General features: G+C 71.7%; 50 protein-coding genes (1 of these 50 running past the window's edge). 22 read left to right on the top strand and 28 right to left on the bottom strand.

Annotated features, from left to right (window positions below; translation table 11 throughout):
- The 4 genes from LG388_RS05630 to LG388_RS05615 all read right to left on the bottom strand — a co-directional run.
- Positions 1-588, bottom strand: the 5' portion of a protein-coding gene (locus LG388_RS05630; protein ID WP_225781885.1) for a response regulator transcription factor. The gene continues 45 nt to the left of window position 1, outside the view; only the first 588 of its 633 coding nucleotides appear in the window; the start codon lies at positions 586-588; its stop codon lies beyond the left edge, outside the window.
- A 36-nt stretch (positions 589-624) separates the two neighbouring features.
- Positions 625-2733: a PAS domain S-box protein gene (locus tag LG388_RS05625; protein ID WP_225781884.1), complete on the bottom strand. Its 2109-nt coding sequence runs from the start codon at positions 2731-2733 to the stop codon at positions 625-627.
- Positions 2734-2869: 136 nt separating this feature from the next.
- On the bottom strand, positions 2870-3691 hold the full coding sequence (locus LG388_RS05620; RefSeq protein ID WP_225781883.1) for a carbon-nitrogen hydrolase family protein: 822 nt from the start codon (positions 3689-3691) through the stop codon (positions 2870-2872).
- Positions 3688-7881 (bottom strand): YhdP family protein, encoded by a 4194-nt coding sequence (locus tag LG388_RS05615; protein WP_225781882.1) that lies wholly within the window; start codon positions 7879-7881, stop codon positions 3688-3690. Before LG388_RS05615 ends, LG388_RS05620 begins: the two co-directional genes overlap by 4 nt.
- A 76-nt stretch (positions 7882-7957) precedes the next feature.
- Here LG388_RS05615 and glnE point away from each other — a divergent pair, with 76 nt between their 5' ends.
- The 3 genes from glnE to LG388_RS05600 all read left to right on the top strand — a co-directional run bounded on the left by glnE (position 7958) and on the right by LG388_RS05600 (position 13554).
- Positions 7958-10771, top strand: a complete 2814-nt coding sequence (glnE, locus tag LG388_RS05610; RefSeq protein WP_225781881.1) for a bifunctional [glutamate--ammonia ligase]-adenylyl-L-tyrosine phosphorylase/[glutamate--ammonia-ligase] adenylyltransferase — start codon at positions 7958-7960, stop codon at positions 10769-10771.
- 43 nt (positions 10772-10814) lie between these two features.
- Positions 10815-12035 (top strand): septal ring lytic transglycosylase RlpA family protein, encoded by a 1221-nt coding sequence (locus LG388_RS05605; RefSeq protein WP_225781880.1) that lies wholly within the window; start codon positions 10815-10817, stop codon positions 12033-12035.
- 298 nt (positions 12036-12333) lie between these two features.
- On the top strand, positions 12334-13554 hold the full coding sequence (locus LG388_RS05600; protein WP_255632140.1) for a glutamate carboxypeptidase: 1221 nt from the start codon (positions 12334-12336) through the stop codon (positions 13552-13554).
- Positions 13555-13692: 138 nt separating this feature from the next.
- Here the strand turns inward: LG388_RS05600 and LG388_RS05595 are convergent, their stop codons facing one another.
- Positions 13693-14151 carry a carboxymuconolactone decarboxylase family protein gene (locus LG388_RS05595; protein ID WP_225781878.1) on the bottom strand — a complete coding sequence of 153 codons (459 nt, stop codon included), beginning with the start codon at positions 14149-14151 and terminating at the stop codon, positions 13693-13695.
- Positions 14152-14315: 164 nt separating this feature from the next.
- A complete protein-coding gene (locus LG388_RS05590) occupies positions 14316-15203 on the bottom strand; it encodes an RNA polymerase sigma-70 factor (protein ID WP_225781877.1) in 888 nt (295 codons plus the stop codon).
- Between the two features lie 207 nt (positions 15204-15410).
- Here LG388_RS05590 and LG388_RS05585 point away from each other — a divergent pair, with 207 nt between their 5' ends.
- Positions 15411-16010: a glutathione peroxidase gene (locus tag LG388_RS05585; RefSeq protein ID WP_225781876.1), complete on the top strand. Its 600-nt coding sequence runs from the start codon at positions 15411-15413 to the stop codon at positions 16008-16010.
- A gap of 312 nt (positions 16011-16322) precedes the next feature.
- Here LG388_RS05585 and LG388_RS05580 read toward each other — a convergent pair whose 3' ends face one another.
- Positions 16323-16937 (bottom strand): glutathione S-transferase N-terminal domain-containing protein, encoded by a 615-nt coding sequence (locus LG388_RS05580; protein ID WP_225781875.1) that lies wholly within the window; start codon positions 16935-16937, stop codon positions 16323-16325.
- A gap of 163 nt (positions 16938-17100) precedes the next feature.
- On the opposite strand from LG388_RS05580, the gene purB reads away from it, so the two are divergent.
- The 3 genes from purB to LG388_RS05565 are packed head-to-tail and all read left to right on the top strand — an operon-like array spanning position 17101 to position 19648.
- Positions 17101-18480, top strand: coding sequence for an adenylosuccinate lyase (gene purB, locus LG388_RS05575; RefSeq protein ID WP_225781874.1), 1380 nt, complete (start codon positions 17101-17103; stop codon positions 18478-18480).
- Complete coding sequence (locus tag LG388_RS05570; protein ID WP_225781873.1) at positions 18473-19069, top strand: DUF1566 domain-containing protein; 597 nt, start codon at positions 18473-18475, stop codon at positions 19067-19069. The genes purB and LG388_RS05570 overlap by 8 nt, the downstream gene beginning before the upstream one ends.
- A gap of 18 nt (positions 19070-19087) precedes the next feature.
- Positions 19088-19648, top strand: coding sequence for a YaeQ family protein (locus LG388_RS05565; RefSeq protein WP_225781872.1), 561 nt, complete (start codon positions 19088-19090; stop codon positions 19646-19648).
- Between the two features lie 151 nt (positions 19649-19799).
- On the opposite strand, the gene LG388_RS05560 is transcribed toward LG388_RS05565, so the two are convergent.
- Together LG388_RS05560 and LG388_RS05555 are read right to left on the bottom strand one after the other, a co-directional pair.
- On the bottom strand, positions 19800-20126 hold the full coding sequence (locus LG388_RS05560; protein WP_225781871.1) for a putative signal transducing protein: 327 nt from the start codon (positions 20124-20126) through the stop codon (positions 19800-19802).
- 14 nt (positions 20127-20140) lie between these two features.
- Complete coding sequence (locus LG388_RS05555) at positions 20141-20629, bottom strand: DUF3717 domain-containing protein (protein WP_225781870.1); 489 nt, start codon at positions 20627-20629, stop codon at positions 20141-20143.
- Positions 20630-21100: 471 nt separating this feature from the next.
- Here LG388_RS05555 and LG388_RS05550 point away from each other — a divergent pair, with 471 nt between their 5' ends.
- The 3 genes from LG388_RS05550 (at position 21101) to LG388_RS05540 (ending at position 22821) form a co-directional block, all read left to right on the top strand.
- Positions 21101-21853: a TerC family protein gene (locus tag LG388_RS05550; RefSeq protein WP_225781869.1), complete on the top strand. Its 753-nt coding sequence runs from the start codon at positions 21101-21103 to the stop codon at positions 21851-21853.
- A 97-nt stretch (positions 21854-21950) separates the two neighbouring features.
- Entirely contained in the window at positions 21951-22421 is a 471-nt protein-coding gene (locus LG388_RS05545; protein ID WP_225781868.1) for a hypothetical protein, read from the top strand.
- A 49-nt stretch (positions 22422-22470) separates the two neighbouring features.
- Positions 22471-22821, top strand: coding sequence for a phage holin family protein (locus tag LG388_RS05540; protein ID WP_225781867.1), 351 nt, complete (start codon positions 22471-22473; stop codon positions 22819-22821).
- Positions 22822-22848: 27 nt separating this feature from the next.
- Here LG388_RS05540 and LG388_RS05535 read toward each other — a convergent pair whose 3' ends face one another.
- Positions 22849-24462: a M48 family metalloprotease gene (locus LG388_RS05535; protein WP_225781866.1), complete on the bottom strand. Its 1614-nt coding sequence runs from the start codon at positions 24460-24462 to the stop codon at positions 22849-22851.
- A 90-nt stretch (positions 24463-24552) separates the two neighbouring features.
- Between LG388_RS05535 and moaC the strand changes: the two genes are divergently transcribed.
- Positions 24553-25068, top strand: coding sequence for a cyclic pyranopterin monophosphate synthase MoaC (gene moaC / locus LG388_RS05530; RefSeq protein ID WP_225781865.1), 516 nt, complete (start codon positions 24553-24555; stop codon positions 25066-25068).
- A 3-nt stretch (positions 25069-25071) separates the two neighbouring features.
- Here the strand turns inward: moaC and LG388_RS05525 are convergent, their stop codons facing one another.
- From LG388_RS05525 to lplT, 5 genes are all read right to left on the bottom strand, one after another.
- Entirely contained in the window at positions 25072-26136 is a 1065-nt protein-coding gene (locus tag LG388_RS05525; protein WP_225781864.1) for an RNA methyltransferase, read from the bottom strand.
- Between the two features lie 37 nt (positions 26137-26173).
- Positions 26174-26686 (bottom strand): MbcA/ParS/Xre antitoxin family protein, encoded by a 513-nt coding sequence (locus tag LG388_RS05520; protein ID WP_225781863.1) that lies wholly within the window; start codon positions 26684-26686, stop codon positions 26174-26176.
- Between the two features lie 89 nt (positions 26687-26775).
- Positions 26776-27267 (bottom strand): glutathione peroxidase, encoded by a 492-nt coding sequence (locus LG388_RS05515; protein WP_225781862.1) that lies wholly within the window; start codon positions 27265-27267, stop codon positions 26776-26778.
- A gap of 7 nt (positions 27268-27274) precedes the next feature.
- Positions 27275-28177, bottom strand: coding sequence for a DMT family transporter (locus LG388_RS05510; RefSeq protein ID WP_225781861.1), 903 nt, complete (start codon positions 28175-28177; stop codon positions 27275-27277).
- Positions 28178-28267: 90 nt separating this feature from the next.
- Positions 28268-29572: a lysophospholipid transporter LplT gene (gene lplT, locus LG388_RS05505; protein ID WP_225781860.1), complete on the bottom strand. Its 1305-nt coding sequence runs from the start codon at positions 29570-29572 to the stop codon at positions 28268-28270.
- 181 nt (positions 29573-29753) lie between these two features.
- Between lplT and alr the strand changes: the two genes are divergently transcribed.
- Together alr and LG388_RS05495 are read left to right on the top strand one after the other, a co-directional pair.
- Positions 29754-30914, top strand: a complete 1161-nt coding sequence (gene alr / locus LG388_RS05500) for an alanine racemase (RefSeq protein WP_225781859.1) — start codon at positions 29754-29756, stop codon at positions 30912-30914.
- The gene (locus LG388_RS05495; protein WP_225781858.1) at positions 30911-31735 is read left to right on the top strand and encodes a hypothetical protein; all 825 of its coding nucleotides are present in this window, start codon (positions 30911-30913) and stop codon (positions 31733-31735) included. The genes alr and LG388_RS05495 overlap by 4 nt, the downstream gene beginning before the upstream one ends.
- A gap of 24 nt (positions 31736-31759) precedes the next feature.
- On the opposite strand, the gene LG388_RS05490 is transcribed toward LG388_RS05495, so the two are convergent.
- Positions 31760-32821 carry an NAD(P)-dependent alcohol dehydrogenase gene (locus LG388_RS05490; protein WP_225781857.1) on the bottom strand — a complete coding sequence of 354 codons (1062 nt, stop codon included), beginning with the start codon at positions 32819-32821 and terminating at the stop codon, positions 31760-31762.
- Positions 32822-32943: 122 nt separating this feature from the next.
- On the opposite strand from LG388_RS05490, the gene LG388_RS05485 reads away from it, so the two are divergent.
- Complete coding sequence (locus LG388_RS05485; RefSeq protein ID WP_225781856.1) at positions 32944-33990, top strand: GGDEF domain-containing protein; 1047 nt, start codon at positions 32944-32946, stop codon at positions 33988-33990.
- A 3-nt stretch (positions 33991-33993) separates the two neighbouring features.
- On the opposite strand, the gene LG388_RS05480 is transcribed toward LG388_RS05485, so the two are convergent.
- The 3 genes from LG388_RS05480 to LG388_RS05470 all read right to left on the bottom strand — a co-directional run bounded on the left by LG388_RS05480 (position 33994) and on the right by LG388_RS05470 (position 37110).
- Entirely contained in the window at positions 33994-34977 is a 984-nt protein-coding gene (locus LG388_RS05480; RefSeq protein WP_225781855.1) for a 2-dehydropantoate 2-reductase, read from the bottom strand.
- A 144-nt stretch (positions 34978-35121) separates the two neighbouring features.
- Positions 35122-36111 carry a Bug family tripartite tricarboxylate transporter substrate binding protein gene (locus LG388_RS05475; RefSeq protein WP_225781854.1) on the bottom strand — a complete coding sequence of 330 codons (990 nt, stop codon included), beginning with the start codon at positions 36109-36111 and terminating at the stop codon, positions 35122-35124.
- Between the two features lie 168 nt (positions 36112-36279).
- Complete coding sequence (locus LG388_RS05470) at positions 36280-37110, bottom strand: aldolase/citrate lyase family protein (RefSeq protein ID WP_225781853.1); 831 nt, start codon at positions 37108-37110, stop codon at positions 36280-36282.
- Positions 37111-37240: 130 nt separating this feature from the next.
- On the opposite strand from LG388_RS05470, the gene radA reads away from it, so the two are divergent.
- The 5 genes from radA (at position 37241) to LG388_RS05445 (ending at position 42539) form a co-directional block, all read left to right on the top strand.
- The gene (gene radA / locus LG388_RS05465) at positions 37241-38638 is read left to right on the top strand and encodes a DNA repair protein RadA (RefSeq protein ID WP_225781852.1); all 1398 of its coding nucleotides are present in this window, start codon (positions 37241-37243) and stop codon (positions 38636-38638) included.
- Positions 38639-38718: 80 nt separating this feature from the next.
- A complete protein-coding gene (locus LG388_RS05460) occupies positions 38719-39183 on the top strand; it encodes a hypothetical protein (protein WP_225781851.1) in 465 nt (154 codons plus the stop codon).
- Positions 39184-39278: 95 nt separating this feature from the next.
- Entirely contained in the window at positions 39279-40229 is a 951-nt protein-coding gene (locus LG388_RS05455) for a DUF2145 domain-containing protein (protein WP_225781850.1), read from the top strand.
- Between the two features lie 265 nt (positions 40230-40494).
- Positions 40495-42012 carry a BCCT family transporter gene (locus LG388_RS05450; protein WP_225781849.1) on the top strand — a complete coding sequence of 506 codons (1518 nt, stop codon included), beginning with the start codon at positions 40495-40497 and terminating at the stop codon, positions 42010-42012.
- 56 nt (positions 42013-42068) lie between these two features.
- A complete protein-coding gene (locus LG388_RS05445; protein WP_225781848.1) occupies positions 42069-42539 on the top strand; it encodes a glycerate kinase in 471 nt (156 codons plus the stop codon).
- A 12-nt stretch (positions 42540-42551) separates the two neighbouring features.
- Here LG388_RS05445 and LG388_RS05440 read toward each other — a convergent pair whose 3' ends face one another.
- Together LG388_RS05440 and LG388_RS05435 are read right to left on the bottom strand one after the other, a co-directional pair.
- Positions 42552-43064 carry a hypothetical protein gene (locus LG388_RS05440; protein ID WP_225781847.1) on the bottom strand — a complete coding sequence of 171 codons (513 nt, stop codon included), beginning with the start codon at positions 43062-43064 and terminating at the stop codon, positions 42552-42554.
- A gap of 174 nt (positions 43065-43238) precedes the next feature.
- On the bottom strand, positions 43239-44264 hold the full coding sequence (locus LG388_RS05435) for a recombination-associated protein RdgC (protein WP_225781846.1): 1026 nt from the start codon (positions 44262-44264) through the stop codon (positions 43239-43241).
- Between the two features lie 165 nt (positions 44265-44429).
- Between LG388_RS05435 and LG388_RS05430 the strand changes: the two genes are divergently transcribed.
- From LG388_RS05430 to bla, 3 genes are all read left to right on the top strand, one after another.
- Complete coding sequence (locus LG388_RS05430) at positions 44430-45371, top strand: branched-chain amino acid transaminase (RefSeq protein WP_225781845.1); 942 nt, start codon at positions 44430-44432, stop codon at positions 45369-45371.
- Between the two features lie 11 nt (positions 45372-45382).
- Positions 45383-45634, top strand: a complete 252-nt coding sequence (locus LG388_RS05425; RefSeq protein ID WP_225781844.1) for a zinc-finger domain-containing protein — start codon at positions 45383-45385, stop codon at positions 45632-45634.
- A 109-nt stretch (positions 45635-45743) separates the two neighbouring features.
- On the top strand, positions 45744-46646 hold the full coding sequence (bla, locus tag LG388_RS05420; protein WP_225781843.1) for a class A beta-lactamase: 903 nt from the start codon (positions 45744-45746) through the stop codon (positions 46644-46646).
- Positions 46647-46708: 62 nt separating this feature from the next.
- Here the strand turns inward: bla and LG388_RS05415 are convergent, their stop codons facing one another.
- The 7 genes from LG388_RS05415 to LG388_RS05385 form a co-directional block, all read right to left on the bottom strand.
- Entirely contained in the window at positions 46709-47959 is a 1251-nt protein-coding gene (locus tag LG388_RS05415) for an O-antigen ligase family protein (RefSeq protein WP_225781842.1), read from the bottom strand.
- A gap of 69 nt (positions 47960-48028) precedes the next feature.
- On the bottom strand, positions 48029-49222 hold the full coding sequence (locus LG388_RS05410; RefSeq protein ID WP_225781841.1) for a cell wall metabolism sensor histidine kinase WalK: 1194 nt from the start codon (positions 49220-49222) through the stop codon (positions 48029-48031).
- Between the two features lie 88 nt (positions 49223-49310).
- On the bottom strand, positions 49311-50030 hold the full coding sequence (locus tag LG388_RS05405; RefSeq protein WP_225781840.1) for a response regulator transcription factor: 720 nt from the start codon (positions 50028-50030) through the stop codon (positions 49311-49313).
- A gap of 73 nt (positions 50031-50103) precedes the next feature.
- Positions 50104-51756 carry an NAD(P)/FAD-dependent oxidoreductase gene (locus LG388_RS05400; protein WP_225781839.1) on the bottom strand — a complete coding sequence of 551 codons (1653 nt, stop codon included), beginning with the start codon at positions 51754-51756 and terminating at the stop codon, positions 50104-50106.
- A gap of 101 nt (positions 51757-51857) precedes the next feature.
- Positions 51858-52673 carry a beta-ketoacyl synthase chain length factor gene (locus LG388_RS05395; protein ID WP_225781838.1) on the bottom strand — a complete coding sequence of 272 codons (816 nt, stop codon included), beginning with the start codon at positions 52671-52673 and terminating at the stop codon, positions 51858-51860.
- The gene (locus LG388_RS05390) at positions 52670-53872 is read right to left on the bottom strand and encodes a beta-ketoacyl-[acyl-carrier-protein] synthase family protein (protein ID WP_225781837.1); all 1203 of its coding nucleotides are present in this window, start codon (positions 53870-53872) and stop codon (positions 52670-52672) included. Before LG388_RS05390 ends, LG388_RS05395 begins: the two co-directional genes overlap by 4 nt.
- Before the next feature lie 109 nt (positions 53873-53981).
- The coding region (locus tag LG388_RS05385; RefSeq protein ID WP_370630107.1) for an MFS transporter at positions 53982-55403 on the bottom strand (1422 nt) is incomplete at its 5' end.

Here is a 55403-nt window from a genome sequence, read left to right as displayed (position 1 = left end):
GGCCATCTTGTCGAAGACCTTGGCGCGATGCACTTCCACCGTGCGCACGCTGATGTTGAGCTGCTCGGCGATCAGCTTGTTGGGCAGGCCTTCCACCACGCAGCGCATCACCTCGCGCTCGCGCTCGCTCAGTTCGGCCACCAGGCCCGTGACATGCGCACGCGCCTGCCGCTGCGCGATGGCGGCCTGCGACTGCGCGAGCGCGCGCTCGATGCGGTCCACCAGCGCGTTGTCCGATGAAGGCTTCTCGCAGAAATCGAAGGCGCCGCGCTTGACCAGGTCCACGGCCGTCGGCACGTCGGCGTGGCCGGTCAGGAAGATCACGGGCATTTCCGCCTGCCGGTCGTGGGCGCTCAGGCGGTCGAACAGTTCGATGCCGCTGGTGCCGGGCATGCGCACGTCCAGCAGCAGGCAGCGTGGCAGGTCCTGCTCGGCCGGCGTGAGCATGGCCAGCCGGTGCCAGAAGGCTTCGGCGCCGTCGTAGTTCTCGCTGGGCAGGCGGCGCGAGCGCAGCAGCCAGGCCAGCGCCTCGCGCACGCTGGCGTCGTCGTCGACAAGGAAGATCAGGGCGTCAATGGGCGGTTGCATGGTGTGAGGACAAGGCGCGCAGGAACATCGAGGTCCTCATGCGGCAGGGAGTGTGAAGCGGAAGGTGGTGCCGCGCGGCGCGTTGGGCATGTGGACCAGCGCGCCGCCGTGCTGCTCGACCACCGTGCGGCACAGGCTCAGGCCCAGGCCCATGCCGTCGGGGCGCGTGGTGAAGAAGGGCGTGAAAAGGCGTGCCTGCACGTCGGGCGCAATGCCTGCGCCCAGGTCGCTGACGCTGAACTCCACCCAGTGACGCGCGCCGCTGCCGGCCTCGCCGTGCGAGGGGTGCTGCACGCGCTCGGCGCGCAGGGTCAGCACGCGTTCGCGCAGCTCGGGCCGGTCCATGGCCTGCATGCCGTTGCGCATCAGGTTGAGCAGCACCTGCTCGACCAGCGTGCGGTCGCATTGCACGGGGGGCAGGCGCGCGTCGGCCTGCACCACGATCTGCGCGCCGATCTTGCGCGCCTGCAGGCGCGCCAGCGGCATCACGGCCTCGAACAGGGCCTGCGGCGCCACGGGTTCGCGCGCGCGGTCGCGCCGGCGCACGAAGTCGTGCACGCTGCGGATCACCTGGCCCGCGCGCTCGGCCTGCTCGGCGATGCGGCGCACGGCCAGCATCAGGTCCTGCTGCGCGGTGCCGGGCGCGGCGGCGGCCGAGCCCAGCAGGTTGAGCGAACCGCTGGCGTAGCTGGCGATGGCGGCCAGCGGCTGCGTGAGCTCGTGGCTCATCAGCGAAGCCATCTCGCCCACCGTGGCCAGGCGCGCGCTGGCCTGCAGGCGTTCCAGGCTGGCGCGCGAGATCTCCTCGATGCGGCGCTGCTCGCTGAGGTCGATGAAGGCGCTCATCCAGCCGGTCTGCACGCGCTGCGCATTGACCAGCGGCGCCTCGAAGATCTGCACCGGGAAGCGCGTACCGTCCTTGCGCTGGAAGATGGACTCAAAGCCCTCCTGCGCCGTCACGCCGCTGGCCTGCCGCTGCCACTGGCGCGCGCGGTATTCGTTCTTGAGCTCCGAAGGCCAGTAGGGCACGTCCACGTCGCTGGTGCCGATGAGTTCCTCGGGCGTGAAGCCCACCATGGCGCAGAAGGCGGGGTTCACGTAGGTGATGCGCCCGTGCAGGTCGCGTGCGCGCAGGCCCGTGATGAGCGAGTTCTCCATCGCCTTGCGGAAGGCCAGCGCGTCCGACAGCTCGTGCTCGGCGCGCAGGCGCCGGCGCGTGTCGCGCGCCAGCAGCACCAGCACCGACACCAGCGCGATGGACATGGCGGTGACCAGCGCCGTGAGCAGGTTGGGAAAGAGGTCGGGCGCCTGGCGCCAGCCGTTCACGCGCAGCACGAAGCTGGCGCCGGGCAGCTCCAGCGTCTGCTGCGCGCTGAACACGCGGTTGCCGGCGCGGCGCGCCGTGCCGATGCTGACCAGCCGCGTGCCGTCGAGTTCGTTGAGCGAGACCTCCTGGCCGCGTGTCATGTCGGCCGGGATCACCTCGGTCAGCAGCGCGCGCAGGCCGTAGGTGGCCACCATGTAGCCGCCGTCCGGCATGGGCACGCAGGCTTCCATCACTTCCAGCCCGCCCGAGGCGTCGGGCAGCGGCAGGTAGTGGCTGGGCGAATAGGCGCCGCTGCGCTGCGCGAGCGCCTGCAGGCAAGCCTGCTCGACCTCGGCCTGCAGGCCTTCGCGGCGCGCCGGGCTGAAGGGCGAAGGGCGGTAGGGCGTGTCGGCGGTGGCCAGGGTGCGCAGCGTGGCGTCGCGCCATTCCAGGCGCAGCCATTGGCGCTGCTGGTGCAGCAGGGCTTCGGCTTCCTGCTGCCAGCGTTCGGCGTCGGCGCGGCTGGCCTGCAGCGCCTGCAGGCTCTGCAGGCTGCGCGCCAGGCTCGCGCGCAGGTCGATCACCGCCAGCTCGGTGTCGCGCTCCAGCCGGCTTTGCACCTGCTCCACCTCGTGTCGGCCCGCGAGCCAGACCACCGTGACCAGCAGGCCCATCACCAGCCCCGCCAGCAGCAGCCACAGGAACCAGCGCCGCCACAGCGAACGCACGGTGCGCCACGCGCGCAGCCAGGGCGCGACCGGCCGCTCCGGCGCGGCCGGCGCCGGGGGCGCGGGCGGGGCCGGCTCGGGCCCGGTGGGCAGGGGCAGCGCGGCGCTCATGGGCGGGCCTCTGCCGTGCCGGTCGACGAGCGCAGCGAATTCCTCAGGGCACCCGAGGAACTGGCTCTGCCAGGCCTCTGGGTGCGCCCCCCTCGCGCAGCAGAGGGGGGAGCGGCGAAGCCGCCTGGGGGGTGTTTCATGACAACACGCAGTGCGTCAGCGCCGGCAGCTGCGTGCGGCATTGCTTCAGGTGCGCCGCGTCCAGCTCGGCCAGCACCACGCCTTCGCCGGTGGCCTGCTGCGCGCGCACCTGGCCCCAGGGGTCGGCGATCAGGCTCTGGCCCCAGGTGCGGCGGCCGTTTTCGTGCGTGCCGCCCTGCGCGGCGGCGCAGACCCAGGCCAGGTTCTCGATGGCGCGGGCGCGCAGCAGCACTTCCCAGTGCGCCTGGCCCGTGGTGTGGGTGAAGGCGGCCGGCACCAGCAGCAGGTCGGCGCCCTGGCGCGCGAGGGCACGGTACAGCTCGGGAAAGCGCAGGTCGTAGCAGACCGTGAGACCCACGCGCCAGCGCTGGCCGTCGCGCGCTTCGAGGTCGAAGCACACGGGCTGGCGCCCGGGCGCGATGACGCGCGCCTCGTCGTAGCTTTCGCCGGTGCCGCTGTCGAAGCGGAAGAGGTGGATCTTGTCGTAGCGCGCCACGCACTCGCCCGTGGGCGCATAGGCCAGCGTGCTGTTGAACACATGGTCGTCGTCATCGGAGCGCAGCGGCAGCGTGCCGCCCACGATCCACAGGCCCAGCGCGCGCGCGCTGCGCGCCAGGAAGTCCTGCACCGGGCCCGCGCCCAGGGTCTCGCGCAGCGCCAGCTTGTCGCGCTCCTGCCGCCCCATGAGGCAGAAGTACTCGGGCAGCACGGCCAGTTCGGCACCGGCCTCGGCGGCTTCAGTGAGCAGGGCGCGGGCGCGGGCCAGGTTCGCTTCGCGCGAGATGCCCGACACCATCTGCAGGGCGGCGATCTTCATGGCGGGTTCTCCGAAGGGGCGCCATCGCCGCGGCCTGGGGCTCGCTCGCCCGTCCCGGGCAGGGTGGGCAGCGACGGCAGGTGGAAGGAGGGCAGCGCCGGCAGGTCGGGCAGCAGCCGCGGCAGCGGGGCGGGTGCGGCTGCAGGCTCGGCCGAGGCCGCCGTGCCGCTGCGCCGCGGCACCTGCGTCACGCGCGGCTCGGCCCAGGTGCCGTCGATCTCGAATTCGCGCGTGGTCGCCGCCACCAGCGGCCGGCTCAGCACCGCCTGCGCGAGGAAGGCGCCGATGCCGATCGCCGGGTTGATGGCCGTGGCCACCAGCGCCGCCGTGCCGGCGTTGATCTCGGGCACCACCACCACGCGCAGCTTCTGCGTCTCGTGCGCGATGTCGGCCGAGCCTTCCATCAGCACCGCCGCGTTCACGCCCTTCATCTGCAGGTTGTTGGTGCTGGCCACGCCGGACGCGATGCGCGCATCGCCGCGGATGAAGTCGAAGGCGAAGCCGGCGCTGAAGATGTCGCGGAAATCGAGCGTGAAGCGCCGCGGCAGCGCCTGCAGGTTGAGCACGCCCAGCAGCTTGGCGATGCCGGGCTCGGCCTTGAGGAACTGGCCGGAGCCCACGTCCAGGTGCAGCTGGCCTGCCAGGCTGGGGTGGTCGATGGCGAAGGGCGAGCCGCGCCACTGCACCTGCCCGGCCAGTGTGCCCTGGCCGCGCGCCAGCACGTCGCGCATGCCGAAGCGCGCGAGCAGCGCGCCCGCGTCGCGGATCCCGAGCTGGAAGTCCAGCGCCGTCTGGCGCGGCGCCGCACTCGCACCCGCGCCCGCGGGCGCCGACCACTTGCCCTGCGCGCGGAACTGCGCTTCGGGCGTGCTCAGGCTCAGGCGGTTGAGCCGCCATTCGCGCGGCGCACCGCCCTGGTTCACCGCCTCGATCTCCAGCCTGCCCAGGTGGCGGCCCATCAGTTCCAGGTCGTCCACCACCACGTCCAGCGCCGGCAGGTTCTCGGGTTGCTCGTCGAGCAGCGATTCCACCTGGTCGGCCGCGCTGGCCTCGATCTTCAGCCGCGCCAGCCGCGCATGCAGCCGGCCCGACTGGCGCACGCTGTATTCCACATAGCCGCTGAGCTCGCGCGCGTCGATGTTGGCGTGCCACAGCGGCCCTTCGCGCGAGCCGCCCACCACCACGTGCCGCAGCGTGCGGCCGGCCACCACCAGCTCGTCGGTGCGCAGGCCGAAGTGCGAGGGCATCCATGGGTGGTAGCCGGCGCCCTGGCCGCTGAGCGCGCCCTGCGCCGCGGCGTCGCCGCCGTCGGGCGCCGCGCCGCCCACCATGCGGCGCCAGGCGTCCACGTCCACGCGCGGCAGCGCGACCACGGCCAGCGTGCCGCTGTCGGGCAGGCTCGCGGCCTGCACCGCCTCGGGGCCCAGGCGCACGGCGCCCTGCTGCAGCTGGGCCGTGCCGCTGCTCACGTCGCTGATGTACTCGGCCGAGGCGAGGTCGCCCAGCCGCAGCTCGAAGCGTTCGCGCAGTGGCCGGCCGTCGGGCTGGCGCTGCGTCACCTTCTGCGTCACGTGCAGCGGCAGCCGGTCGGCCGCGGCCTTGTTCAGCGGCACGGGCCAGGGCAGGCCCAGGCCCTGCAGGTCGCTGTGCAGCTCGAAGCTGGCCAGGCCGTCCTGCCAGCCCACCTGCGCCGTGTAGGGCGTGCCGCCCTCGATGTGCCGTGCCAGGCCGGTGAGCCAGGGCCATTCGCGGATCCCGCGCAGGCCCTCGCCTGTCAGGCGGCCCTGCGCCTGCAGCGCGATCTCGGGCTGTTCGCCGTCCCAGCGGCCCTGGCCCTGCACCTGCACCGGCCCGCCGGCCAGCTGGGCCTGCAGCCCGGGCAGCGAGAAGCCGCTTTCGGTGAAGCGCAGCGGCCCCTGCACCCGCGTGAAGGCTGGCGTGCCGGGGGCCAGGCGCAGTTCGTTGCCGGCCAGCGCCACCTGCGCCTGCACTTTCACGCGCTCGGCATGCGCCAGCGGCAGTTGCAGCTGCAGGCGGTAGTCGGCGCTGCCCTGGCCCTGCACCCCGCTGGCGAAGGCCTGGGCCTCGGGCAGGTCGCGCAGCAGCGGTGCGCCCAGGCGCGTCAGTTCGGCCAGCGGGCCGCGCATCTGGGCGTCCACCTCCAGCAGCGCGTCGTCATGCGCCATGTCGGCGATGCGGGCGGTGCCCTGGAACACCTCCATGTGCGGCGCGCCGGCCAGGTGCCCTTGTGCCCCGCGCACCTGCATGCCGGAGCGCTCGAAGACCAGCTCGCCCGACAGGCCGGCCAGGGCCGGCCAGGGCAGGGTGCGCACATCGCCGGCCGCCGCACGCGCGGCCGCGGCGGGCGCCAGCGGGGGCACGTAGGCGAACTGCACGCCCTGCACCTTGGCCGCGATGCGGAACTCGCCCTGCTTCGGATCGTTGAAGGGCATGTCCCAGAGGTCGCCGCGCACGCGGAAGTCCACCCCAGTGGCAGTGCCCTGGCGCACGGCATCGCGCACGTAGTCGCGCGTGTCCTTCGGGATCTCCAGCGGCAGGTAGCGCCACACGCGCGTGCCCTGGGCCCGCGTGAGCGCGCCCTGCAGGTCCAGCACGCCCGGAAAGCGCGAGCCGCTGCGGGACTGGGCGGGGTCGGCCGTGCGCCAGCTGGCGCGCGCCGTGCCTTCGGCGTCGGCATTGGCAAAGCGCAGCTCGGGCACGGTGAGCTCGATGTGCGCGCCGTTCGTCTTCCACTGCGCGCGGGCGGTGGCGCTGTCCAGGGGCAGGACCGGATCCTCGAATACGCCGGGGAATTCGAGCGCGCCCTGGTCGATGCGCAGCTGCGCATGGCCGCCGGCCTGGTCCAGTTCGAAATCGGCCGACAGGCCGCGCACGCCGGGGGTGCCGATGGGCGGGCGGGTGCGGCCCGGCGGCGGCGTGCCGGCGGCGTCGCCCGCCACCGCGATCCCGGCCACGCGGCCCTTGGCGTGGTAGCGCGTGGGCGCATCGGCCGGGCCCTGCCAGCCCAGTTCGATCTGCTCGACCAGCCCTTGCGGCGCGCGGCTGGCCAGGAGCTTGCGCACCGCATCGCCCAGTGGCAGCCGGTCGGCGATCAGCGCCAGCGCGCCCAGGTCCAGCCGGTCGGCGCGCAGCGCGCCGGTCTCGGGCAGCCTGTCCTGCGCGGGCTCGTGGCGGAACCACAGGTTGCCGCCGGGCCAGCGCTCGCCGGCGCCGGTGGTGAACTGCAGGCCTTCGGTGGCGAACTCGAAGAAGACCGGCGAATGGTGGGCCGATACGCGCCCGGTCACATCGCGCAGCACCAGCGGCTGCAGCCGGGGGCCCAGCACGGCGTTCACGCGCGGCAGGGCCAGGTCCACCACGCCGCCCACGGGCTGGCCCTGGGCCACGTCGATCCAGGCGCGCAGGGCGCCGTTGCCTTCGCGGATGCGCGCGTCCAGCGTCACGTACTGGCCCAGGCGCGAGACGTCGATGTGCGGCAGCATCGCGTGGATCTGCCCCTGCCAGCGCTGCCACTCCCCGCTGCGCGTGGACAGCAGCGGCTGGCGCAGCTGCGCGATGAGCGTGAAGCGCTCGCCCCAGCCTTCGGGGGGCGTGGCGTCCAGCCGCATCTGGTGGCGCCGCCCGCCGTTGCGGGCCACGAAGCGCACGTCCGACAGCTGCAGCGGCGGCGCGCCGCGCGTCTCGTCCGTCCAGCGCACGCGGGCCTGCGCCACCACCAGCTCGCGCTGCGCGAAGAACCAGTCGGCGAAGTCGTTGCCGCTGCGCGCGCTGCCGGCGTCGCGCGACAGGTCCAGCCCCGCCACGTGCAGGCGGCCCTCGCGCGACAGGCGCATGTCCACCTCGGCGCGCTCCACGTACAGCTGCTCGAAGCCCAGGCGCCACAGCGAGCGCGGCGACACGCTGACCACCACGCGCGCCAGCCGCAGCGCGTCGCGCTGCGCGGCGTCCTGCAGCGCCACGTCCTGCAGCTCGATGGTGGGGAACAGGCCGTTCGATTCGGCCGTGATCGCGCCGATGCGCACCGGCGCCCCCACGGCCCGGCTGGCCTGCGTTTCCAGGGTGCCGCGCCAGTCGCCGATTCGCGGCACAATCCAGCCGTGCAGGACCATGACCAGGATGGCGAACAGCAGCCAGGCCGCACCCAGCAGCCCCAGCAGCCAGCGCGCCATCACAGCCGTCGATCTGAGCAGTCGTGAAGGAATGGGCGTCGAGACATTCATGAGGGATCGCGCGGTGTCGGAAATTATGACTGCCGGCCTGGGGCCGGGTTCCGCCGGCGGCGTGTCCCTGGATGCGCCGGCGTCCGCCCGTTCGCCCTCCCGGCCCCATCGCCCCGACCCATCGATCGTGCTTTCATCTGCTTACTCGCGCTTCGTGCAACGCCTGCGCCGCCGCTACGCGCAGGAACTGCCCTTGCTGCCGGCCGGCGCCCCGCTGCGCGCGCACATGACGGCGGCCTATGCCGCGCTGCAGGCACGGGGGTGCGTACCGGGCGACGCGCTGCGCATCGTGCGCCAGCTGGTCCTGGAGCGGCTGGTGGTGCTCGATTGCGACGAGCGCTGCGAGCTGCCCGTGGTGACCGCGGCCGTCACGCAACTGGCCGAATTCGCGCTCGACACCGCCTGCACCGTGGCCTTCGCCGAGCTGGACGCTGCGCACGGCATGCCCCTCACGCCCGAAGGGAAACGCGCCCAGCTGTGGGTGGTGGGCATGGGCAAGCTGGGCGCGCGCGAGCTCAATGTCTCCAGCGACATCGACCTGATCTACGTCTACGACCAGGACGGCGACACGGCGGGCAATGCCGAAGGGCGCGGGCGGCTGTCGAACCAGGAATACTTCGCGCGCGCCGTCAAGCGCATCTATGCGCTGGTGGGCGACACCACGGAGCACGGCTTCGTGTTCCGCGTCGACCTGGCGCTGCGGCCCAACGGCAACTCGGGCCCCAGCGTGGTCTCGCTCGACGCGCTGGAGGAGTACCTGCAGGTGCAGGGCCGCGAATGGGAGCGCTTCGCCTGGCTCAAGAGCCGCGTGGTCGCGCCCGCCGCGTGCATCCGCGACGGTTCGGCCCAGGCGCTGCGCGGCGTGGTGCTGCCCTTCGTCTTTCGCAAGTACCTGGACTACAACGTCTTCGAATCGCTGCGCGTGCTGCACCGGCAGATCCGCGAGCAGGCCGCGCGCCGCAGCGCGGGCCGGCCCGAGCGCGCCAACGACGTCAAGCTCTCGCGCGGCGGCATCCGCGAGATCGAGTTCATCGTGCAGCTGCTGCAGGTGGTGCGCGGCGGCCAGTTCCCCGAACTGCGCACGCGGCCCACGCTGGAAGGTCTGCAGCGCGTGGCGCGCGCCGGCCTGATGCCGCAGGAGACGGCCGATGCATTGGCGCGCGCCTATGTCTTCCTGCGCCAGGTGGAGCACCGCATCCAGTACCTGGACGACCAGCAGACCCACATGCTGCCGGTGGCCGACGAGGACCTGCTGTGGATCGCGCAGACGATGGGCTTTGCCGACTGCTGCCCCTTCCTGACCGAGCTGGACACGCACCGCGAACTGGTGGCCGAGGAGTTCGACCGGCTGCTGGGCGGGCACGAGAAACGCTGCAGCGGCGGCAGCTGCAAGGGCGGGCCCCGGGGCCTGCCGGCCATCGACCTGCATGAACTGCTGGCCGAGCTGCCGCCCGTCTTCGCCACGCGCATGCAGGCCTGGAGCGAGCACCCGCGCATCCTGGCCCTGAAGGACGAGACCCGCGCGCGCCTGCGCCAGCTGGTGCGGCGCACCGGCCAGTGGCTGCGCGAGACCGACGAGGGCGGCGAGCCGCGGCCGGTGGAGGCCGCGCTGCGCTGGGCCGACTGGATCGAGCCGCTGCTGCGCCGCGAAAGCTACCTGGCGCTGCTGGTCGAGCGCCCCGTGGTGCAGGAGCGCCTGCTGCGGCTGCTGGCCGCGGCCAAATGGCCCGCGCGCTACCTGCTGCAGCACCCCGGGGTGATCGACGAACTGGCGGGCCCGCACATGCTGGCCGGCCGTTTCGACGCCGCCGAGTTCGAGCAGGAGCTGGAGGCGCGCCACGCCTCGCTGCGCAGCACGGGCGAGGCGGACGAAGAGGCGCTCATGAGCCTGCTGCGCCGCGCGCACCATGCCGAGGTCTTCCGCACCCTGGCGCGCGACGTGGACGGGCGCCTGACGGTGGAGCAGGTGGCCGACGACCTGAGCGCGCTGGCCGACACCGTGCTGCGCATCACGGCGCGCTGGTGCTGGCCGCTGGTGCGCAACCGCCACCGCGAGACACCCCAGTTCGCCGTCATCGGCTACGGCAAGCTGGGCGGCAAGGAGCTGGGCTACGGCAGCGACCTGGACATCGTCTTCGTCTACGAGGACGACGACGAGCGTGCGGCCGAGGTGTACGCGGCTTATGTGCGGCGGCTCATCAACTGGCTCACCGTGAAGACGCGCGAGGGCGACCTGTTCGAGATCGACACCGCGTTGCGTCCCAACGGCAATTCGGGCCTGCTGTGCACCAGCTTCGAGGCCTACGAGAAGTACCAGCTGGGCCGCGGCAGCAACACCGCCTGGACCTGGGAACACCAGGCCATGACGCGCGCCCGCTTCGTGCTGGGCGATCCGCAGCTGGGCGAGCGCTTCGACGGCGTGCGCGAAGCCGTCATCACCGCCGCGCGCGACCGCGAGGCGCTGCGCGCCGAGATCATCGCCATGCGCGAGAAGATGCGCTCGGCCCATCCCGTGAAGGCCGGCCTGTTCGACTTCAAGCACAGCCCGGGCGGCATGATCGACGCGGAGTTCGCCGTGCAGTACCTGGTGCTGTCGGCCTCGGCCACGCATCCCGGCCTGCGGCCCAACCTGGGCAACATCACCTTGATGCACCGCGCCGAAGAAGCCGGGCTGCTGCCGCCGGGCGTGGGCACGGCCGCCGGCAAGGCCTACCGCGAACTGCGCCGCCTGCAGCACCGCGCGCGGCTGGACGAAACGCCCACGCAACTGCCCGTGGAGCGCGTGCAGGCGCTGCGCGATCCCATGCAAGCCCTGTGGAGTGCCGTCTTCGATGCGTGAGTGCGTCCTCGCCGCTGCTGCGCCCCTGTCCCCACGGCCCCATATGCCGAGCCAGGGGCTGCTGGCGGCCACGGCCGCGCTGGCCCTGCTGCTGGCCGGTTGCGCGAGCGGCCCGGGCGGGCGCACCGGCAGCGACGGCCCCGAAGCCCGGCCGCCTTCGGGCCTGGACCGCGTGCCCTCGGCCGAGCCGCGCGAAGAGCCGATCCGCCAGAGCGGCGGCACGAGCCGGCCCTACACGGTGCTGGGTCGCAGCTACACGCCGATCACCGACGACCGGCCCTTCCGCGAACGCGGCCTCGCGTCCTGGTACGGGCGCAAGTTCCACGGCCAGGCCACCGCCAGCGGCGAGCCCTACGACATGTACGCGATGACGGCCGCGCACAAGACGCTGCCGCTGCCCAGCTATGTGCGCGTGCGCAACCCGGCCAACGGGCGGGAGGTGATCCTGCGCGTGAACGACCGCGGCCCCTTCCACGACGACCGCATCATCGACCTGAGCTACACGGCGGCGCTGCAGCTGGACCTGCTGCGCGGCGTCGCGCCGGTGGAGATCGAGCGGCTGACCAATGCCGACATCCGTACCGGTGCCTGGCGCCAGCGCGGCGGCGAGCCGGCCACGCAACTCGCCGCCGCACCCGCGCCCCCAGCCGTACCGGCACCCGCGGGCCCCTCGGCGGCCCCGGCGGCCGCGCACGCGGTGCCGGTGGCCTGGGTCACGCCCACGGCCAGCGGCGCCGCGGAGCGCCGGGCGGCCGGTGGCGCGGCCGCGCCCGCCCCGGCCCCGGCCCCGCTGCTGCTGGCGCAGGCCGCCATTCCGGCCGATGCCCCCGCAGGCACGCCCGGCGTGCTGAGCGACACCGCCCCGCCGCCGCGCTTCGGCAGCATGCAGACGCACGAGCTGCCGCCGCTGGCGCCGGTGCCTTCGGCCACGCCCGTGCCCGCGCCGGACGGCCCGCCCCCGACGCCGCCGAGCGGGGCCGCCGGCGCAGCGGCGGCCGGCGTCGGCACGGCGCCGTCGGCCGCGGCCACGCGCGGCATCTGGCTGCAGCTGGGCGCCTTCCGCGAGCTGTCGGGCGCGCAGGTCCTGCAGGCCCGCGCCGCGCGCAGCCTGCCGGCCGTGGCTTCGCAGCTGCGCGTGTTCAGCGAAGGCGACACGCACCGGCTGCAGGCCGGCCCGTATGCGTCGCGCGAGGTGGCGCAGGACGTGGGCCTGCAGTTGCGCAACGGCCTGGGCCTCGCGCCCATCGTGGTCGAGCGGCGCTGAAGCTGCGCGCGGTGACGCAGCCCCGGGGCGGGGCGCGCCGGCGCGGTCCGAACGACTTGCAACGATGCCAGGGCGCCGTGCGTTGCACCGTCCGGGCGCTTGGCCGACACTGCGCCCCTTTTGTCCTTGAACGTTCCCAGGAGAGAACATCCCGCAGGCCGCCACCGGCCGCCGCTGGCCCGCGCTCGGTGGCCTGCTGAGCGCCGCTCTGTTGCTGGGCGCCTGCGCTTCGCAGCCGGCCGGCGCGCCCGCTCCCGCTGCGCCGGCTGCTGCGGCCGCGCCCGCTGCCGCGCTGCCCGTGGACGCCGCCCTGCGCACGCAGACGCAGGCCGAGGTCGCGCCCTACCTCCAGACGCTCGAATCGCTGGTCAAGATCGAATCCGGCAGCCGCGATCTCGAAGGCCTCAGGAAGCTGAGCACGGTGGTCGCCGAGCGGCTGCGCCAGGCCGGCATGCAGGTGGAGCTCAAGCCCACCCGCGCGCCCGACTTCCACCCGCAGCTCAAGGGCGCCGAGCTGGGCCAGATGGTCTACGCCACCAAGACTGGCCATGGCGCCAAGAAGGTGCTGCTGATCGCGCACATGGACACGGTCTACCCGCGCGGCATGGGCGCCAAGCAGCCCTTCCGCATCGACGGCGACCGCGCCTACGGCCTGGGCATCGCCGACGACAAGCAGGGTGTGGCGCTGATCCTGCACGTGGTGGACCTGCTGGCGCGCAATGGCTTTGCCGACTACGCGCAGCTGGGCGTGCTCATCAACGGCGACGAGGAAGTGGGCTCGCCCGGCTCGGGCGCCTTCCTCACGCAGCTGGGCGGCGAATACGACGCCGTGTTCTCCTTCGAAGGCGGCGGCAGCGCCACAGCCGACGGCCGCGACATGGTGCGCCTGGCCACCAGCAGCATCGCCATCGTGGAAATGAAGGTCACGGGCAAGGCCAGCCATGCCGGCTCGGCGCCGCACCTGGGGCGCAACGCGCTCTACGAGCTGTCGCACCAGATGCTCAAGAGCCGCCAGTTCGGCGACCCGGCCAAGGGCCTGCAGATCAACTGGACGGTGGCCAACGCGGGCGGCTCGCGCAACGTGATCCCGGCCGAGGCGACGGCGATTGCCGACGTGCGCTCGCTCACCAACGCCGACCTGGACCTGATGGAAACGGCCCTCAAGAAGTCCATCGAGGAAAAGCTGATCCCCGACACCAAGACCGAGCTCACCTTCTACCGCAGCCGCCCGGCCTTCGTGTCCAACGCCGCCTCGCGTGCGCTGGCGGACCATGCGAAGCAGTTGTACGCCGGGCTGAACCTGCCCATGGACGTGCGCGAGCGCGCCACGGGCGGCGGCACCGATGCGGCCTTCGCCGGCCTGCGGCCCAAGGGCGGCGTGCTGGAGAGCTTCGGCCTGCGCGGCTTCGGCGCGCATTCCAACGACGACGAGTACATCCTGGTGTCGAACATCGCGCCGCGCCTGTACCTGGCCACGCGCATGGTCATGGACACCGGCCGCGGCCAGGTGCGCTGGTAGGCGGAGCACTCCGGGAGGACGCGCAAGGCGGTCCGGCGAGCGCAGCGACGTCTTCAGGGCGCCCGAGGAACTGGCCCGGCCAGGCCTCTGGGCGCGCCTCCCTCCCGACGCAGAGCCGTGGAGCGGCTTGGGCGTGTCTTACTCGATCGGCCGTTCGGCGACCGGCAGGTGCATGCCGACACCCATGCGGTTCCAGGCGTTGATCTGCGCGATCAGCACCGTGAGCTGGACGATCTCGGCATCGCTGAACTGCGCCTGCAGCTGGGCGAAGGCGGCATCGCGGTCGCCGTGGTCTTCGGCCAGGCGGGTCAGGCTCTCGGCCCAGTTCAGGGCAGCGCGCTCACGCGCATCGTAGAAGCCCGCCTCGCGCCAGGTGGCGATGCTGTTGATGCGCTGCCAGCCCTCGCCGGCCTTGCGCAGGTCGCGCACATGCATGTCCAGGCAGAAGGCGCAGCCGTTGAGCTGCGAGACACGGGTCTGCACCATCTCGTACAGGCGCGCGCCCAGGCTGTGGTCGGCGATGGCGGCGTTCACGCCGGCCATGGCCTGGTAGGCCTTGGGGGCGAGCTTGGTCCAGGGGAGACGGGGGCTGTTCATGGCAAGGTTCCAGAAAGAGTGAATGACACCTACAAGACGGGCCAGCGCGCGTGCCTGTGACAACCGCGCCGGTCTTTTCATCGCCGGGCCGCCCCAAGATGAAAGACGCCCCCTCGGGGGGCAGCGGACCGCGCGCAGCGGGGAAGCGTGGGGGCCATCTTTCTTCAGGGCGTCGCCAACCGGGCCGCGATGCGCGTGAGCTTGTCGGGATTGCGCTGGGTGTGGATGTGCGCGATGCGGCCGTCCTGCGACCATTCGAAGGCCTGCACCGATTCGAGCTGGCCGTCGATGAAGCGCAGCAGTCCGGGCTCGCCGTTGACCATGGCCACCTGCGTGCGCACGGCGCCCGCAAAGCGCCGGCAGACCGCGAAATACAGCATGGCCACGCGCTGGCCTCCGAGCAGCGGCTTGCCGAAGGACGGCACCTTGCCGCCGCCGTCGCTGACCAGCACCACGTCTTCGGCCAGCGCGGCCTTCAGGCCCTGCAGGTCGCCGCGCTGGGCCGCCTCGGCAAAGGCGCGCAGCAGGCGCAGGCGCTGGTCTTCGGGCACCGGCTGGCGCGGCCGGTCGGCCTCCGCCACCTGGGCCTTGGCGCGGTGCACCAGCTGGCGGCAGGCGGCTTCGCTCTTGCCCAGCGTGGCGGCGATCTCGGTGTAGTCGGCGTCGAAGACCTCGCGCAGCAAAAAGGCCGCGCGCGCCTGCGGCGCCAGGCGCTCCAGCACCGTGAGGAAGGCGACCGACAGCGCGCCCGCGCGTTCCACCAGTTGCTCGGGCGTGGGCGGGCTGTCTTCCACCAGCGGCTCGGGCAGCCAGGTTCCCACGTAATGCTCGCGCTGCGTCTTGGCCGCGCGCAACCGGTCGATGGCCAGGCGCGTGGTGACGGTGACCAGCCAGGCCTCGGCATTGGCGATGACATCCTGCGCGGCTTCGTTCCAGCGCAGCCAGGCGTCCTGCACGACGTCCTCGGCTTCGGCGACCGAGCCCAGCATGCGGTAGGCGATGCCCTGCAGGCGCGGGCGCAGGCGGTGAAAGGTGGTGGTGGCTTCGTCCATGGCGGCAAGACGGTTCAGCGACCGCCGCTGTGACGGGCGGGCGGAAGGCGGCATCGTGACACAGGCGGGCGCGTGGCGCAGCGGTGGCCGGCGCGCCCCCGGCCCTGATGGGCGCCGGGCCTGGGGCGATCGCGTGACAAGGACGGCGACCGCGCGCGATGATGCGGGCTTCGCACTGCCGTGCACCCATCCGTTCCGGAGCCGCCCATGCGCCTCGCGCCCTGTCTTCTTCTTGCTGCCGGCCTGGGCGTGCTGGCCGGCCCCGCCGGCGCCGCCGGGCCGGCACGCGCCGATGCCACGGCCGCCGCCCCGGCGCCGGGCTGCCCGGCCCTGCTCGACAAACGCTTCGACCGCCTGCAGGACGAGAAGCCGCAGGACCTGTGCCAGTACGCGGGCCGCGTGCTGCTGGTGGTGAACACGGCCAGCTTCTGCGGTTTCACGAAGCAGTATGCGGGGCTGGAGTCGCTGGAGCGGCGCTACCGGGCGCGCGGCTTCACGGTGCTGGGCTTCCCGTCGAACGATTTCGCGCAGGAAAAGGGCAGCAATGCCGAAATCGCCGAGTTCTGCGAAAGCACCTTCGGCGTCCAGTTCCCGATGTTCGTGAAGAGCGCCGTGCGCGGCAGCGACGCGAACCCGCTGTTCCGCGAACTCGCGCAGCAGTCCGGCACCACGCCCAAGTGGAACTTCTACAAGTACCTGGTCGGCCGCGATGGCCGCGTGGTGCAGGCCTTTTCGAGCATGACGGCCCCGGACGATGCGCAGCTCGTGCAGGCGCTGGAGCGGGAGTTGGCCAAGCCGCCACTCTGAGCCGTCCGCTACCTTAACAAAATCTAACAATGCGGCAGGGAACCATCGGCGCAGACCTACGCTCCGAGAAGGCATGAGCACGGAAGAATCGATGCTCACGGTTTTCATGTTGCGAAGCCTTCCGGCTCTGTCCGGACTGAAATCCCGAGGCGACTCTTCTCCTCCTCCCTCCCTCCCTCCTTCGTTTCGGGGCGCTTCGCAGCATTTTTGTCTTCCCGCCCGCGCATCCGCCCGGGCCACCCGCAAAAAAGGGCTTCCCTCCGGAAGCCCTTTTTTCATGGCGCCGCGACCGCGCAGCCGGTAAAGGAGGCGTCAGGCCGGCTGCGTGTCCGCGAAGCTGGGGCGCTGCAGCAGCTTCTCGTGCAGGCGATCGAGGTTGCCGTGCGTGGCGCGCCAGTCGATCTCGGGAAAGCGGAAGGACAGCCAGCCCAGCGCACAGCCCACCGCGATGTCCGACAGGCTCAGGTGGATGCCGCTGCAAAAAGGCTTGTCGCCCAGGCCCTTGGCCATCGCGGCCAGGCCCTGCTCCACCTTGGCGCGCTGGCGCTCGATCCATGCGGGGCTGCGCTGCGCGTCGGTGCGGCCGGCCCAGGTGTTCTCCAGGCGCCAGAGCACGCCGGCATCCATCACGCCGTCGGCCAGCGCTTCCCAGGTCTTGACCTCGGCGCGCTCGCGGCCGCTGCCGGGGATGAGCTTGCCCACGGGCGAGAGGGTGTCCAGGTATTCGACAATCACGCGCGAATCGAACATCGCCTCGCCGCCGTCCATGACCAGGCAGGGCACCTTGCCCAGCGGGTTGGAAGTGGCGATGCTGGTGTCGTCGGCCCAGACATCTTCCTGGATGAACTGGTAGTCCAGCCGCTTTTCGGCCATGACCACGCGCACCTTGCGCACGTAAGGACTGGCGGTGGAGCCTATGAGTTTCATGGCGGCGGTTCCCTCGAAACATTTGTACTTCTGGCCGACGGATTCTAGGGCGCGGGCGCCGGGCCGCGCGGCGCCCGCGCAGCCCAGGCGACAGGCGCCGTGCGGCGCGGGGCCGGCGGCGGCGCACCCGGCCCCGAGGTCCTTGGCGACCTACAATTCCGGGATGAGTTTCTCCCCCGTTTCCGCCCTGTCTCCCCTGGATGGCCGCTACGCCGGCAAGCTGGCCGCGCTGCGCCCGCTGATGAGCGAGCAGGGCTACATGCACCGCCGCGTGCAGGTCGAAGTGGCCTGGTTCATCGCGCTGTCGGACTGCGGTTTCGCCGAGTTCAAGCCGCTCACGCCGGGCGCGCGCAAGTACCTGATGGGGCTGGTCGCGAACTTCTCCGAGGCCGATGCGCTGGCCATCAAGGAGATCGAGAAGACCACCAACCACGACGTGAAGGCCGTGGAGTACTGGATCAAGTCGAAGTTCGAGGCCCGGCCCGAGCTGGAGAACGCCGCCGAGTTCGTGCACTTCGCCTGCACCAGCGAGGACATCAACAACACCAGCCATGCGCTGCAGATCCAGGGCGCGCGCGACCAGGTGCTGCTGCCGGCACTCGACGGCATCCTGGCCACGCTCAAGAAGATGGCGCACGATTTCGCGGCCGTGCCCATGCTCAGCCGCACCCACGGCCAGACCGCCAGTCCCACCACCGTGGGCAAGGAGTTCGCCAACGTCGCCGTGCGCCTGGCCAAGGCGCGCGAGCAGATCGCGGGGGTGAGGCTGCTGGGCAAGATGAACGGCGCCGTGGGCAACTACAACGCCCACATGTCAGCCTGGCCCGACTTCGACTGGGAGGCCTTCAGCCGCAAGGTCGTCGAGACGCCGGCCCCGCAGGGGCTGGGCCTCACGTTCCAGCCCTACAGCATCCAGATCGAGCCGCACGACTACATGGCCGAGCTGTTCGATGCCATCGCGCGGGCCAACACCATCCTCATCGACTTCGCGCGCGACGTCTGGGGCTACATCAGCCTGGGTTACTTCAAGCAGCGCCTGAAGGCCGGCGAGATCGGCAGCTCGACCATGCCGCACAAGGTCAACCCGATCGACTTCGAGAACGCCGAGGGCAACCTGGGCCTGGCCAACGCGCTGCTGCGCCACCTCTCGGAGAAGCTGCCGATCAGCCGCTGGCAGCGCGACCTGACCGACTCCACGGTGCTGCGCAACATCGGTGTGGCCTACGGCTATGCCGTGCTGGCCTACGCCAGCCTGGCCACCGGCCTGGGCAAGCTGGAGCTGAACGAGAAGGCGCTGGCCGAGGACCTCGACACGAGCTGGGAAGTGCTGGCCGAGCCGATCCAGACCGTGATGCGCCGCTTCGGCGTGCAGGGCGCCTACGAGAAGCTCAAGGAAGTCACGCGCGGCCAGACCGTGACGGCCGAGGCGCTGCACGCGCTGATCCGTTCGCTGGAGATTCCCGAGGCCGAGAAGCAACGCCTGCTGGCCATGACGCCCGGCAGCTACACGGGCAAGGCGGCCGATTTGGCCCGACGTGTCTAAAGGCCTGGCGGCCATGCTGGCCGCCGCCGTGGGCCTCGGGCTGGCCGGCTGCGGCGAACGGCCGGACCCCTCGTCTGCGGGCGGTGCCCGCACCTCGGAAGCGGTGGTGACCGAGCCCGCCACCGGCCTGATCTGGCTGCGCTGTGCGCTGGGCCAGCAATGGCAGGCGGGCCATTGCGCGGGCGAGGCGCGGATGCTCAGCCAGTTCGATGCCCAGCAGCGCATCGAAGAGCTCAATGCCGAGCGCCACCAGGGCATCGACCGCTGGCGCCTGCCGTCCATCGTCGAACTGGCCGGGCTGCGCCACTGCGACCACGGTCTGACGCAAGACACCTTCACCCTGGACCTGATGGCGGAGCAGGCGCCCGTCGTCCTCCCGCGCTGGTGCGCCCAGGACACCCGCATTCCCACCATCGACACCGCGCGCTTTCCGGACACGCCGGCCGTCAAGTTCTGGTCTCACAGCGGCAGCGAGCGCCAGCAGACGGCCTACGCCGTCAACTTCGGCAATGCCTGGATCGGCCTGAACGAAGACAGCGAGAGCCTGTACGCGGTGCGGCCGGTGGCCGATCCGGCGCCCCGGCGCTAACCCCCTTCCTGCCGAACCATGGCCCTCAAATCCACCATCTTCAAGGCCAACGTGGCCGTGGCCGACATCGACCACGGCTACTACGCCGACCATGCGCTGACCCTGGCGCGCCATCCCAGCGAAACCGACGAGCGGATGATGATCCGCTTGGTGGCGCTGGCGCTCAATGCCCACCAGCTGCAGGACACCTGCGGCGGCGACGGCACGCTGGCCTTCGGCGCCGGCCTGTCGGACCCGGACGAGCCCGACGTCTGGCTGTGCGACTTCACGGGCCGTCCGCGCCTGTGGATCGAAGTCGGCCAGCCCGAGGACAAGCCGGTCATCAAGGCCTGCGGCAAGGCCGACGAGGTGCGGGTCTACGCCTTCGCCCATTCGGCCGACATCTGGTGGCGCGGCATCGAGACCAAGCTCACGCGGCCGCAGAATCTGCAGGTCTGGCGCATTCCCACGGCCGCCTCGCAGCAGCTGTCGGCCCTGGCCCAGCGCAGCATGCAGCTGCAGGCGACGGTGCAGGAAGGCGTGCTGATGCTCAGCGACGGCAGCGCCACGGTCGACATCGAGCCGCTGCGCTGGCGATAGGCCGGCGTGGCGCAGCCGGGGCCCGGCGGGCTGCACAGCGGCACCTCTGGCCTGGACGCGCACGCCGCGCTGCGCGCGGAGGCCCGCGGGAACCAGCTCAAGGGCCCCAGGGTGGAGATCCATGCCAGCACTGCACCGCGGCGGCGGCTCGCTAGCGTTCAGCAGGCGCGGGCCCCAGGCCGGGCATGAGCCGGCCGCATTGCCAGCACTGCTCGAAGCCGCCTTCTACGCGCTCGCCGCACAGGCAGAACCATTGATGCTGCGGCGGCGAGCGCAATTGCTCCAGCAGGGTCTCGGCGCGCGCATGCTGCGCCTCGTCGTCGATCCAGACTTCGGGCAGGCACTGGTCGGGCGGCAGGTGGCCGACGGCCGCCCCCAGGAATTCGCGCTGCACGCTGGCGGCGATGCCTTGGGCACGCAGCGCGTGCGCCCACAGCGTCGCCAGGGCAAGGTTGGGAGCCTGGGCCAGGCGGCGCATGGGCGGCCTGCGCCTCAGGCCCCGGGCGGCGCGTCCGGGGCCGCCTGTGGGGCTGGCCCCTTCGCTGCCTGCGCCTCCTCAGTCGCGGGCTCGGCCTGGGCTTCGCGCGCACGCTCCGCATAGCGGTTGAAGCGCCAGGCCGAATCCTCCAGCGTGATGCGACGCCAGGTCTGGCGCTTCTCGGCCGGCGTCATCGCGGGCCACAGCTGCACTTCGTCGAAACTGCGCCCGCAGCCCTTGCACTGGTCGTCGCCCTGGCTGGTGGAGCAGATGGCGATGCAGGGCGTGTCCGGCGTGGTCTCGTACCAGGCCATCCAGGCGGCCCAGGCCTCGGCGGGAAAGCCCTTTTCGCTCACCTCGTCCTCGCGGTAATAGACCATGAGGGCGTACACCTCAGCCAGCGCGCGCACTTCGGGGGCCAGCGTCACGCCATCGGGCGAGGGCTTGCGCTCGCGCCAGAAGTTGATGGCGGCTTCGATGTCGGTGATGTGGATACCGGCCATGAACAGGGCAGACGGGAAGGCGGAAAGAAGGGGCGGCGATCTTAGCCGCCCGCGCGCGGCTTGGGCGCCGGCGCGGGCGGGGCGCGCGCCGGTCCGGCGGTGCCTTGCGCCCGGGCCGCGCGTTGTGGTCCAATCGGCGGTTTCGAGGGGGAGTAGCTCCCGGCCCGGCCATGCACGACAGCCCTGCTGTGGCGCTTGGCCAGAGGCTGTTGGTCCGTCGTCAATACGAAGCGCGAGCTTCCGGCGGACCGGGGTGCCCAGGCTGTACGTTCGCAATGCGCGGCGTGCAAAGAGGGCGCCGAGCAAGACCTTTGATAGGCCCGTTGCGGGCAGATCAAGGCCGTGCTCCCGTTTCGCGCCGCATGCGCGTGCGCCGCGTCCGGCGAATGTCCTCGATCCTCCGCTGCGGGCCGTCAAGCGGGAAGATGGCAAGGTGCCATGTTCCCATCCGTGACAGACACTGAGGATCCTATGGATTTCCTGACATCTCCCGCGTTCTGGGTCGCACTCGGCCAGATCATCATCATCGACATCCTGCTCGGCGGGGACAACGCGGTCGTGATCGCGCTGGCCTGCCGCAAGCTGCCGCCCGAGCAGCGCAAGAAGGGCATCATCTTCGGCACCGCGGGCGCCATCGTGCTGCGGGTGATCCTCATCGCCTTCGCGATGACGCTGCTCATGGTGCCGTTCCTGAAGTTCGTCGGCGCCATCCTGCTGATCTGGATCGGCGTGAAGCTGCTGGTGCCCGAAGAGGAGGGCCACGGCGACATCCAGGGCAGCGACAAGCTTTTCGCCGCCATCAAGACCATCATCGTGGCCGACCTGGTGATGAGCGTGGACAACGTGATCGCCATCGCCGGCGCCGCGCAGAATGCGGGCGAGCACTCGCTGCTGCTCGTGATCCTGGGCCTGCTGATCTCGATCCCGATCATCGTGTGGGGCAGCCAGCTGGTGATCAAGCTGATGGAGCGCTTCCCGCTGATCATCACGCTGGGCGGCATGCTGCTGGGCTGGATCGCCGGTGGCATGATGGTCACCGACCCGGCCTTCGTCACGCCCGACAAGTGGACCTTCCTGCCGAAGTTCGGCACCGTGGACGAAAAGGGCCTGGCCGTGGTGTCCAACACCGTGTACTGGACCTCGCACATCGCCGGTGCCCTGCTGGTGCTGGCGCTGGGCAAGTTCTTCGCTTCGCGCAAGAAGCCCGACGCCGCACACGGTTGATCGCCTGATCCGACGGCACCCTTGCGTCACAGTGCAGGGGTGCCGTTTTTTCATGGGTGCCGCAATCGCCTGCGGTGCCCTATGCCAAGGAATCCCGATGGAACGAGTGATCCTCTACGTGGACGATGCCAGCCATGCCTTGGCGCAGCTCGAACAGTTGCGTGCGTCGGGCCTGCAGCCCACCCACTGGGTGCTGGCCGCCTGCGCGCCGCGCATGACCAGCCGCATCAGCAAATGGGTGAGCCACAGTGCGCGCGAGAACTGGCGCGTGAAGTGGTTCGCGCGCCTGCAGGAGACGCTCGCGCCCGCGCTGCAGGCCGAGGGCGCGCAGTTCACCGCCGTGCTGGCCCAGGGGCCGCTGCTGGCGCTGACGCAGCAGTTGCTGCTGGCCCATGGCGCGGCGCGCGTGATCGACCTGCGCCGGCCCAAGGTGGGCGCGGCGCTGGAGCCCGTGCAGTCCCCCGCCCGGCCGGCCGCTGCGCCGTCGCCGCGGCGCGGCAGCGCGCTGTCGGGCGGCACCCTGGGCGTCGGCGCGCTGATGCTGCTGGCCCACGCGCTGGGCGAGTAAGCCGGGCCTCGGGCCCCGCGCGCGGCGCCAATGCGGCTATGCTGACGCCATGCGACTGATCCTCCAATGGCTGCTGAGCGCCCTGGCGCTGCTGGCCGTCACCTACCTCTACAGCGGCGTGCGCGTGGACAGCTTCACGAGCGCGCTGATCGCCGCGGCCGTCATCGGCCTGCTCAACCTGGTGGTGCGGCCGATCCTGGTCGTGCTCACGCTGCCGGTCACGGTGGTGACGCTGGGCCTGTTCCTGTTCGTCATCAATGCGCTGATGTTCTGGTCCGCCTCGGGCCTGCTCGGCGGCTTCCACGTGGACGGCTTCTGGGCGGCGCTGCTGGGCTCGCTGCTCTATTCGCTGCTGAACCTGGTCATCGACCGCGCGCTCGCGGGCGTCAACCGGCGCTGATGCGGGCGGCCGCGGGCCGCGGTGGCGTCAGCCGCGCTCCTGCTGGCGCAGTTCCTCGGCCTGCTCCTTGACCTTCACCTCGTTCTCGCGCGCGCGCGTGTCGATGATCGAGGCCTCGTAGTGGTCGATGGGCACCGGCCCGCGCCCCCCGGCGTTGTTGCGCACCAGGTCCTGCGCGGCCTTGAAGCGGTCGCGCGCGCCGACGTAATCGAGGATGGCGACGTTGGCCTCCGCCTCGGCGCGGATGGCGCGCAGCGGGTCGTTGGCCGCGTGGTACAGGCCCGCCAGCGCGCGCCAGGCCGTGGCGTCCTTGGGCCGCACCGCCACCCAGTCGCGCAGCGCCGGGATCAGCGGGCCGGGCTGGCCCGTGGCCTGCGCCACCTGGGCCGCCAGCAGCAGGTGCGCGCGGCTGCGGTCGGGTTCGGCGCCGGGCGGTGGCGCCAGCAGGGCCTGGGCCGCCTGCGGGTTGCGGCCCATCAGTTCGATCTCCACCGACAGCAGGCGCGCCAGCCGCGCCGCCTCGGCGTCGTCGCGCGTCGATTCGCGCAGCCGGGCGGCGGCGGTGCGCGCGGCCGGCAGATCGTTGAGCTGCGCCGCCGAAAAAGCCGCCGCATACAGCGTGCCCGCGCGCGCGCCGGCCGACTGCTGCGCCAGATCGCCCGCCTCGGCCGCGCGCACCCAGGCGCGCAGCGCGTCCACGCCAGGGCGCCCGAGCACGCGGGCGCGCGCGGCCATCATGGCGTGGTCGGCCCGCAGCGGCAGGCCGCCGCGCGGCGCATCGGCGCGGAACTGGAAGCGCGCCTGCATGTCGGTGATGCGCTCGCTGTTGAGCGGGTGGCTGCGCAGGTAGGGGTACGAGCCGTTGTCGTTCAGGCGCGAGGCATGCTGCAGCCGCTCGAACATGAGGGCCGCACCCTGCGGCGCGAAGCCGGCCTGCGTCATCACGCCGTAGCCGATGCGGTCGGCCTCGCGCTCCATGTCGCGCGAGAAGTCCAGCTGCTTTTGCATCGCCATCGCCTGGCCGCCCATGATCATGGCCTGCCCCAGGTCGCCGCTGCTGCGCCCGCTCTTGCTGGCCGCCAGCGCGCCCAGGATCATGGCCGCCAGCAGCATGGGCGTCTGGCGGTTCTGCGTGGTCATGATGCGCGCGATGTGGCGCTGCGTGACGTGCGACAGCTCGTGCCCCAGCACCGAAGCCAGTTCGTCGCGGCTGCCGGTGATCGCGATCAGGCCCGTGTGCAGCCCGAAGTAGCCGCCGGGCAGCGCGAAGGCGTTCACGCTGCGGTCGCGGCCGATCATCAGCTCCCAGGCAAAGCGCTCCTCCAGCTCGGGCGTGAGCTCGCCGCGCGTGCGCGCGGCCGCCAGCAGCTTCTGCCAGATGGCGTCCACGTAGCCGTCGAGCACCGGGTCCTCGAGGTAGTCCGGGTCGCGGTACAGCTCGCGCGCGATGGAGTCGCCCAGCCGGCGTTCGGCCCCGACGCCCATGTCCACCGCATCGCCGAGCCCGGGCAGGCCCTGCGCCCGCGCGGGAGTGGGCGCCAGCACCTGGCTCAGCGCCAGCAGGCTGACGAGCAGCGCCTGGCGCAGGCGCGGGCGGCGCCCGGCGGGGGCGGCGGCACGACGAAGGGACGGCAAAGGCATCAGACGCATCGGTGGCGCGGGACGGCCGGGCGGCCGCCCCGGGAAGGATGGCGAGGCCCCGTATGATGCGCCACTGCACCGATCGTTCACATGAGTTCCTCGCCGCTCACCCATTTCGACGCCCAGGGCCAGGCCCACATGGTGGACGTGGCCGCCAAGGCCGCGACGCACCGCGTGGCCGTGGCCAGCGGCCGCATCGAGATGCAGCCGGCCACGCTGGCGCTGATCGAGACTGGCGGCGCGAAAAAGGGCGACGTGCTGGGCGTGGCCCGCATTGCCGGCATCCAGGCCGCCAAGAAAACCAGCGACCTGATCCCGCTGTGCCATCCGCTGGCGCTCACGCGCGTGGCGCTCGCCTTCGAGACGCAGGCCGCCCCCGTGCCGGCCGTGCATTGCACCGCCACCGTCGAAACCGTGGGCCCGACGGGCGTGGAAATGGAAGCGCTCACCGCCGTGCAGGTGGCGCTGCTCACCGTCTACGACATGTGCAAGGCGGTGGACCGCGGCATGACCATCACCGGCGTGCGCGTGGAAGAAAAGCGCGGCGGCAAGTCGGGCGACTGGACCGCGCCGCCCGCACCCCCCCGTCTTCCCGCTCAGCCCTGACGCTCAGCCCCGCGGATGCGCCGCCGCCGCGGCGCGCTGCGGCAGCGCGACCCGCTGGCCGCCGCGGCGCAGCGTTTCGGCGCGCGCACGCAGCTGGCCGCAGCCGCCGTCCACGTCCTGCCCGGCCGAATCGCGCAGCTTGGTCAGGATGCCGCGCGCTTTCAGCGTGCGGGCCAGCGCCTCGCAGCGCGCCCATTCCGGGCGGCTGAAGCCGGCGCCCTCCACGGCGTTGAAGGGGATGAGGTTCAGCAGGCCCCTGCGGCCCGACAGCAGGCGCACCAGGCCCTCGATCTCGTCCTTGCCGTCGTTCACGCCCTCGAGCAGCGTCCACTGGTACTGCACGGGATGGCCTGAGGCCTGCGCATAGCGCTCGGCTTCGGACACCAGCGCCTCGGGGCTCAGGTCGGGCGCGCGCGGCAGCAGGTGGCGGCGCCGCGCCCCATCGGTGCTGTGCAGCGACAGGGCCAGGGCGGGCTTGACCGCCTGGCGGTGCAGGCGCTCGAAGGCGCGCGGATCGCCCACGGTGGAGAAGACCAGCTGCTTGTGGCCGATGCCGCCCACCGTGCCCAGCAGGTCGATGGCCTCCAGCACGTTGTCCAGGTTGTGGGCCGGTTCGCCCATGCCCATGAACACCACCTTGCGCACCGGCCGGCGCTGGCGCGCCAGCGCGACCTGGGCCACGATCTCGGCGCTGCCCACCTGGCGCAGCAGGCCGTCGCGCCCGGTCATGCAGAAGCGGCAGCCCACCGCGCAGCCGACCTGGGAGGACACGCACAGGCCGCCGCGCGGCAGCAGCACGCTTTCGACGCGCTGGCCGTCGGCCAGCTCCACCAGCAGGCGCTCCGAGCCGTCGGCCGCCGGGTGCGCCGAATGCACGCGCGCCAGGCCGGCCAGTTCGGCCTCGATGGCCGGCAGGGCCGCCATCAGCGCGGCCGGAAAGAAGCTGGCGGGCCGACGGCGGCCGCTGTCGCGCGGCTGGGCGTGGGTCCACAGCCGCAGCACGCGGTGCTCGTGGCTCGGCCCGGCGCCGGCCGCGCGCAGGCGCTGCTTCAGCTCGTGGATGCGCATGCGGTCGCGGCCGGGAACCACTGAGGGCGCGGCCGGCTCAGGCGCCGCGCGCGTAGGCCGCCAGCAGCGCGTGCACCTTTTCCACGCCCTGCGGCGTGGAGGCCACCTGCAGCGGCGCCTGCCCGCCGAGCAGCGGATGCGCCCGGCGCATCCAGCGGTGCGCGTCCTCGCCCAGCACCTGCGCGGCGCGGGCGTGCAGCGCATCGAGCGCGCTCGTCAGGGAGGCGCGCGGGGCGCGGGCCTCGCGCGGCGCACGGGCCTCGGCCGGTGCCGCGGGCGGTGCCGCGGGCGGCATGGCCGGCGCGCCGGCCGCTGCGGGCGCTGCCCCGTGCTGCAGGCGCACGCTCGCGTATGGCTTGAGCGCGGCCAGGCCCTCGGCGATGCTGAAGCCCGCCGCCTGCAGCTTGCGCGCGTAGGCGTCGGCCAGGGTCTTGAGCTCTTCGACACGCAGCCGCTGGCGCTGTTCTTCCAGCGCATCGCGCGCCTGCAGCAGGCGCTGGATCTCGGCTTCGAGATGGGTCAGGGAAGGGGTGGGAGAGGTGCCGTGCATGGGGAGGCAGCGCTTCGATCGTCAGGGGCGGGGCGCTGGTTCAAGACCCCGATTGTCTTCGCTCCGGCCGGGTGGCGTGCGGTGGCGGCTCACACGGCCGCCGCAAGTGCCTTTTCGATGTCCGCCGCCAGCGCTTCGGGCTTGTCCAGCGGGGCATAGCGGCGGATCACCCGGCCGTCGCGGCCCACCAGGAACTTGGTGAAATTCCATTTGATGGCCGTGCTGCCCAGAAGGCCCGGCTTTTCCTTCGTGAGCCACTGGTACAGCGGCAGCGCGCCGGGGCCGTTGACCTCGACCTTGGCCATCATCGGGAAGCTCACGCCGTAGTTCTTCTGGCAGAAGGCGCCGATCTCGTCGTTGCTGCCCGGGTCTTGGTGGCCGAACTGGTTGCTCGGAAAGCCCAGCACGGCGAAGCCCTGGTCCTTGTACTTCCGGTACAGCGCCTCCAGGCCCGCGAACTGCGGGGTGAAGCCGCACTGGCTGGCGGTGTTCACCACCAGCAGCACCTGCCCGGCGTAGTCCTGCAGTTTCACCGGGCTGCCATCGAGGCGCTGAACGTCGAAGTCGTGCAGGGTGGTCATGGGGGGCTCAAGGAGTGGCGGGGCGCCGATGATCGCGCGGCGCGGGCGCCCTCGCAACGGCCGCCCACAGCGCCGCGCCCATCAGCAGCAGGCCGCCCGCGGCCACGCGCGGCGTGAGCTGGGCCGCGCCGGCGGCCACGGACGACACGGTGGCGAACAGCACCTCGGACAGCAGCAGCACCGACACGGTGCCCGCGGCGAGCCGCACGGCGCCGTATTGCAAGGCCACGTTGGCGACCGCGAAGCCCACGGCCAGCATCGCGATCCAGGGCAGCCAGGCCAGGTCGGCCGTGAGCACGGGCGGGCGCGACAGGCCGGGAAGGCCGAGCAGGCCGCCGGCCAGGGCCACGCCGAGCGGCACGCCCGCGCAGCCCAGGAACATGGCCGTCGCCCGCCATTCGCCAGGCGCCTGCGCGGCCCGGCGCAGGAACACGTTGGTGAGCGCGAAGCCGAAGCCCGCGCCCAGGCCCAGCCAGTCGGGCAGGCTCGCGGGCAGCGGCCAGGCGCTGCCCGGTGCCTTGAGCACCAGCGCCACGCCGCCCAGTGCGAGCGCCATGCGCGCCAGCGCGGCGCGCGTGGGCCGCTCCCCCAGCAGCGCCCAGGCCAGCAGCACCATCCACAGCGGCATCAGGTAGAACAGCAGCACCACGCGCAGCACGTCGCCCTGCGTCACGCCCCAGTTGAAGCCGGCGTTGGTCAGCCCCGCGGCCAGCCCCAGCCACCACAGCCGCGGCCCGCTCAGCGCCCCGCGCAGCATGCCGGGCCGCAGCGCCAGCACCACCGCGATGATCGACAGGTAGACCAGCGCCGTCGTCCACAGCGGATGCCAGCCCAGCGCCCCCATCTGGCGGAACGGCACCCAGGACAGCCCCCAGACGAAGGCGTTGAACAGAATGGCGAGAACGGGCATGGGCATGAAAAGAAGAACCGAGCCGGCTGTTCGGAAACCAGCCGGCGAGCGAAGCGAAGCCCTCAAGGCGGCAAAGCCGCCTGGGGGTTGCTAGTGATGCTTATCACTGCGCGCAATCTGCAGCAGATGCTCCACTTCCTCGGGGTGCAGGCGCAGGTTGCGCCGGTGCCACCCCCAGATCAGCACCATGAAGGCCGCGACCACGGCGCCGAAGGCCGTGATGGCACCGAAGGCCGAGAGGCCGATCCAGGTGCACAGCACGTAGAAGGCGCCCAGCAGCAGGATGCAGGCCTGCTCGTTGAAATTCTGCACCGCGATCGAGCGGCCCGCGCCCATCAGGTTGTGGCCGCGGTGCTGCAGCAGCGCGTTCATGGGCACGACCACGAAGCCGCCCAGCCCGCCCAGCAGCATGAGGAAGGGAATGGCCGCCCACACGTTGTCGACGAAATTCATGCCCATCACCAGCGCCCCCATCAGGATGCCCAGCGGGATCACGCGCGTGGCGATGTCCAGTCGCATGTAGACCGAGGCCACCACGGCGCCCACGGCTGTGCCCACCGCCAGCACGCCGGTCAGCGCCGAGGCCTTGGTCGTGTCGTAGCCCAGCGCCAGCGCGGCCCAGGGCAGCACGATGTACTTGAGGTTGCCGCTCGCGCCCCAGAACAGCGTGGTCGTGGCCAGCGAGATCTGGCCCAGCTTGTCGCGCCACAGGCGCGAGTTGCAGGTCCAGAAGTCGGGCAGCAGCTGCAGCATGTTGGCGGCCAGCCCGCGCTGCGGGTCGGCGCGCAGCGGCCGCATTTCCACGCCGGTGTGCGGGATGCGCGTGTTGAACCAGGAGGCCAGCGCGTACACCAGGATCAGCACCAGGATCGCGGCTTCGGCTTCGTTGTCGATGCCGAAGTCGAAGAAAGGGAAATCGAAGGCCAGCAGATGGGTCGAAATGGCGGGCCCGATGAGCTGGCCGCCGAGCACGATGCCCAGGATGATGGACGCGATGGTCAGGCCTTCGATCCAGCCGTTGGCCTTGACCAGCTGCGAAGCGGGCAGCAGTTCCGTCAGGATGCCGTACTTGGCCGGCGAATAGGCCGCCGCGCCCAGGCCCACCACCGCGTAGGCCAGCAGCGGGTGGCCGCCGAAGAGCATCATCAGGCAGCCCGCGACCTTGATCGCGTTGCTGATGAACATGACCCGGCCCTTGGGCAGCGCGTCGGCAAAGGCGCCCACCAGCGGCGCCAGGCCCACGTAGAAGACCGCAAAAATGGGCACCAGCGCGGCGCGCTGCCATTCCGGCGCCCCCGCGATGCGCAGCAATTCGACAGCAGCGACGAAAAGCGCCTGGTCGGCCAGTGACGAGAAGAACTGGGCCGACATGATGGTGTAGAAACCGCGCTTCATCGATAGGCTGGCGGGCCGTGGGCAGGGCTGGCGTGGGCGGTTGAAGGGCTGCTCGCCCGCGCCGGGGTGCGCGCGGGGCCGTGGTTTATAGCACGCACCCCTGCTGCCAAAATGGCGGCCATTCCCTTGGCAACGGGGGTGTTTTCCCCGCTTGCCAGGCTCATCGGGAAACCGTTTTCACATGCCGCGTCCGATCCTCGCCACCATCCATCCCGCCGCGCTGCGCCACAACCTCGACCAGGCGCGTCGCCGCGCCCTGCAATCGCGCGTGTGGGCCGTGGTCAAGGCCAACGCCTACGGGCACGGCATCGAGCGCGTGTTCGACGCCTTCCGCAGCGCCGACGGCATCGCGCTGCTGGACCTGGCCGAAGCCGAACGTGTGCGCGCACTCGGCTGGCGCGGGCCGCTCCTGCTGCTCGAAGGCGTGTTCGAGCCGCGCGACCTGGAGCTGTGCTCGCGCCTCGCGCTGTGGCACACGGTGCATTGCGACGCGCAGATCGACTGGCTGGCCGCGCACAAGACGCAGCAGCCGCATCGCGTGTTCCTCAAGATGAATTCGGGCATGAACCGGCTGGGCTTTGCGCCCGGGCGGCTGCGCAGCGCCTGGGCGCGCCTGAATGCGCTGACGCAGGTGGACGAGGTCTCGCTGATGATGCATTTCAGCGACGCCGACGGCCCCAAGGGCATCGACGGCGCGCTGGCGGCCTTCGACGAGGCCACGCGCGACCTGCCGGGCGAGCGCTGCGTCGCCAACAGCGCCGCGCTGCTGCGCCATGCCGAGCGCACGCGCGCCGACTGGGTGCGCCCGGGCATCGTGCTGTACGGCAGCGCGCCCGACTATCCCGAGCACGACGCCGCGCACTGGCACCTGCAGCCCACGCAGACGCTGGCCACGCGCCTGATCGGCGTGCAGCAGCTGCAGCCGGGCGACAGCGTGGGCTATGGCTCGCGCTTCGTGGCCGAGCAGCCCATGCGCATCGGCGTCGCGGCCGTGGGCTATGCCGACGGCTACCCGCGCGTGGCGCCCAGTGGCACGCCGGTGCTGGTCGACGGCGTGCGCACGCGGCTGGTGGGCCGCGTGAGCATGGACATGGTGACGGTGGACCTCACACCCGTGCCTCAGGCCGGCCTGGGCAGCGAAGTGGTGCTGTGGGGCCGCGCGGGCACGCTGCCGCCTTCCGCGGCCACGGGCATGGCCCGGCCGGTGGACAGCCACGCCGTGCTGCCCATCGACGAAGTGGCCCATGCGGCCGGCACCGTGGGCTACGAGCTGATGTGCGCCGTGGCGCCGCGCGTGCCGGTGGCGGTGGAAGAAGAAGACGGCGCGGGTCTGCCGGCTTGAAAGTCCTGTCCAACTGGCGCGCCGTGCGCCTGTGGGAAACGCAGCTCGAACGCGAGCTGCACCGGCGCCACCACCTGCGCCTGCACGGCTTCTTCATCGGCAGCTTCATGCTGCTGGTGATGTGGGGTGTGGCCGCGCTGCAGATGCATCTGGGCGTGCAGTCGCTGGCGCTGCGTTATCTGGTCACGCTGGGCGTGGGCTACCTCGTGTACCTGGGGGTGCTGCGATGGTGGGCGCAGCGGCTGGTGCAGCGGCGCAGGGGCCTGGACCTGGAGGTGCCCGACCTGTCGGGCGGCTCCGGTTCCGGCAGCGGCGGTGGCGCTTCGCCGACGTCCGGGGGATCGGTGCCGCTGCCGCGCACGGGCGGCGGCGATTTCGCGGGTGGGGGCGCGAGCGGCGATTTCAGCGGCGGCAGCGCCCACAGCGTGGCCGAGGCCGGCGGTGAAGGCCTGGGCCAGCTGGCCAGCGGCGCCTTCGAGGTGGCGGGCAGCGCCGACGAAGGCGCGGTGATCGTGGTGCCGGTGGTCGCGGTGTTCCTGGTCGGCGCGGCGGTGCTGTTCGGCGCCGGCTCGCTGGTCATCATGTATTTCGGCTTCGAGGCGCTGCTGGCCGTGGCCATCGAGGTGGCCTTCTCGTACACGGCCGCCCGCACGGCGGTGCGGGTGTCGCGCGAAGGCTGGCTGAGTGCGGCGGTGCGCCTGACCTGGAAGCCGCTGCTCGGCGCGCTGGTCTGTGCCGTGGTGCTGGGCCTGAGCATCGACCACTTCCTGCCGCAGGCGAATTCGCTGCCCGAGGCCTTGAAGCTGCTGCGCGCCCGCTGAGCGAGGTGGGCGCGCCGCGCGCCCTCACACCGTGGCCGGCAGCGTCGCCAGGTCGATCACGAAGCGGTACTTCACGTCGCTCCTGAGCATGCGCTCGTAGGCCTGCTCGATCTGGTCGGCGCGGATGGGCTCGATGTCCGACACGATGCCGTGCTCGGCGCAGAAATCCAGCATCTCCTGCGTCTCGGCAATGCCGCCGATCAGCGAGCCCGCGAGGCGGCGGCGCTTGAAGATGAAACCGAAGACATTGGGCGAGGGGTGCGGCGAGGCCGGCGCGCCCACCAGCGTCATCGTGCCATCCAGCTTGAGCAGCGCGATGAACGGATCCAGCTCGTGCGGTGCGGCCACCGTGTTGAGGATGAAGTCGAAGCTCGCGCGATGGGCCTTCATCTCGTCGGCGTTCTTCGACACCACCACCTCCTTGGCGCCCAGACGCAGCGCGTCCTCGCGCTTGCCCGGCGAGGTGGTGAACAGCACCACGTGCGCGCCCAGCGCCGCGGCCAGCTTCACGCCCATGTGGCCCAGCCCGCCCAGGCCCACGATGCCCACCTTCTGGCCCGGCCCCACCTGCCACTGGCGCAGCGGCGACCAGGTGGTGATGCCGGCGCACAGCAGCGGTGCCACGGCGGCCAGCTGCGAGGCGTCGTGCGTCACGCGCAGCACGAATTTCTCGTGCACCACGATGTGGTCCGAATAGCCGCCGTAGGTGTTGGCCTTCGTGCCCTGTTCGCGGCCGTTGTAGGTGTCGGTGAAGCCCTTGTCGCAGTACTGCTCCAGGCCTTCGCCGCAGGGGCGGCATTGCTGGCAGCTGTCGACCATGCAGCCCACGCCGACGAAGTCGCCGACCTTGAATTTGGACACGCCCTCGCCCACGGCGCGCACGCGGCCCACGATCTCGTGGCCGGGCACCACGGGGTAGCGCGTGCCGCCCCATTCGTTGCGCGCGGTATGCAGGTCGGAGTGGCACACGCCGCAATGCAGGATGTCGATGAGCACATCGCGCGGGCCGGGCTCGCGGCGTTCGATGGCGAAGGGGGCCAGCGGCGAATCGGCGGACTGGGCGGCGTAGCTGCGGGCGATGCTCATGCGCTTCTCCTGGGGGAGCGGGATGGAGTACGGGCATGGTAGCGGCAGCGTCGATGCACCCTGTCGCGAAAGGTTCCCCCCGTTCCCCGACCCGGGAAGGGACGCAGGGCCAAAATAGGCCGATGGACCATTTGCTGGATCAGATTTCCGAGACCGTCAGTTCGGCCCGCACCCTGGAAGAGTTGACCCGCCCGCTGCTGGAAATGCTGGAGTCGGTCACCGGCCTGGAGTCCACCTACCTCACGACCATCGACCTGCAGCAGAGCATCCAGAGCATCCTTTACGCACGCAACGTGGGCGGCATGCAGATTCCCGAAGGGCTGTCGGTGCCCTGGGGCGACACGCTGTGCCGGCGTGCGCTGGACGAGGGACGGCCCTTTGCCGACGACGTGGCCGCGCGCTGGGGCGATTCGCAGGCCGCGCGGGCGCTGGGCATCCAGACCTACCTGAGCACGCCCGTGCATCTGGCCGATGGCTCGCTCTACGGCACGCTGTGTGCCGCCAGCGCGGCGCGCCATGAACTGCCGCAACGGGCGCAGCGCATGCTGTCGCTGTTCGCGGCCCTGATCGCGCAACAGGTGGAGCGCGAACAGCTGGTGCACAAGCTCATCGAGGCCAACTCGCTGCTGCGGGCCTTTGCCACGACCGACCCGCTCACCCAACTGGCCAACCGCCGGGCGCTGCAACAGGAGCTGGGACGGCGACTGGCCCTGGCCGCGCAGCGCGGCACGCCCGTGATGGTGGCCTTCGTGGATCTGGACGGCTTCAAGGCCATCAACGACCGCCATGGGCACGACGCCGGCGACCAGTTCCTGGTCGCGCTGGCCGGGCGTTTGCGTGTCGTGCTGCACGCGGACGAAATGGCGGCCCGCATGGGCGGCGACGAATTCGTCATCCTGGCATGGGGGCCCGCCGACCCGGCGGCGCAGCCGGGCGCGGAGCAGGCCTTGCGCGACCGCGTGTTCGAAGCGACGGTGGGCGACTACCGGCTGGAGGGCGACCTGCGCCTGCCCTATGCCGGTGCCAGCGTGGGCGTGCTGGGCGCCGCCCCCGGCATGCTGGACGCAGTGCAGGTGCTGCGCGCCGCCGATGCCGCCATGTACGCGGTCAAGCGCCGGCGGCAGGCGTCCTCGGCACCGCGCGCGCCTGAGCCACTGAACAGGCTCTGAGACTCAGGCGTACAGGCTCAGCGTGCGCGTGCGCAGCCGCGCCAGGCCCAGCAGCGCATCGGTAAAGGGCGTGGCGACGCCGCAGCCCTGGCCCAGCTCGCGCACCACGCTCACCAGCGCATCGAGTTCCACCGGCCGGCCGGCCTCCACGTCCTGCAGCATCGAGGTCTTGAAGGCGCCGAGCTTGCGCGTGACGGCATGGCGGTCTTCGGGGCTCTGCTCGATGGGCACGCCGATGCGCGCGCCGATCTCGCGCGCCTCCAGCATCACGGCCGAGATGAAGCCGCGCACCAGCTCGTCGTCGAGGATCCTGTCCGTGGTCGCGCCGGTCAGCGCGCTGATCGGGTTCACCGTCATGTTGCCCCACAGCTTGAACCAGATGTCGCGCTGGATCTGCGGCGACACCGTGGCGCCGATGCCGCCGCGCTGCAGCCGGTCGGCCAGCTGCTGCACGCGCGGCGTGGCCTGGCCGGAGGGCTCGCCCAGGATCAGGCCGTTGCCGAAGTGGTGGCGCACCACGCCCGGCGCATCGAGCGAGCAGCTGGCATGCACCACGCCGCCGATCACCTGCGGGCCGGGAATGGCGGCCGCGATGCGCCCATGCGGGTCGATGGACGCGAGCGGGCGCCCCGCCAGCGGTCCGCCGAAGCCGCCTTCCAGGAACCACCAGGGCACGCCGTTCATGGCCGTGAGCACGACCGTGTCCGGCCCCAGCAGGGGCGCGATCTGCTGCGCCACGGCCTCGAGTGCGGGCGCCTTCACGGCGATGACGACCAGGTCCTGCGGCCCGAGCTCGGCCGGGTCGGCCACCGCGTGCACGGGCGCGCGCTGGCGCGTGCCGTCGGCGCGCACCAGTTGCAGGCCTTCCTGTTGCAGGGCCGCGAGCGTGGCGCCGCGCGCCACCGCGTTCAGGCGCGCGCCGGCCTGGGCCAGGGCGATGCCGATCCAGCCGCCGATGGCGCCGGCGCCGTAGATGCAAGTCTTCATGGGGGTGTGTGCAGGAAAAGAGAAGAAGGGCGGGAACCGGCCATTGTGCAGAAGGTGCGCAACGGGGCGCCGGCAGCGCCGCCGCGGCCGTGCGCACCAAGACAAAGGCCGCCCGCAGGCGGCCTTCGGCGGGGGCGCGAACGATCAGGAATCGGCCTTGAAGCCCACCTTCTTGACGATCGGGCCCCACTTGGCCGTGTCCTTCTTCAGGATGTCGGCCAGCTCCTGCGGCGAGGAGGACATGGCCTCCAGCCCGAAGGTGCCCAGCCCGTCGATCACGTCCTGCGAGGCCAGCGCGGCCTTCATGTGGCCGTTCAGGCGCGTCACCAGCTCGGGCGAGGCCTTGGCCGGCAGGAAGAAGGCGAACCACTCGCTGTGCGCCATGTCGGGCAGGCCCTGCTCGACCAGCGTGGGCACGTCCGGGGCGAAGCGGCTGCGCTTGGCGCCCGACACGCTCAGGATGCGGATCTTGCCGCTGGCCAGGTGCTGCGTGATGTCGCCGATGGGGCCCGACACGGCCGAGATGTTGCCGCCCAGCAGGTCCAGCATGGCCGGCTGCGTGCCTCGGTAGGCGGCATGCTTGAGCTCGACGCCGCCGTGCTGGCCGATCAGCGCGCCCACGAAGTGCGGCGTGGAGCCGGCGGCGGGCGAACCGAAGTTGGCGCCGGCCGGGTTGGCCTTGGCCCAGGCTAGGAAGTCGGCGATGTTCTTGACGCTGGCCGGCACCGAGGGGCCGACGGCGAAGCCGAAGTCGAACACGCAGCCCAGCGACAGCGGCGTCAGGTCGTTGACCGGGTCGTAGGGCAGCTTGCTGTAGATGTGCGGATAGATCGTCAGCATCGAAGTGGGCGTCTGCAGGATCGTGCCGCCGTCGGCCGGGCGGCCTTTGACGTAGCTGATCGCGATCTGGCCGCCGGCGCCGGTGCGGTTTTCCACCACGGCGGCTTTGGCAAAGCCCGGCTGCAGCTTCTGCGCCACGCGGCGGCAGATGGTGTCGGAGGTGCCGCCGGCCGCGAAGCCGGTGATGATGTTGGTGGTTTCGAGGGTGGCCTGGGCGAAGGCCTGCTGGCCGATGCTGGCCAGCAGGGCTGAGGCGCCCGTGGTCTGCAGCAACTGGCGGCGGGTGAAGTGCATGGGATGTCTCCGGGGATTCGGGGGGGCGCCGACCGGCGGACGGCGCACGAAAGGCCGCTATTGTTTCTGAAAGTGACGCCGCGTGGGCTCCGCGTTTACGCGACGTTGCGCCGGGCTGGACAGGGCACGGATGCGGCCCCGGGGCCGCGCGCGAGCGTGCTCCGTCGCTCAGTACCCGCTTGCGCCGGGCCCCGCGGACGCCGCCGCGCCCGGAAAGCGCGCCCGCAGCGCCTGGGCGGCGCCGGCCAGCAGCGCGGTGTCGATGCCCACGGCCACGAACTGTGCGCCGGCGCCCAGCCATTGCCGGGCCGGGCCTTCGGCCGTGGCGAGGATGCCGGCCGCCTTGCCCGCGCGGCGGATGCGCGCGATGCCGTCGGTAATGGCCGCCTGCACCTCGGGATGGTTCGGCTGGCCGACGAAGCCCATCGAGGCCGACAGGTCGGCCGGGCCGATGAACACGCCGTCCACGCCGGGTGTGGCCGCAATCGCGTCCAGGTTCTGCATCGCCTCCACCGTTTCGGCCTGCACCAGCAGGCAGGCCTGGGCGTTGGCTTCGTGGATGTAGTTCGGGTAGGCCTGCCAGCGCGAGGCGCGCGCCAGCCCGGCGCCCATGCCGCGGATGCCTTCGGGCGGGTAGCGCATGGCCTGCGCCAGTTGCGCGGCCTGCTCGGCCGTGTCCACCATCGGCACCAGCAGCGTCTGCGCGCCGATGTCCAGGTACTGCTTGACCAGCGCCGTCTCGCCCACGGGCAGGCGCACGATGGGGTGCGGGCGCGGCGCGTTGGCCGGCAGTGCCGACACCGCGCTGGCCACGGCCTGCAGCTGGGCCAGCACCGAGCGCAGGTCGTTAGGCGCATGCTCGCCGTCGATCAGCAGCCAGTCGTAGCCCGTGCCGGCCAGCAGCTCGGTGGCGTAGGGATCGGCCAGCCCGACCCACAGGCCGATCTGCGTGCGGCCGTCGGCCATGGCTTTCTTGAAGAGGTTCGTGGGCGTTTGCATGGCGGGGTTCCGAAGGACGGTGGGCGCGGGAAAGAGGGCGCTAGTGTGCCGCGGATGCGCGGGCGGCGTGCGCCGAGCCCGTCGGGGAGGCCGGCCGGGCCGCACCGCCCGCACTTCCTACACTCGGCCGATGGCCAAGGAAAAGTCGATCTACGTCTGCAGCGAATGCGGGGGGACCAGCCCCAAGTGGCTGGGCAAGTGCCCGGCCTGCGGGGCCTGGAACACGCTCATCGAGCAGGCCAGCGCGCCGCCCGCCGCGGCCGGGGGGCAGAACCGCTACGGCGCCATGCCCTTCGCGTCGCTGGCGGGCGCCACCGAACTCACCGTGCTGTCCGAGATCGAGGCGCGCGACGTGGCGCGCACGCCCACGGGCCTGGAAGAGCTGGACCGCGTGCTGGGCGGCGGCATCGTCGCGGGCGGCGTCACGCTGATCGGCGGCGACCCGGGCATCGGCAAGTCCACGCTGCTGCTGCAGGCCACCGATGCCTTGCAGAACGCGGGCCAGATCGCGCTGTACGTGACCGGCGAGGAAAGCGGCGCGCAGGTGGCGCTGCGTGCGCGCCGCCTGGGGCTGGAGCGCTCGCAGGTGCAGGTCATGGCCGAGATCCAGCTGGAAAAGATCCTGGCGACGCTGGACGCGAACCGGCCCGCCATCGCCGTCATCGACTCGATCCAGACCGTGTACTCGGACCAGCTCACCTCGGCGCCCGGCTCGGTGGCGCAGGTGCGCGAATGCGCGGCGCACCTCACGCGCTTCGCCAAGGCCAGCGGCACGGCCATCGTGCTGGTGGGCCACGTGACCAAGGAAGGCGCGCTGGCCGGCCCGCGCGTGCTCGAGCACATGGTGGACACCGTGCTGTACTTCGAGGGCGACACGCATTCCAGCTTCCGCCTGGTGCGCGCCATCAAGAACCGTTTCGGCGCCGTGAACGAGATCGGCGTGTTCGCGATGACCGAGAAAGGCTTGCGCGGCGTGGCCAACCCCAGTGCCATCTTCCTGAGCCAGCACACCGAGCCGGTGCCCGGCAGCGTGGTGCTGGTGACGCTGGAGGGCACGCGGCCGATGCTGGTAGAGATCCAGGCCCTGGTCGACGACGGCGGCCCGAGCCCGCGCCGCCTGTCGGTGGGCCTGGAGCGCGACCGCCTGGCCATGCTGCTGGCCGTGCTGCACCGGCACGCGGGCGTGGCCTGCGCCGACCAGGACGTGTTCGTGAATGCCGTGGGCGGCGTGCGCATCGGCGAGCCGGCGGCCGACCTGGCCGTGCTGCTGGCCATCACCAGCAGCCTGCGCGGGAAGGCGCTGCCCAAGGGCTTCGTCGCTTTCGGCGAAGTCGGCCTGGCCGGCGAGGTGCGGCCCGCGCCGCGCGGGCAGGAGCGCCTGCGGGAAGCGGCCAAACTCGGTTTCTCGGTGGCCGTGGTGCCCCGGGCCAACGCGCCGAAGAAGGGCGCCCGCGAGCTCGAGGGCCTCACGATCCATGCGGTGGACCGCGTGGAAGAGGCGCTGGCGGTGGTGCGCGGGCTGGACTGAACGGCGCCGTGGTGGCTCGCCATGAAGAGGACTTGCGCCTCCGTTATGCTGCCGCCCCTGAGATTCCGGGAGTTCCGACCATGAAGCCATCTGTTCCCCTTGCCGCGCTGGCCCTGGCCTGCGCCGCTGCCCTGCCGGCCTGGGCCGAGAGTTTCACGTCCTCGGCGTCCAGCGCCGGCTCCTCGGCCAGCTCGGCCTCGTCGGACTCGATTTCCAGCTCCAGCAACAGCAGCAGCGGCAAGGACAAGACCGCCGCGATCCAGGATGGCGACTACCGGGTGGCCGCCGTCGCGCCCGTGCCCGCGCAGGCCGACAAGGTGCGCCTGCACCTGGAGCCGCAGGGCATCGCCCGGGCCGAGCCCTTCCAGCTCGACGTGCCCTTGCAAGCCCTGGGTGGGCAGGCGCCGGCCGTCGGCGACATCGTGCAGGCGCGCCAGCGCGTGTACGGCGTGCAGTTCACGCGCGCCGCGGCGGCCGAGCCCTTCCTGCTCGTGCTTGCCGACACGTGGAGCCAGCAACTGCGCTCGCGCCCCGTCACGCCTTGAGCCGGGCAGCGCGGCGGGGCACGCAGGCGCGCGCTTCGGCCGGGGCGGGCCGCTTGCTGCGGAGCCTGGGGGTGGCCGCGGCGGCGGCCGGGGCCATGGCCGCTTCGCAGGCCAGCGGCCTGGCGGCCCAGGCGGGCTTGCACAGCGGCCTGCTCACGCCCTTCTGCCAGCCCTCGAACACGCAGAATGCGCGGGCGCAGGACCGGGTGCTGCGTTTCGCCGGCGCGGTGCAGCAGGTGCTGGAGGCCAGCGGCGAAGAGGTCGCGCTGATCTCGCGCAGCGGGCTGGACCTGACGCGCTTCCACCTGCGCTACTCCCACGCGGGCGTGATGCTCAAAAACGGCAGCGAGGTGCCCTGGTCGGTGCGCCAGCTGTACTTCGACTGCGAAGAAGGCCATCCGCGCCTGTTCGACCAGGGGCTGGCGGGCTTCCTGATGAGCGCCGATTCGCCCGATCTGGGCCACATCGCCCTCGTCTTCCTGCCGCGCGAAGCGGCCGACCTGCTGCTGCGCGCCGCGCAGGACCGGCCGCGGGCGCTGCGGCTGCTGGCGGCCACCTACAGCGCCAACGCCTACCCCTTCAGCCTGCGCTACCAGAACTGCAACCAGTGGGTGGCCGAACTGCTGGCGACGGCCTGGGGCGAGCTGCCGGACGGCCCGGACCTGCGCCAGCGCGCGCAGGATTGGCTCAAGGCCGCGCACTACCGGCCGACGGCGGTGCAGATCGACTCCCATCTCACCAAGTTCGCCGGCGGCTGGATGCCCTTCCTGCACCTGGACGACCACCCGGTCGACGACCAGTTCGGCCTGACGCTGCAGGTCAGCATGCCCGAGGCCCTCGAGGCTTTCGTCCGCGCCCGCTGGCCGCAGGCGCGCCGCGTGGAGCTGTGCATGGACCATGAGAAGGTCTTGCAGCGGGAAGGCTGGACGCCCATCGGCATGGGCTGCGAAGCCGCCGTGGGGGACCGCGTGGTGGAGCACCTGGATGGGCTGGCGCCAGAACGCGCGCGCCCGCCCGCGCAGAGCGGCGATGCCGGCGTCAAATGACGACCGTTGCCCGTTGTTGACGGCTGGATGCGTCATGAACGCGCCAGCCCTGTTCGGGCCTCGGAAAATATCCGTATAAAATTCGCTGCGTGTTCGACCCGTCCGGCGCGCCTTGCCGGCCTTCGGGTTCCGTAGAAAGGCTCTGCTGCCTTTTGCCCCTCGTCCACGACCGTGTTGTGGGCTTCTTTTCGAAAAAGCGTTCCGTCTGCACCGGGCCCGGCCCGGCGCCGATCATCCGGCGGGAACATTCCGAGGAGGACTTTTCATGCAACTCATCGTCTCCGCCGCGATCATCGCGGCCGTCGTGCTGTGGGGGCTGATCTCGCCTGCCACGCTCGGCGCCTTCTTCAACACGCTGCTGGCCGACGTCACGCGCACCTTCGGCTGGTTCTACCTGTGGGTGGTGCTGGGGCTGGTGGTGCTGGCCCTGTTCCTGGCCATGAGCCGCTACGGCAACCTCAAGCTCGGGGACGAGGACGACGAGCCCGAGTTCTCGGTCGGCGCGTGGTTCGCGATGCTCTTTGCGGCCGGCATGGGCATCGGGCTGGTGTTCTGGGGCGTGGCGGAGCCCGTTTCGCACTACATGAAGCCGCCGCCGGGCATCGCGCCCGGCACGCCCGAGGCCGCTGGCGCGGCCATGCGCTACGCCTTCTTCCACTGGGGCTTCCACCCCTGGGCGATCTACGGCATCGTGGGGCTGGCGATCAGCTTCTTCACCTTCCGCCGCAAGGCGCTGCCGCTGGTCAGCTCGGCGACCGAAGCCCTGCCATGGCGCTTTGCCAGGCACCTGACGCCCGTGGTCAACGTGCTGGCCGTGGTGGCCACGGCCTTCGGCGTGGCAGCTTCGCTGGGCATGGGCGCCACGCAGATCGGCGGCGGCCTCAACCGCGTCTTCGGGCTGCCGCAGAACGCCTGGACGCAGTCGCTCATCATCATCGTCACCACGATGTGCTTCGTGGCCTCGGCCGTCAGCGGGGTGGGGCGCGGCGTGAAGTGGCTGTCCGTCGGCAACCTGTACCTGGCCGGCGCGCTCGCGCTGGTGGTGCTTTGCATCGGCCCCACGGTGGCCATCATCGACACGCTGACCAATACGCTGGGCGCGTACATCAGCGAATTCGTGCGCATGAGCCTGCGCATGTCGCCCTTCCGTGAGAACACCTGGATCGGCGACTGGACCATCTTCTACTGGGCCTGGTGGCTGGCGTGGTCGCCCTTCGTCGGCCTGTTCATCGCGCGCGTGTCGCGCGGGCGCACGGTGCGCCAGTTCCTGGCCGGCACGGTGCTGGCGCCGAGCCTGCTGGGCTTCGTGTGGTTCGCCATCTTCGGCGGCACGGCCCTGAACTTCGAGATCTTCCGCGGCGTGCCGCTGGCCGAGGCGGTGGCCAACAACGTCGCCACCACCATGTTCGTGATGTTCGAGGCCATGCCGGCGGGCCTGCTGCTGTCCATCGTGGCGACGGTGCTGGTGTTCGTGTTCTTCGTCACTTCGGGCGACTCGGCCACGCTGGTGCTGGGCACCATGAGCACGCAGGGCAACCCCGACCCGCCCAATCGCGTGAAGGTCATCTGGGGCGTGCTGGTCGCGGCCATCGCGCTGAGCCTGCTGCTGGCCGGCGGCCTTGACGCGGTGCAGACCGCCACCATCGTCTTCGCGCTGCCCTTTGCCGTGGTGCTGGTGCTGCTGGCCGTGTCGGTCACCCTGGCCATCCGCGAGGACTGGCGCGCCGAGGACCGGCGCGAGCGCGCGCTGCGCCGCAAGATGCGCGAGATGGTCAAGGAGTGACACCGGGCCGGGCCGCTCGGCCGGCCGCGGCGCCCGGGCGGCGACAATGCCGCCCCATGAATCTGCAGAAAGTCGTGGTGCCGCTGGGCGGCCTGGTGTTGCTCGTGCTGGGGTACCGCAGCTGGGGCTGGATGGGGGTGTTCGGCGTGCTGGGCGGGCTGATGATGTTCCTGCTGCTGCACTTCACGCGCACCATGCAGGTGATGCGCCGCGCGGCCGACCGGCCCATCGGCTACGTGGGCAGCGCCGTCATGCTGAACGCCAAGCTCAAGCCCAGGATGACGCTGCTGCACGTGGTGGCCATGACCCGCTCGCTGGGGCAACTGCAGACCCCGCCCGACACGCAACCCGAGACCTACCGCTGGCGGGACAACGGCGAGTCGCACGTGGACGCGACCTTCGTCGACGGCAAGCTGGTGCAGTGGACGCTGACGCGGCCGACGCCGCCGGCGGAAGCGCCGGTGGCCGAAGCCCCGGCCGTCGAGGCGACTGCGGCGCCCGAGCCTGCGCCTGCGTCGAAGGCCTGACACCGGGGGCGCTCAGGCCCCCAAGTGCATCGCAAAAGTCGGCCCGTTGTTGAGCACGCAGCTGCCGGCGCCCTGGGTGGCCGAATTCATCGTGTAGCGGCACGCCAGCATGCCGCCGCGCGTGCCGGCGGCGTGGGCGACGCCGCTGCGCGGCGAGCCGGCCGCGCGCGTGGCTTCGCCCTGGAAGTGCTCGCCGTCGATCACGGCGCTGAAATGGCCGCGGCCGTTCATGTCGTTGCTGACCGCGCCGGTCAGCGTGCCGTAGCGCGCGGCCTCCGCGTTCGAGGGGTACAGGCGGGCGCTGAAATGCTGGGCGGCGGGGGCTGGCGCCGCCGTGGGCGCGCCGGCGCCGGCCTGCTGCGCGGGCACCACCGTCACGGGGCCGGGCGGCAGGGCCTGGCCCGGCTGCATGGGCACCACGTAGCAGCCGCTGAGCAGCGCGGCGCCCAGGGTGGCGACGGCGGCCAGCCGCAGGGCGGCGCGGGAAGCGGGACGGCGGGGCGGGCGCAAGGCAGAAGAGGTCATCGTCGTGTCGCAAGGCACGGGCACATGCCCGTGCCGGCGACTGTCGGCGTCTGCCTCGCGTCGGGCGCGCCTTTTGCGCCGTGGCGGCGGCAGAGAAGCCCGCGGGTATCGCCGACGGATACCCGCAGGTCGCGCGGCAGCCACGCAAGGTGGCCGTGCAGCGCGCCGCCCGGCTCAGAACGGCGGGTCGTCGTCCGGCAGGGCCGTGACCGCAGGCTCCTCGGCTTCGGCTTCGGCTTCGGCCTTCGCTGCCGGTGCAGCCGCGTGGGACGGGGCGCTGTCAGCGGCCGACACACCCAGCGTGGCCTCGCCGCCCAGCGCCTCCATCAGCGCGGGCAGCAGCTGGCTCAGTTCGCCCGTCACGATGGCCGCGTCGGCGTCGAAGTTGTCCTCGGCCTTGTCGCTGCCGCCCGCATCGTCCATCGTGCCTTCGAGGAAGGCCAGCTTGCGCAGCGTGAAGCCTTCGGTCAGCTCGAAGCTCACGCGGTCCTCCCAGGTCATGGCCAGGCGCGTGGGGCGCTTGCCGCTCTCGATGTGCTGGCGCACTTCGTCGATGTCCAGCGGATGCTTGGCATAGCGCACCACGGCCTTCGATTCGTCGGTCGCCTTGAGCTCGCATTCGCGGTCGATGGAGAAGCCCGCGGGCGGCTCGTAGGTGGCCAGCCAGCCGGCCATGGCGCTGGCCGGCTCCTGCCGGGTGTGGAAGGGCGCGACCGCGAAGCCCGGCAGGGCCTGCACCAGCGCCGTCACCAGGCCGTCGGCACGGGCGGCGTTGGCGGTGTCCAGCGTCAGGCGCCGCGCCTCGGGGTCGATCCACACCGAAATGCGCGCATGGCGCGTGAAGGCCATGGGCAGCAGCTCGTGCAGCACGTCCTCCTTGAGCGCCTTCTTCTCCTTCTTGCCGGGCGCGCGGCCGGTGGTCTTCTCGATCTCGGCGGCCTTCTCGTCCACCTTGCGGCGGATCACCGAGGCCGGCACGGTCTTGGTCTCGACCATGTACTCGAGCAGCCATTGCCCGCCCACGGATTCGAGCAGCAGGCCGTGTTCCTGCCCGCGCGGCGCCACCCAGCCGGCCGCGCTTTCCTGCGACGGGCTGCAGGGCGCGAAGCGCTGGGCCTCCAGGGCGTCCTGGGCGGCGTTGAAGTCGGGAACCCACGAGGGCTCGATGCGAAAGGCGAGGGCGTTCTTGAAGCGGGGCACGGATCGGAAGAGGGAGCGGGGAACGAAAGCGGGTGATTGTGCGTTGCCGGGCGCCCGCCTGCTGCCGCGGGCGGTGTAACGGCCGGTCAATGCCCCGGTCTGCGCCCGGCGCGCAGGCCCCCGTAAAATGCCCGGCTTCCCCCGACAGACCCCCAAGGACACCTCATGAGCGCGATTCCCTCGCTGGCCGACCGCGACGGCAAGATCTGGATGGACGGCGAACTCGTCGACTGGCGCGACGCGAAGATCCACGTGCTGACGCACACGCTGCACTACGGCTGCGGCGCCTTCGAAGGCGTGCGCGCGTACAAGACCGACAAGGGCACGGCCATTTTCCGCCTGGAAGAGCACACCGAGCGCCTGTTCAACAGCGCCAAGATCCTGCGCATGAAGCTGCCCTTCAGCAAGGAGCAGCTCAACGAGGCGCAAAAGCAGGTGGTGCGTGAGAACCAGCTCGAAAGCTGCTACCTGCGCCCGCTGGTCTGGATCGGTTCCGAGAAGCTGGGCGTCTCGCCCAAGGGCAACACCGTGCACGCGATGGTCGCGGCCTGGGCCTGGGGCGCCTACCTGGGCGAAGAGGGGCTCAAGCGCGGCATCCGCGTGAAGACCTCCAGCTACACGCGCCACCACGTCAACATCACGATGACGCAGGCCAAGGCCGTGAGCAACTACAGCAACTCCATCCTGGCCAACATGGAAGCCACGGAAGACGGCTACGACGAGGCGCTGCTGCTCGACTCGGCCGGCTTCGTCTCCGAGGGCGCGGGCGAGAACATCTTCGTGGTCAAGAACGGCGTGATCTACACGCCCGACCTGTCGGCCGGCGCGCTCAACGGCATCACGCGCAACACCATCCTGCACATCGCCAAGGACCTGGGCATCGAGGTGGTGCAAAAGCGCATCACGCGCGACGAGGTCTACATCGCCGACGAGGCCTTCTTCACCGGCACCGCCGCCGAAGTCACGCCCATCCGCGAACTCGACCGCGTGGAGATCGGCATCGGCTCGCGCGGCCCGGTCACCGAGAAGGTGCAAGCCGCCTTCTTCGACATCGTGAACGGCCGCAACCCCAAGTACGCCCACTGGCTCACGCCCGTGGCCGCCTGAGGAGCGCGCGCATGTCCGCTTCGCACAGCCCGCTCGTCGACCAGGTGAAGTCGGTCGACCGCCGATCCCTCGTCGAACTGGCCGCCAAGGACCTGAACCACCAGGGCGGCGTGTTCTGCCCCAGCCCCAAGGCCGACATGAAGCTCTGGAACACCCATCCCAAGGTGTACCTGGACGTGGCCCGCACGGGCGAAGCCAAGTGCCCGTACTGCGGCACGGTGTACCGCCTCCGGGCCGGCGAGCATTTCGGCGGCGGGCACTGAACCTGCGGCCTTTCCGGCTCTTGTGCTGCCGTTGTGCGGCTGCCTTCCAGGCTCTTCGGGGCCGCCGGAGGCAGCCGCTTCTGTTTTTCTGCGTCACGCCACGTCCCCCATGCCCTTGCACGTCCCCTTTCTGCTCCATCGCCGCAGCCTGCTCGCCGCCGGCCTGGCCGCGCCGTGGCTCGGCGCCTGCACGGCCCCGGTCGCCGCACCGAAGCTGCAGGCCGCGCAGGCCGAGCTGACGCGGCTCGAATCCGAGGTGGGGGGGCGCCTGGGCGTGGCTGCCTTCGACGGCCGCACGCCCGCCGCAGCGTTGCTCCACCGGGCCGACGAGCGCTTCCCGATGTGCAGCACCTTCAAGGTGATCGCGGCCGCCGGCGTGCTGGCGCGCAGCGTGCGCGAGCCCGATCTGCTGGCCCGGCGCATCCGCTACACGCGCGAGGAACTGGTGAGCTATTCGCCCGTCACCGAGAAGCGGGTGGCCGAGGGCATGACGGTGGCCGAGCTGTGCGCGGCCGCCCTGCAATACAGCGACAACACGGCCGGCAACCTGCTGATCCGCCTGCTGGGCGACCCGGCCGGCGTCACGCGCTATGCGCGCAGCCTGGGTGACGAGGGCTTCCGGCTGGACCGCTGGGAGACGGCGCTGAACGAAGCCCTGCCCGGCGATCCGCGCGACACCACCACACCCGCCAGCATGGCGCGCAGCCTGCACCGCCTGCTGCTGCAGGACGGGCTGCCCGAAGCCCAGCGCGCCCGCCTCGAAGCCTGGATGCGCGGCAACACGACCGGCGCCACGCGCATCCAGGCCGGCGTGCCCGCGGGCTGGGCCGTGGCCGACAAGACCGGCGCCGGCGCCTGGGGCACCACGAACGACGTGGGCGTGGTGTGGCGGCCCGACGGCTCGGCGCTGGTGATGGCGATCTACCTGGCGCAGCCGCGCGCCGATGCGCCCATGCGCAACGACCTCGTGGCCGCCGCTGCGCGCATCGCGGCGCAGGCGCTCACGCCCTAGAGACAGTGCGCGGGGCGCAGTTGACCCAGCGGCAGCGATTTCTTGACCCAGCGCGCGCCGGGTCAGTCCGAAACCGGCCGCCAGCGCCGGGGCAGCACCTCGGCCCAGGGCCGGCCGGGCTCGCCGGCCATGCGCAGGAAGAGCATCGCCACCCACAGCAGCGACAGGCCGATCTGCGCGTCGCGCAGCGCCGAGTTCACGCCCGTGGCCATCAGCAGGATCAGCATGGCGCCGAAGGCCATGCGGCCCGTGAGGTCGGTGCGCTTCCAGGCGGCCCACACGCCGGCCAGCATCAGCGCCAGCAGCGCCAGCGCGCCGGGCAGGCCCGTCTGCGAACCCATCCACAGGTAGTCGTTGTGCGGCATGTTGTAGTCGGCCAGCAGGGCCGGGCCACGCTTGCGCCATTCGCTGTTCCAGGCGCCGATGCCCCAGCCCAGCAGCGGCTTCTCGGCCACCATCTGCGCCGTGGTCGTGTACATGTGGTAGCGCACCACCCAGCTGCCTTCGGAGACGGCGCCGTGGCGTGCGGCCTCGAGCTCCTGCACGCCCTGGGCCAGCAGGTGACGCACCTGCGGCGGCGCGTTCCAGGCCGCGACGCCGACCGCCGCGCCGCCCAGCGCCAGCGCCGCCAGCAGCACGCGCCAGCGCTGGCGCCACTGGTGCACGCACAGCAGCGGCAGCACGGCCAGCAGCGCGAGCAGCGAGGTGCGCGACGGCAGGTTGGTGTTGATGATCAGCAGCACCAGCCCCGTGAGGCCGAAAGCCGCCAGTGCCAGCGCGGGCCGGCGCCGCAGCAGCGCCAGGCCCAGGGCGGCGGCGGCGGCGCCCGCGATGGTGAAGATCAATGCATTGTTGATGGACTTGTTGCCCACCAGCATGATCATCGGGCGCAGCACGTCGGGCATCGGCGGCATCACGTGGAATTGCAGCAGCACCGTGTAGAAGACGATGAGGTAGGCCAGGTTGAAGAGCGTCACGGCCAGGAAGCCGCGCAGCGCCCACACGGCCTCGTCGCGCCGCAGGGCCAGCGCCAGCGCCACGGTGAGCGAGATGCGCAGGCCGTGCGCCAGGTTCTGCCCCGTCTCGGGGTAGTGCGGGCGCAGCAGCAGCACCAGCAACTGCCACAGCGTGAGCGCCACCAGCGGCCACCACAGCGGATGCGCGCGCAGGCGCACCGCGCGTTCGCGCAGGTCGCCCGCGAGGAGCATCGTGACCAGGAGCAGGAGGAAACCGAGGTAGTTCAGCCCCACGGGCATGAACACCACCGCACCCCACAGGCAGGCTGCGGCGCGGGTCAGGGAAGGTGAGCGCATGTGGGCCGGAATTCTAGAAGCGGCGGGCAGGCCGGCGCGCTGGCGGATCGGCCGGCCCGGGGCCGGCGCTCAGTGCGGCAGGGCGATGACGAAGCAGGCGCCGCCGCCTTCGCGGCCCTCGCAGTGCACCTGGCCGCCATGGCGCAGGGCGATGGACTTGACCAGCGCCAGCCCCAGGCCCACGCCGCCTTCGCGTTCGCTGGCGCCCGGCAGGCGGTAGAAGGGCTCGAAGATGCGCTCGCGCAGCGCCTCGGGCACGCCGGGGCCGCGGTCCATCACGCGCACCAGCGCATGCCGGGCGTCGGCCGACAGTTCCACCTCCACGCCCGCGCTGCCGCCGTAGCGGCGCGCGTTTTCCAGCAGGTTGCGCACGGCGCGGCGCAGCAGGCGCGGCACGCCGCGCACCGTGAGCGCGTCCAGCGCGGTGCCGTCGGCCACGCCCAGTTCGGCGCCGGTGTGCGCGCACTCTTCAGCCGCCAGACCCATCAGGTCCACGCTTTCGACGGTGCCCATGTCGGCTTCGCGCGCGTCCAGGCGGCTGGCCAGCAGGATCTCGTCGATCAGCTGGTCCAGCTCGACGATGCTGCGGGCGATCTCGGCCTTGGCCGCCGTGTTGGCGCTGCTTTCGGCGGCACCGACAGGCAGCAGCTCCAGGCTCATGCGGATGCGGGTGAGCGGCGAACGCAATTCATGCGAGGCATTGGCGAGCAGCGACTTGTGCGAGCGGATCAACTGCTCGATGCGCGTGGCCGCATCGTTGAAACGCTGCGCCAGGTCGGCCACCTCGTCCTGCCCGTCTTCGGGCACGCGCGCCGACAGATCGCCCTCGCCCCAGCGCTGCACGCCACGCTGCAGGCTTTCCAGGCGCTGCGTGAGCCGGCGCACGATGGGGAACAGGCCGATGCCCGTGGCCATGCCGACCATGCCCAGCAGCCAGAAGATGCCGGTCTGCGGGTGCAGCCAGGGCGGCGGGCTGGGGCGGCGTTCATAGCGCGGGCCCAGTTCCATGGTGAACTTGCGGCCGTCCTCGAGCGTGATCTCGAACTCCAGCGCCTCGCCAGGCCGGCTGGTGCGCAGCGAGGTGCCGCGGCCCGAGATCTGGTGGCTGTCATCGCGCAGGGTCACTTCGCGCGGCAGCGGCGTGCTGCGCTGTTCGTCCGAGATCTGCCAGGCCCAGCCGGCCGCGATCACCACCACGGCCACGCCGGCCAGCGAAGCCAGCCAGATGCGCAGGTAGAGGTGGCGGACGAAGAGCCGGATCATGGGGGGTGCCGTGCGCTTGACGGAGATGGCGGAGGGGTGGCGCCGGGCCTGTGCGCCGAAGGCTCAACGCCCACGCAGGCCCACTGGCTCAATCCTGCTGCTTGGCGAAGACGTAGCCCACGCCGCGCACGGTGAGGATGCGCTTGGGGTTCTTGGGATCGACCTCGATGGCGGCGCGGATGCGGCCCATGTGCACGTCGATGGAGCGGTCGAAGGCCTCCAGCTCGCGGCCCCGCACGGCTTCCATGATCTGGTCGCGCGTGAGCACGCGGCCCGCGCGCTCGGCCATGGTCACGAGCAGGTCGAACTGGTAGGAGGTGAGTTCGGCCGGCTGGCCGCCCACGGCGACGGAACGCGCGTCGCGGTCGATCTCCAGCGAGCCGAAGCGCATCGCGGCCTGCGGCACGCCGGCGGCGGGCGCGGCCGCATCGGCGCGGCGCCGCAGCACGGCGCGGATGCGCGCGAGCAGCTCGCGCGGCTCGAAAGGCTTGGGCAGGTAGTCGTCGGCGCCCAGCTCCAGGCCGATGATGCGGTCCATCGGATCGCCCTTGGCCGTGAGCATCAGCACCGGCACCTTGGCCAGCGGGCCGGGCAGGGCGCGGATGCGGCGGCACACGTCGAGGCCGTCGGTGTCGGGCAGCATCAGGTCCAGGATCACCAGATCGGGCTGGCGCTCCTGCAGCTGCGCCAGGCCGCTGGCGCCGTCGCCGGCGTGCGCGACCGAGAAGCCGGACTGGGTGAGGTATTCGCGGACCATCTGCGCAAGCCGCGCATCGTCCTCGATCATCAGGAGCTGGGGGGTACTCATGGCGGTTCCATGGTCGCGGCGGGCCGGCAAGTGCCGTTGTCCGGTGCGTAAAGTTGCGTAAATCCGCAGGGGCTCAGTCAACCGCGAACAGCATCGGTTCAGCGCTTCGGTTCACGGGCACGCGCGCCAGGGGCAGCGCCAGCAGCCGCGCCATGGCCTGCCCGGGCGGCTCGGCGGCCAGGGCCGGATGGGCCTGGCAGGCATGGGCATGGATCTGGTGCGCCAGCGTGCGCAGTTGCGCGATGCAGGCATGCAGCCGCGCCAGGAAGGCCGGCGTGTCGTCGCGGGGCTGGCGCAGGCTGGCGTTGAGCGTGGCGAACCAGGGCAGCGCGGCCTGGTCCAGCATGCAGGCCGCGTTGGCCTTGTCGGTGTGGGCCGACCAGGCGCGCAGCAGCGCCTGCATGGCGCGGTTGAGTTGCTGGGCGTGCTGCAGCTCCTCGCGCAGCAGGCCCAGCGTGGCCAGGTCCGTGAGCCGCTCCTGGAAGAAGATCTGCGAGAGCACGCCCCAGTAGTAGGTGTAGTCCCAGATCACCTTCACGGGCAGCACCTCGGGGTCGCCGAAGAGCGGGTACTGGCCTTCGTACAGCGCCAGCGTGCTTTCGTAGAAGGAGTGGTAGATCTGGTCGTACAGCTGCGCGCGGGCACGCAGGGAGCGGCCGTCGCGGTCGTGCGCCACCAGGTCGCAGATGTAGCTGTTGCTGATGGCGATGAAGTCGCTGCCGGGCGAGTAGAACGGGTCCAGGAACAGGCCCGCCTCGCCGGTCAGCGCCCAGCGCTGGTCCGAGAAGACCTGCTTGCAGCCATAAGAGAACTTGCGCAGGAACATGAAGTCCTGCAGCAGGTGGCGCTGGCCGTCCAGCGCATCGAACAGGCGCGGCTGCCAGGTGCGGAACCAGTCCATGGCCTTGTCGAAGCTGTCCATGGTGTCCAGCGGGTGCAGGGCCGGGTCGGCCACGATGCCCACCGAGTGCGAGCCCGAGGCCAGCGGGATCAGCCACACCCAGTAGCCGGTGCCGACCAAGTGATTGGTGGACAGCCAGCGCGCCTGCGGCTGGCAGCGCGCGCGCCAGTCGGCGTCCTGGCTCCATTCGTCGAGCGTGATGCGCTCGCCGATGCGGAACCACACGGCATGCGCGTGGTGGTCGTTGTCCTGCGCCAGGCCCAGCTTGCGCTTGAGCAGGCCGGCGCGGCCGCAGGCGTCGACGAGCCAGCGGCATTCGGCTTCCTGCGTGCGCGCGTTTGCGCCTTCGCCCTCGCGCCAGGCGATGCGGTGCAGGCCATTGTCTTCGCTCAACGCGATCTGCCGCACCAGCGCATGGTCCACGAAGTGCACGCCGCGCGCGCGGGCCACCTGGCCCAGGTGGTTCTCGAAGATGCCGCGGTCGATCTGGTAGCTGGGCGTGGACAGGTAGCGGCTGGCGCCGATCTCCGTCACGTTCTCGATGTCGTGCCGGCCTTCGGAGAAGAAGAAGCGGAAGCCGAACTTGCGCAGCTGCGCACTGTCCATGTGGCCCTGGAGGCCCAGCACGGTGTCGAAGTAATGCGCTCCGATCTCGACCGAGGACTCGCCCACCTTGTGCGCCGCATGCGGCACGGGGTGCGCGCGGCGCTCCAGCACCAGCACGTCGATGTCCGGGAAGCGCTGGCGCAGCTGCAGCGCCAGCGTGAGCCCCGCCAGACCTCCGCCCATGATGATCACGTCGTGCATGGGCAGGGTCTGGGTCATGGCATCAGGCCTTTCGCTGGGGCGGGTGGAAGGAGGACGGGCGCGCCGCAGCCCGGATGGCCGGCGCCCCCTGCCTTGTACGCAGCTTCTTCACCGGCCGATCACTGCGCCGGGCGCAGCCGGATCTCCAGCGACAGCTGGGGAGACAGCGGCAGGCGCAGCGGCGCCGCGGCTTCGGTGCCCGCGAAGTCCGCCAGCGCCTCGAAGACCGGCAGCGCGTCGGCGATCGCATTGGGCGGCAGCTGGCGCGCCGCCTCGGAGCGCGGCGGCACGGGCGTGGCGGGGCCGTGCACCAGCGACCAGTCGAACGCGGCCAGGCTGCGCTCGCTGGGCGTGGGCGAGAGCACGAAGGCGCCGGCCAGCAACCCTTCGCTGCGGTGCACCTGGCGCAGCGGCCCCACGGCCTCCACGTCGAAGCCGACCAGCAGCACGGCCTGCGTGTCGCAGGCGCACTGCGTGGCCGCTTCCAGCAGGCCGGTGGCAAAGCTGAAGTTGTAGGCCGCGAGCGAGTTGCTGGCCTGCTGGCAGCCCGTGCCGATGGTCCAGTAGCCCACGGCCGCGTTGTGGACCGAGTTGTGGAACTTGATGGGCGACAGCTGCGCCGGCGTGGTGGCCAGCGTGGCGCACATGTAGTCGTTGATCGCCAGGTCGCCGTGGGCGGAGGCGAACACGCAGGGCAGGTCGGCCGCGTGGCGCCCGCTGGCGGACACGGCGGCATTCGCCACTTCCAGCGCGACGGCCACCGTGTCGGGCGCGCGGCGGCGCTCGGCCGGCGCCAGGATCTGCGGCGAGGGCCGCTTGGCCGGCGGATCGGCGGGCGCCCCTTCGCCGCGGAAGGCGGCACGCGCCACCTCCCAGCCCGGCAGCGTGGGCGCCCAGAAGGCGGGGCCTTCGATGTACAGCGTGGGAGTGCTCATGCTTTGCTAAAGATCAGGGCGCAGTTGTTGCCGCCGAAGCCGAAGGAGTTGGACAGCGCATGCCGCACCTCGCCCTGCGCCGGCGCCAAGCGGATCTGCGGGCCGCAGGCGGCGTCCGGCGTGTGGCTGTTCACGGTGCCGGGCATCAGGCCGGTCTCCAGCGCCAGCAGGCACACGGCCGCTTCCACGATGCCCGCCGCGCCCAATGTGTGGCCCGTGAAGCCCTTGGTGCTGCTGGCGTGCGTGTGAGCCGGAAAGCGCCGTGCCACCAGCGCCGCCTCGACCTCGTCGTTCTTGGTGCTGGCCGTGCCATGCAGGTTGATGTAGTCGATGGCCTCGGGCGCGAGGCCGGCGCGGGCCAGCGCGTCGTTCAGCGCGCGCTCGGCGCCCGCGCCCTCGGGATGCGGGGTGGACATGTGGTGCGCGTCGCTCGCTTCGCCATAGCCCAGCAGCTTCGGCGCACCGGGTGCGGCAACGCTGTTTTCCAGCAGCGCGAAGCCCGCCGCCTCGCCCAGGCTGATGCCCTTGCGCGCGGCGTCGAAGGGGCGGCAGGGCTCGGGCGACACCAGTTCCAGCGAATTGAAGCCGAACAGCACGCTGCCGCACAGCGTGTCCACGCCGCCCACCACGGCGGCATCGACCAGGCCCAGGCGCATCAGCCGCTCGGCCGAGGCGAAGACCTTGGCACTGGAGGAGCAGGCGGTGGAAATGGTCTCGCAGGGGCCCGTGAGCGCCAGCGCGCGCTGCACGAACAGGCCCAGCGAATGCGCGGTGTGCAGTTCGCTGTGGCGCATGCGCGGCGGAAAGAGGCCGTTGGCATCCATCTGCGTGTAGGCCAGTTCGGTGTCGCCGATGCTGGAAGTGGAGGTGCCCACGATCACGGCCACGCGGTGCGCGCCGTAGCGTTCGCGCGCGGCCCGTGCGGCGTTCAGGAAGCCGTCGGCGTTCAGGCCCAGCCAGGCCAGGCGGTTGTTGCGGCAGTCCCAGTCGGCCAGGCCGGGCGGCAGCTGCACGGCTTCCACCCCATCGACGCGGCCGATCCAGGTGGCCAGGCGCTGCTCGGCGGGCTCGCCGAAATCGTTGGGGCGCAGGCCGCTGCGCGAATCCGCCAAGCCCTGGCGCAGGGGCGCCAGGCCGGTGCCCAGGGCGGTGGTGGCCGTGTAGGCGCTGATGGAAAGAGGGGCGATGCGTGAAGGCACGGTGGGCAGGGCCGAAGGCCGAATCCAGGAACACGGCGGATTTCGCCGCTGACAGGCGGCCGCCCATGCGGCCGGACGCACAGCGTACCAGCCCGCGCGGGCGGCGCTGTCAGCCGGCGTCGCCAGCGTGCGGCGCAGCCCGTGCGGCGGGCGTGGCCGCGGCGCGGACGCGGGCCGAGTGGGCCGCCAGCGCCACCAGCACCAGCACCGGCAGGCCCAGCGCCGCCGTGCCGACGAAGAAGGGCGTGTAGCCGTAGGCGTCGACGAAGGCGCCCGAGTAGCCGGCGACGAACTTGGGCGCCAGCAGCATCATCGAGCTGAAGAGGGCGTACTGCGTGGCCGAGTAGCTCACGTTCGTGAGGCTGGACAGGTAGGCGATGAAGGCCGCGGAAGCGATGCCTCCGGCCAGGTTGTCGGCCGACACCACGAAGACCAGGCCCGTGAGATCGTGCCCGCGCGTGCCCAGCCAGGCGAACAGCAGGTTGCTGGCCGCGCTGAGCACGGCGCCCAGCATCAGCACCCGCATCACGCCCAGCCGCATCGACAGCGCGCCGCCCACGAAGGCGCCCACCAGCGTCATCACCACGCCGTAAACCTTGCTCACCGTGGCCACCTCTTCCTTGGTGAAGCCCATGTCCACGTAGAAGGGGTTGGCCATGATGCCCATCACCACGTCGCTGATGCGGTAGAGCGCGATCAGCGCCAGGATCAACGCCGCCTGCCAGCGGTAGCGGCGGATGAAATCGGCGAAAGGCTCGACCAGCGCGCCCTGCAGCCACTCGGCGGCGTTCTTCGCGGGCGGCAGCGCGCGGCGCGCAGGCTCGGGCGAGAACAGCACGGTGACCACGCCGACCGCCATGGACGCGGCCATGACCAGGTAGGCGACCCGCCAGCTGCCGTTCTGGTAGCCGGCCGCGCCGGCCCCGGCCGCCGGCATTTCCATTGCGGCCGCCACCCACAGCACGCCGGCGCCGGCCCAGATCATGGCCAGCCGGTAGCCCGTCTGGTAGGCGGCGGCCAGCGCCGCCTGCTTGCGCGGCTCGGCCGATTCGATGCGGAAGGCGTCAAGCGCGATGTCCTGCGTGGCCGAGCCGAAGGCCACCAGCAATGCGAACCCCACCATCGGCTCCAGCCCGACGCGCGGGTCATTGACTGCCATGCCGATCAGCCCGGCGATCACCATCGCCTGCGCCGCCAGCAGCCAGCCGCGCCGGCGCCCCAGCAGCGTGGTCAGCGGCGGCAGCGGCATGCGGTCGACCAGCGGCGCCCACACCCACTTGAAGCCGTAGGCCAGCCCCACCCAGCTCAGGTAGCCGATGGTGGTGCGGTCGATGCCGGCCTCGCGCAGCCGGAAGCTCAAGGTGCCCAGCACCAGCAGCAGCGGCAGCCCGGCCGAGAAGCCGAGCGCGAACATGCGCAGCGTGGCGGCCTCTCCGTACACGCGCAGGGTCTGGCCCCAGCTCGGGCGCGCCGCGTCGGCGGCGCCTTCATGGGGGGGCGCGTCGGCCGGCGGTGTGGCGGGGGCCGCGGA

The organism is Xenophilus sp. Marseille-Q4582 (assembly GCF_916700565.1).
GTDB lineage: Bacteria > Pseudomonadota > Gammaproteobacteria > Burkholderiales > Burkholderiaceae_C > Xenophilus.
This window is presented reverse-complemented; position numbering and strand designations above follow the sequence as displayed.

Coding starts and splice junctions, on each gene's coding strand:
- LG388_RS05400 (WP_225781839.1), bottom strand. CDS start 51,756: ATGACCCAGACCCTGCCCATGCACGACGTGATCATCATGGGCGGAGGT.
- LG388_RS05540 (WP_225781867.1), top strand. CDS start 22,471: ATGCGACTGATCCTCCAATGGCTGCTGAGCGCCCTGGCGCTGCTGGCC.
- LG388_RS05555 (WP_225781870.1), bottom strand. CDS start 20,629: ATGGCCGGTATCCACATCACCGACATCGAAGCCGCCATCAACTTCTGG.
- LG388_RS05545 (WP_225781868.1), top strand. CDS start 21,951: ATGGAACGAGTGATCCTCTACGTGGACGATGCCAGCCATGCCTTGGCG.
- radA (WP_225781852.1), top strand. CDS start 37,241: ATGGCCAAGGAAAAGTCGATCTACGTCTGCAGCGAATGCGGGGGGACC.
- LG388_RS05460 (WP_225781851.1), top strand. CDS start 38,719: ATGAAGCCATCTGTTCCCCTTGCCGCGCTGGCCCTGGCCTGCGCCGCT.
- LG388_RS05525 (WP_225781864.1), bottom strand. CDS start 26,136: ATGCGCATCCACGAGCTGAAGCAGCGCCTGCGCGCGGCCGGCGCCGGG.
- bla (WP_225781843.1), top strand. CDS start 45,744: ATGCCCTTGCACGTCCCCTTTCTGCTCCATCGCCGCAGCCTGCTCGCC.
- LG388_RS05405 (WP_225781840.1), bottom strand. CDS start 50,030: ATGAGTACCCCCCAGCTCCTGATGATCGAGGACGATGCGCGGCTTGCG.
- lplT (WP_225781860.1), bottom strand. CDS start 29,572: ATGAAGCGCGGTTTCTACACCATCATGTCGGCCCAGTTCTTCTCGTCA.
- LG388_RS05615 (WP_225781882.1), bottom strand. CDS start 7,881: ATGGCGCGCTGGCTGCTGGGGCTGCTGGGTGCGGCCTGGCTGCTGTTC.
- LG388_RS05595 (WP_225781878.1), bottom strand. CDS start 14,151: ATGAACAGCCCCCGTCTCCCCTGGACCAAGCTCGCCCCCAAGGCCTAC.
- LG388_RS05425 (WP_225781844.1), top strand. CDS start 45,383: ATGTCCGCTTCGCACAGCCCGCTCGTCGACCAGGTGAAGTCGGTCGAC.
- LG388_RS05620 (WP_225781883.1), bottom strand. CDS start 3,691: ATGAAGATCGCCGCCCTGCAGATGGTGTCGGGCATCTCGCGCGAAGCG.
- LG388_RS05475 (WP_225781854.1), bottom strand. CDS start 36,111: ATGCACTTCACCCGCCGCCAGTTGCTGCAGACCACGGGCGCCTCAGCC.
- LG388_RS05415 (WP_225781842.1), bottom strand. CDS start 47,959: ATGCGCTCACCTTCCCTGACCCGCGCCGCAGCCTGCCTGTGGGGTGCG.
- LG388_RS05440 (WP_225781847.1), bottom strand. CDS start 43,064: ATGACCTCTTCTGCCTTGCGCCCGCCCCGCCGTCCCGCTTCCCGCGCC.
- LG388_RS05470 (WP_225781853.1), bottom strand. CDS start 37,110: ATGCAAACGCCCACGAACCTCTTCAAGAAAGCCATGGCCGACGGCCGC.
- LG388_RS05410 (WP_225781841.1), bottom strand. CDS start 49,222: ATGATCCGGCTCTTCGTCCGCCACCTCTACCTGCGCATCTGGCTGGCT.
- LG388_RS05520 (WP_225781863.1), bottom strand. CDS start 26,686: ATGCACGGCACCTCTCCCACCCCTTCCCTGACCCATCTCGAAGCCGAG.
- LG388_RS05395 (WP_225781838.1), bottom strand. CDS start 52,673: ATGAGCACTCCCACGCTGTACATCGAAGGCCCCGCCTTCTGGGCGCCC.
- LG388_RS05485 (WP_225781856.1), top strand. CDS start 32,944: ATGGACCATTTGCTGGATCAGATTTCCGAGACCGTCAGTTCGGCCCGC.
- LG388_RS05445 (WP_225781848.1), top strand. CDS start 42,069: ATGAATCTGCAGAAAGTCGTGGTGCCGCTGGGCGGCCTGGTGTTGCTC.
- LG388_RS05625 (WP_225781884.1), bottom strand. CDS start 2,733: ATGAGCGCCGCGCTGCCCCTGCCCACCGGGCCCGAGCCGGCCCCGCCC.
- LG388_RS05605 (WP_225781880.1), top strand. CDS start 10,815: ATGCCGAGCCAGGGGCTGCTGGCGGCCACGGCCGCGCTGGCCCTGCTG.
- LG388_RS05480 (WP_225781855.1), bottom strand. CDS start 34,977: ATGAAGACTTGCATCTACGGCGCCGGCGCCATCGGCGGCTGGATCGGC.
- moaC (WP_225781865.1), top strand. CDS start 24,553: ATGAGTTCCTCGCCGCTCACCCATTTCGACGCCCAGGGCCAGGCCCAC.
- LG388_RS05430 (WP_225781845.1), top strand. CDS start 44,430: ATGAGCGCGATTCCCTCGCTGGCCGACCGCGACGGCAAGATCTGGATG.
- alr (WP_225781859.1), top strand. CDS start 29,754: ATGCCGCGTCCGATCCTCGCCACCATCCATCCCGCCGCGCTGCGCCAC.
- LG388_RS05590 (WP_225781877.1), bottom strand. CDS start 15,203: ATGGACGAAGCCACCACCACCTTTCACCGCCTGCGCCCGCGCCTGCAG.
- LG388_RS05455 (WP_225781850.1), top strand. CDS start 39,279: ATGGCCGCTTCGCAGGCCAGCGGCCTGGCGGCCCAGGCGGGCTTGCAC.
- LG388_RS05515 (WP_225781862.1), bottom strand. CDS start 27,267: ATGACCACCCTGCACGACTTCGACGTTCAGCGCCTCGATGGCAGCCCG.
- LG388_RS05580 (WP_225781875.1), bottom strand. CDS start 16,937: ATGAAACTCATAGGCTCCACCGCCAGTCCTTACGTGCGCAAGGTGCGC.
- glnE (WP_225781881.1), top strand. CDS start 7,958: ATGACTGCCGGCCTGGGGCCGGGTTCCGCCGGCGGCGTGTCCCTGGAT.
- LG388_RS05450 (WP_225781849.1), top strand. CDS start 40,495: ATGCAACTCATCGTCTCCGCCGCGATCATCGCGGCCGTCGTGCTGTGG.
- purB (WP_225781874.1), top strand. CDS start 17,101: ATGAGTTTCTCCCCCGTTTCCGCCCTGTCTCCCCTGGATGGCCGCTAC.
- LG388_RS05510 (WP_225781861.1), bottom strand. CDS start 28,177: ATGCCCGTTCTCGCCATTCTGTTCAACGCCTTCGTCTGGGGGCTGTCC.
- LG388_RS05565 (WP_225781872.1), top strand. CDS start 19,088: ATGGCCCTCAAATCCACCATCTTCAAGGCCAACGTGGCCGTGGCCGAC.
- LG388_RS05560 (WP_225781871.1), bottom strand. CDS start 20,126: ATGCGCCGCCTGGCCCAGGCTCCCAACCTTGCCCTGGCGACGCTGTGG.
- LG388_RS05490 (WP_225781857.1), bottom strand. CDS start 32,821: ATGAGCATCGCCCGCAGCTACGCCGCCCAGTCCGCCGATTCGCCGCTG.
- LG388_RS05585 (WP_225781876.1), top strand. CDS start 15,411: ATGCGCCTCGCGCCCTGTCTTCTTCTTGCTGCCGGCCTGGGCGTGCTG.
- LG388_RS05535 (WP_225781866.1), bottom strand. CDS start 24,462: ATGCCTTTGCCGTCCCTTCGTCGTGCCGCCGCCCCCGCCGGGCGCCGC.
- LG388_RS05550 (WP_225781869.1), top strand. CDS start 21,101: ATGGATTTCCTGACATCTCCCGCGTTCTGGGTCGCACTCGGCCAGATC.